Below are 57671 nucleotides of genomic sequence, written 5' to 3'. Positions count from 1 at the left end.
CGGGTGGGCCCCGACAGCGGTGCTGCTGACCCTGTTGTTGGTGCTTCTTCTGCCGGCGGTCACCCGGATCGCCGTGCGTGCCTTCCGTCTTCGGAACACGGCGGTGACCGGCGAATCCGCGGTTCGCGCCTGGCGTGAGGTTCTGGCGACCGCCGCCGATCTCGCGATCCCGTTGCCCACTACTCGAACACCCCGTCAGGTGCTACGCGAACTGTCGCTGGCGATGGCGCCAGATGACGAGGCACGGCAGGCGCTTGCCCGGATGGTCCGGGCGGTGGAACACGCCTGGTTCGCCCCGACCGGCACTGAGCTCCCCGAAGCCAGGGCCCACGACGCGCGAATCATCATTCGGGCGCTCAGGAAGCCGCTGCCTGCCTCTCACCGAGTGCGCGCAACCCTCATGCCCCTGTCATTGTTGCCGTCATGGATCGGCCCCCGCACCGCAGATGACGTGGCGGCCGGCTCGTCCGGCTGAGCCTCCGCGTCGGTGGCCTGCCCTAGAATCTGAGCATGACGGCAGCCGATTTCGACCATGGCCTGGGTCAGGTGCTTGGCAGTGCCGTGGCGGGTCGGGTGAAGAAGGCCTTCGGCTATGAGACCGTCGGTGAACTGTTGGCCCACTTTCCGCGCCGCTATGCCAGCCACGGTGAACTCACCGAGCTGGTGCTCCTGCCCGAGGGTGATGAGATCACCATCATCGCCGAGGTCACGCGGGCCCGCGAGCGACGAATGCAGGCCCGGCGCGGCACCATCCAGGAGGTGGTGATCTCTGATGGGGTCGGCAACCTGACCCTCACCTTCTTCAACCAGCCGTGGCGCTTGAAGGAGCTCCGGCCGGGCGTGCGGGCGATCTTCGCCGGCAAGGTGTCGAAATACAACATGACGCCCCAATTGACGCATCCCGACTACAAGCTCTTCGACGAGCTGATGGCCGAGGGCAGCGACGCCGGGGAGGTGGCCCGTGAGTGGGTTGAACGCCCGATCCCGATCTACCCGGCGACCAAGAACCTGCCCAGTTGGAAGATTGCGGGCATGATCGAGACGGTGCTTGAAGCGCTCGGCCCCGTCGAAGACCCGATGCCCGGAACGCTCAGGCAGGCGCACTCGTTGTTGCAGATCGATCAGGCACTGCGCATGATCCATCAGCCGGCTGAAGAGAAAGACGCCCACATCGCGCGCCACACTCTGAGATTCCACGAGGCGTTCCTGCTGCAGACGGCGCTCCTGCAACGCCGCCAGGCTGCCAGGGGCCTGCCGGCGACCGCGCGTGAAGCCGTCGCCGGCGGGCTGCTGGATCGGTTCGATCGCGCGCTCGGGTTCACCCTGACTGAAGACCAGCAGGCGGTCGGCGAGCAGGTGATGCACGATATCAGCCAGCCACACCCGATGTCGCGCCTGATCCAGGGCGAGGTTGGTTCGGGTAAAACCGTGGTGGCACTGCGCGCGATGCTGGCGGTGGCCGACACGGGTGGACAGGCCGCCTTGCTCGCCCCGACCGAGGTTCTGGCGGGCCAACACCTGCGCTCCATCGTCGCCATACTGGGCCCCGACCTTTCGGCCGAGCTGATGCCGACACTGTTCACCGGCCAGATGACTGCGAAGGATCGACGCTCCGCGTCCTTGCGCATCGTCTCTGGCCAGGCGAGGATCGTGATCGGCACCCACGCACTGCTGGGTGACGCCGTGTCGTTCTTCGACCTGGGGCTGATCGTCGTCGATGAGCAACACCGTTTCGGTGTTGATCAGCGTGAAGCGCTGCGGCTCAAGGGCGCCACGCCGCCGCACGTACTGATCCTCACCGCCACCCCCATTCCGCGCACCGTGGCGATGACGGTCTTCGGCGACCTCGACGTCTCAACCATTCGGCAGCTCCCAGCGGGCCGCCCCGGCATCGAGTCGTTCGTCGTGCCGCTGGCAGAGAAACCGCAGTGGATCGTGCGCACCTGGCAACGTGTCGTCGAAGAATTGGCGCTCGGGCGACAGGTGTTCGTCGTCTGCCCAGCCATCAGCGCCTCGGAGCCCGACCCTGATCTCGATATCGCTGCGGAAGAATTGATCGAGTCGACTTCGGCAACCGATCCGGCCGCGCGAACCACGTCGCTGCTCACACCCGCGATGGCCGACGTCGAAGAGACCCTTGCTCGGCTGCGGGCCATGCCGGCCCTGGCGAATGCTCGGATCGAACCTCTCCACGGCAAGATGCCCAGTGACGAGAAAGACCTGGTGATGCGCTCGTTCGCCGACGGGCAGATCGACGTGCTGGTGGCCACCACCGTGATCGAAGTCGGTGTCGATGTGCCCAACGCCTCGACGATGGTGGTTCTCGATGCCGACCGATTCGGCGTGTCGCAGCTGCACCAGTTGCGCGGTCGGGTCGGGCGGGGCCGGGTTCCCGGCATCTGTTTGTTCGTGACCCACGCCGAACCGGGTTCCCTGGCGCGGGAACGGGTCGAAGCAGTGGCGTCGACTCTCGACGGGTTCGAACTGGCCCAGATAGACCTGGAACTGCGCCGGGAGGGAGACGTTCTCGGAACCACCCAATCCGGTGGCCGCTCATCGTTGAAACTTCTGCGGGTGGCCCGTGACGCCGACCTGATCATGACCGCGCGGGCGGCAGCAGAACAGTTGCTGGAGGTCGATCCCGAACTCGCTCGGTATCCGGCTCTGGTGCGCGCACTGGCCAGGCGGCTCGACGAGTCCGAACGTGAGTTCCTCGCCAAGACCTGAGAGAGGGCGGCCGAGCCAACGCTTCGGCCGCCCCCGGGGTTCACTCGGCCGCCACGCGCCTTCTCACCAGGATGAGCATCAGGGCCCCGGCGGCGAGTAACAGACTCCCCGCGGCTAGAGGCAGTGCGGTTTCCACACCGGTGGCCGCGAGATTCACGGTTGCCGTGACCTCTGTCTCATCATCATCGGTGACCGCAGACTCATCGTCGCCGGTGACATCGGACTGATCCGGGTCGGTGTTCGTCTGCTCGTCGTCTCCGTCCAGGTCCCCGTCCAGGTCCCCGTCCTGGTCACCGTCGATGTCGCCTGGACCATTGGCGTCTTCATCTCCGTCGCCAGGCGCACCCGGGCCACCGTCTCCGGGCTCTCCGTCTCCGGGCTCTCCGTCTCCGGGCTCACCGTCACCGGGGCCGTTTCCCGCTTCTGCCCATTGGGCGTAGACGACGAGGTCGCCGTCGAGTCCAGTGACCAGCTCAAACGGTGTACCGCTGCCGTCAGCTTCAGTATTCCAGCCGAGCAGGTCCCATCCGGGGCGCACCACCGACGGGAACGCACGCTGTCCATCAGCGAAGTTCGTTGCATAGACGTGCACAGACGTCCCTGAGGCCACCGGCGGATTCGATCTGAATTGCACTTCGTAGTTGTGCACAGTCACCAGGTTGAGCACCTGGACATGAACGGTGATGATTCCATGGTTCTCAACCGATCCCAAACCGCTCGGGCTGCTCCCACCGGCGCCTTGAATCTTTCCGTCACCGATGACCGATCCGGTCCCGGTGACAGTGATCTCCACCGCCGACGGCACGTAAATGGTCGGGCTGCCCGTGGGAACGCTGACCAACTCCAGCGTTCCCGCTATTGTCACCCCGAGTGTCTCTGTCGGTTCATCAGCAGACGCGTAACCGAGCCCGATTGCCGATGTATCAGAGTGGACTTTGACGTGGGCGCCCGCGCTGATCAAAATGGTTCCGCCCTGACCGTCCCGACCAGCTCCTATAGCCGCGCCTGCGCCTCCTGTCTTTGTGGCGACGACGTCACCACCGTTGAAGACGATGATTCCGGCACCCGCCCCGAGACCGCCTCCGATTGCCGGAGCAAAAGTCCCACCAGTGGCAGAGACCGTGCCTCCATTGATCGTGAGCGTGTGTCCGGTGGCGCCGCGCCCGCCGCCGATGGCGGCGCCGGCATTCTCGTTCACTGCGGTGACGACCCCGCCGTTGATCGTGACCGTGACGTTTTTGCCGGCACTTCCGCTGCCGATGGCGGCGCCACTCCAGCCCGCGGCTTTCACGGTGCCGCCGTTGATGGTGACGGTGCCGCCGTCGCCATCGGCGCCACCGCCGATTCCCGCACCGGCTCCGCCGATGTTGTGGCCGTCCACGTTTCCGCCGGCCAGCACAATGGTGCCCGCACTTCCGCCTCGGCCTCCTCCGATGCCTGCGCCATCGCCGCCGCCGGTACCGCTTCCGGTAGTCGCGACCACGGTGCCGCCGTTGATGGTGACCGTGCCGCCGTCACTGTCCCGGTCCCCGCCGATGCCTGCGGCATCCCACGCACCTCTGGCGCTGACGTGGCCGCCATCGACCACCAGGCTCGCTGCGGTCGTGGTGATCCCCGCTTTCCCTGTGATTCCGGAGGCGGTGGCGTCGAGTCTCCCCGTCGACGGGAGACTGCTGTCGTCCACGGTCAGCTTCTCACCCGCGGCGATCGTGACGTTCTTGGCGGTGAGTTCCTGTCCGGCAAGATCGATCGTCACGGTGTTCGGGATGGCCAGGGTCGTTGTGGTGACGGCCAGTTCGATGTCATTGCCAAGGGCCACCACAGTTGTTGTCGGGTCGGCGAGGGCAGCCACCAATGTGGCCTCATCGGTAACGGTGATGTCCGCAGCGTGGGCAGGGGCGGCAACCCCCACCAGGGTCAGGAGAGTCGCTGCTGCGACACCTAGGACCATATTCTGTACGGGAGCACTTCTGTGCCCAGGGGCAGATTTCAGCATGTGATTCTGTCTCACTTCATTCGGTTGACTGGGTTCGGCGATGCTCGCGCATCCAGGCCGGGCGGCTCAGCCCAGCGGAAGGCAAACTGGCCTCCGTCAGGCTATCGACGCCGCTGTGAGTATTCTTAAAGCCCGCGGTGCAGCCCTCGGGGCTCAGGCTGAGTATCGTCTGGGTGTTCCCGCGTGGTTCACCGCACGCCCACCTGCGCGACCGGTACTGTAGTTGTCATGCACAGGATCGCCGTTGTCCCTGGTTCGTTCGACCCCGTCACGCTGGGGCACCTGGATGTCATCGAACGGGCCGCCGGCCTGTTCGACGAGATCCATGTCCTGGTCGTGCACAATCCCGACAAACACGCGCTGCTGCCGATCAGCGAACGAGTATCGCTGTTGGAGCGGGCGATCACCGATTCCGGCATGTCCGGAAGCATCCAGGTCGCGTCGTGGAACGTGGGGCTCCTGGTCGACTACTGCACCGATGTCGGGGCAACCGTGCTGGTGAAGGGCATTCGGTCGCAGATCGACGTGGCCTACGAGACCCCGATGGCGATCGTGAACCGCAACCTCGCCCAGGTCGAGACCATCTTCATGCTGCCTGACCCCGGCCACGCGCACGTCTCCAGTTCGCTGGTGCGCCAGGTCGCCGCCCTGGGCGGAGACGTGGCGCCGTATGTTCCGAGCGTCGTTGCTGAGTTCCTGCAGGGTGAGTCAACTGACTGAGCCCTGTCCCGTGCCCTGTGCGGTGACACGAGGGCAGGCACTGTGAGCGCCCCGTTGCAGATCGGCTACGCGGCCATGCTGGAGCAGTTCGCCCCAGCAGAGGCGGTCGCGCTATCGGCCTACGCCGAACAGCACGGTTTCTCCGGGGTGATGGCGGCCGACCACTTTCAACCGTGGGTGCCCGCCCAAGGTCAATCCGCCCACGTCTGGAGCGTTCTCGGCGCACTGGGGGAGCGCACGTCGGGCGACCTCGGCCCCGGCGTCACGTGCCCGTCGTTCCGGCAGCATCCGGCGGTGGTGGCACAGGCCTCGGCGACGCTCGCCGCCCTGTACCCCGGTCGGCACTGGTTGGGAGTGGGCAGTGGCGAGGCCTTGAACGAGTCGTTCACGGCTGAGTACTGGCCGGAAGCCCCGGAGCGGATCAACCGCATGTTCGAGGCGATCGACGTCATCAACAAACTGTTCACGGCCTCCCTCGCGCACCGGTCGGTCAAGCATTCCGGCACCCATTTCAAGCTCGCGTCGACCCGGCTGTGGACCATGCCCGATTCGGCTCCGGAGATCCTGGTCGCGACGGCCGGTCCGGTGACCGCCCGGCGGGCCGGGCGAATCACTGACGGGCTGATCACCATCGGCGCGCCGCTGGAGAAGATAGCGGGCCTGTTCAACCGGTTCGACGCCGGGGCGCGCGAAGCCGGTCGCGATCCGCAGACGATGAAGAAGGTTTTGCGCCTGCACCTGAGCTGGGCGGCAACCGACTCAGAAGCCCTCGACAATGCGCTCAGGCTGTGGCCGAACGGAGCAATGCGGTTTCCGCGTGGCGACATCCGCTCCCCGTTCGAGTTCGAGCAGATGGCGAAGATGGTGCGCCCCGAAGACTTCACGGGCCAACTGGTGATCGACACCGACCCCGACGTGCACCGCGCGAACATCCAGCGGTACGTCGACCTTGGGTTTGATCGCATCTACCTGCACAACGTCGGCCGCAACCAGCGTGAGTGGATCGAGGTCTTCGGCCGCGACGTCCTGCCGAAACTGAAACGATGACGAACGAGATCCGCGTCTTCGCGCTGCCGGGAATCGGAGAGATCCGTGCCGGTGACGACCTCGTGCAGGTCATCCACACTGCCGCCGATGGGCTTCTGATGCAGGGGGACATCCTCGTCGTGACCAGCAAGATCGTTTCCAAAGCCGAAGGGCGGCAGATCGGTGCCGCCGACCGTGAAGACGCGATCACTGCCGAAACGGTGCGCCTGGTGGCCCGGCGCGAGCACGCGCACGGGGTCACCCGAATCGTGGAGAACCGAAACGGGCTCGTACTCGCGGCCGCCGGGGTCGACTCGAGCAACACACCCGAAGGCACCGTGTTGCTGCTCCCGATCGACCCGGATGCCTCTGCCCGAAGTCTCTGTCTGGGACTTCGTGAGGCGACCGGGCTGACGCTTGGGGTAGTCATCTCCGACACCCTGGGCAGGCCGTGGCGCAAAGGACAGACCGATGTGGCGATCGGAGCCGCCGGTGTGCGGGTGCTCGATGACCTGCGCGGCACCGTCGACAGTGAGGGGCGTACCCTGGAGGCGACCATTCCGGCCGTTGGCGACGAGATCGCGGCCGCCGGCGACCTGGTCAAGATGAAGGCGGCCAACCTACCGGTCGCGGTCGTGCGCGGCCTGGGCCGACTGGTGCGCGACCTTTCCGAACCGGGGGCGCGGTCGATCGTGCGGTCCGCCGAGGACGACATGTTCCACCTCGGAAGCGATGAGGCCTACGCGGCCGGATTTGCCGCGGGCCGTGCTGCTGCGCACTCCTCGCCAATCAGATGAGGGGCGCGACGATGCTCTTTCTGACGTCGTGAATCCACCCGTCCGGGAAGAGCATCCTGGCGAAAACCAGTCGAGGGCTCGCGCCGTCAGAGGCGCAGGCCGGCCTGCACCAGGGAGGCGGCGACATCGTCGAAGCCCTCCCGAAGCATGCCGGCGGTGACGCGGATGTACTGTTCGTCGGCGGCGGTCGCGGCGGGGTCCGTCGCCAGGAATGGCGTGCCCGAGGCCACTCTGATACGCGCGGCTGACAGTGTGACCATTGCCTGGTCGACGCTCGCCACCCGCAGCCAGAGGTTGACTCCGTCGCCCTGCTTGGTGGGAAAGCCTCGTGCCGCGAGGGCCTCGCTCAGGGCCTTCTGGCGAGCGAAGTAGATGTGTCTGGCCTCGCCGACCTGGCTCATCGACCGGGAGTGGGTGAGCAGGTCATAGAGCAGGGTCTGCAGCATTCGACTCGTCCAACCGGGGCCGAGGATGCGACGGGCGACGATCTTGTCGATCAGATACGACGGCCCGCCGAGTGCCGCGATGCGCAGGTCGGGCCCGTGCGACTTCGAGAAGCTCCGGATGTGTAGCACGCGGTCGGGCAGCCACGTGCCCAGGCTGACATCGGCCGAGACCGAGATCTCGCCGGAGTGGTCGTCCTCGATGACGAGCGACGCCTGGCCACAGCGGTGAGCGCGGAGTACATCGGCAAGCTCGCGGGCGCGCTCGGCTGTCATCGAGGCCCCGGTCGGGTTGTGGGCGCGGGTTTGCAACACCACCGCCGCCGGTGACTGATCCAACGCGGTGCGCAACGAGGCCGGGACCATGCCGAATTCGTCGACATCGGCTGCTACCCTGACCGCACCAAGCTGGTCGAGCAGGTCGAACAACGGCGGAAACCCGGGGTTCTCCACCACAACCCGGTCGCCGTAGCGCACGATCTGGTCCAGGCTTCGACTGAGGGCGTCCAAGGCTCCGTTGACGATCGTCATGGCCTCCACCGGGTATGGCCAACTGCTCTTCAGCAGGAGTTCCAACTCGGCGATGACCGGAACCTCCTGGTAGCTCATCACCGGAAGGTGCTGGGAGACGCGTGACAGCGCAGGGCCCAGCTCGGGTAGAAGCAGCGGATCGGGATTGCCCCTGGAGAGGTCGATGAGGGAATCGTCGTTGTAGCCGACCATTTCCCGAAACCGTGGTGGCAGCCAGTCGACGGAGACGGATCGCACAAACGACCCGTTGCGACCGCGGGATTCGATCAGGCCGACTCCCGAAAGCGCTTGCCACGCGTGGCTCACGGTCGCTGGGCTCACCCCCAGTTGTTGGGCCAGCTCACGCACCGTGGGCAGGCGTGACCCGGCGGCGAGCGTTCCGTCAGTGATCAGCCGGGAAATCGCGGTGGCGATACCGCGGGGAGTGTTTTCCTCCACGACTCTGTGGATGTGGTCCACGCCGGCCTCGACAATCTATGAGTGAGTTTCAACATTGAAATCAGAATTGTGCGGTGATGCGAGAAAAACAAATGTTTACACGGCATAATAACAATAAGGACATTGGAGTCTGTTACACCTTGCCCGGTTCAACCACCGTGTGGTGCAGACTCCGCAACGCATTGGAGATATCACCATGACTGTAGTCAGAGCGGCGCTCACCCAGGCAAAATGGACCGGCGACAAAGAGTCGATGATCGTCAAACACGAGGACTTTGTTCGCAAAGCTGCCGCGGATGGCGCGCAGATCATCTGCTTCCAGGAGCTCTTCTACAGCCCCTACATCGGAATCACGCAGGACCCGGAGTTCTACGACTACGCCGAATCGGTGCCTGGCCCGATGACCGAGCGCTTTCAGGCCCTCGCCAAGGAAAACAACATCGTGATCGTGCTTCCGGTCTACGAGGAGGAGCAGCCCGGCGTGCTCTACAACACGGCCGCCGTGATCGACGCCGACGGCAGCTATCTCGGCAAGTACCGCAAGCACCACATCCCGAACCTGCCCAACTTCTGGGAGAAGTTCTACTTCCGCCCCGGCAACGCCGACTGGCCCGTGTTCGACACCGCCGTCGGCAAGGTCGGCCTCTACATCTGCTACGACCGTCACTTCCCGGAAGGCTGGCGTGCGCTCGGCCTGGCCGGTGCGCAGATCGTGTTCAACCCCTCCGCCACCAAGCCCGGACTCTCCAACCGCCTGTGGGAGCTCGAGCAGCCCGCCGCCGCCGCCGCCAACCAGTACTTCGTCGGTGCAAACAATCGGGTGGGCACGGAAGAGCGTGACGGCGAGTCCATCACCTTCTACGGCAGTTCGTACTTCGCAGACCCGCGTGGTAACTTCGTCGGCGAGCAGGGCAGCCAGGGTGAGGACGAGATCATCATCCGCGACCTCGACATGGACGTGCTCCGGCAGGTGCGCAACGACTGGCAGTTCTACCGCGACCGTCGCCCGGACGCCTACGACACACTGGTCGCACCGTAACCCGCAGCTGACCCAAGCACCGCAGAAGATTCGCCAACGATGACGAGGAGAAGCCAATGAAGACTTTGATCAAGAACGGAACTGTGGTCAACGCGACCGGAGTGGCCGCCGCGGATGTGTTGATCGACGGGGAGACAATCGTCGCGGTGACCGCCCCGGGGTCACATCTTCTTGGCTTCAACCTCGAACAGAACGTCGACAGGGTGATCGACGCCCACGGCAAATACGTGATCCCGGGCGGCATCGATGCGCACACGCACATGGAGATGCCGTTCGGGGGCACGCAGGCCTCCGACACCTTCGAAACCGGAACCCGGGCGGCCGCGTGGGGTGGCACCACCAGCATCGTCGACTTCGTCGTGCAGTATGCCGGCGAAAACGTGCTCGACCAGTACGCGAAATGGCATGAGAAGGCCGCCGGAAACTGTGCGATCGACTACGGGTTCCACCAGATCCTCAGTGACGTGCAGGATTCCTCGCTGACGGCCATGGACGAATTGGTGCGCGAGGGTGTCTCCAGCTTCAAACTCTTCATGGCGTACAAGGGCGTGTTCCTCTCGGATGACGGCCAGATCGTGAAGGCGATGCAGCGGTCGGCGGAGAACGGCAGCATGATGATGATGCACGCCGAGAACGGCAGCGTCATCGACCTGCTGGTGCAGCAGTCGATCGCCCGCGGCGACACGGCGCCCTACTTCCACGGGATCACACGCCCGTGGCAGGCAGAAGCCGAGGCGACGCACCGCGCCATCATGCTGGCCGATCTGACCGGCGCCCCCCTGTACATCGTGCACGTATCGGCGAAGCAGGCGGTCGAACATATCGCGGCTGCCCGCGATCGCGGCAAGAACGTCTTCGGGGAGACCTGTCCGCAGTACCTGTACCTCTCCCTCGAGGAACAGCTCGGCGCCCCCGGCTTCGAAGGCGCCAAGTGGGTCTGCTCCACGCCGCTGCGTGCCCGTGCCGAGGGCCACCAGGACCACATGTGGCAGAGCCTGCGCACCAACGACCTGCAGATGGTCTCCACTGACCACTGCCCGTTCTGCATGAAGGGCCAGAAAGAGCTGGGGATCGGAGACTTCTCCAAGATCCCGAACGGCATCGGCTCGGTGGAGCACCGGATGGACCTGCTCTATCAGGGTGTCGTCGACGGCCAGATCAGCCTCTCACGATGGGTCGAGGTGTGCTCCACGACCCCGGCTCGCATGTTCGGCATGTACGGGAAGAAGGGCGTCATCCAGCCGGGTGCCGACGCCGACGTGGTGATCTACGACCCGAACGGCCACACCTCGATCAGCGTGGACACGCATCACATGAACATGGACTACTCGGCCTGGGAGGGATTCGAGATCGACGGCCACGTCGACACGGTGCTCTCCCGCGGCCGGGTCATCATCGACGACAACCAGTACCACGGCAGCAAGGGGGACGGCGAGTTCATCAAGCGCGGACTCAGCCAGTACCTGATCTAGAACCCTCGGGAGCGCCCGCATCACGGGCGGGTGCTCCCCAACCCACCATTGCAGGGGCGTGTGCACCTGCAGACAGTTCAACCCACAAGAAAGTCACAGGACATATCAATGGAATTCGGCGCCGTACTGCAAACGAACCCACCCGCCTCGCGCACCGTTGCGCTGGCCAAACTGGCGGAGCAGCACGGGTTCGACTACGCGTGGACGTTCGACTCGCACGTGCTGTGGCAGGAGCCGTACGTCATCTACAGCCAGATCCTGGCTGAGACGCACCGCATCAAGGTCGGCCCCATGGTCACCAACCCGGCGACCCGGGACTGGACCGTGACGGCATCCACGTACGCCACCCTGAACGAGATGTACGGCAACCGCACTATCTGCGGCATCGGCCGCGGTGACTCGGCGGTCCGAGTCTCCAACGGCACACCCACAACGCTGAAGACGTTGCGTGAGTCGATCCACGTGATCCGAGAACTGGCCAACTCGCGGTCGGTCGAGTACAACGGCACCACGCTTCAATTCCCGTGGAGCCGTGGCTCGGAGTTGGACATCTGGGTCGCGGCGTACGGCCCTCTGGCTTTGAAGCTGACGGGGGAAGTCGGTGACGGGTTCATCCTGCAGCTGGCCGACCTTGACATCGCGGAGTGGATGATCGGTGCGGTGCGCACCGCCGCCGACAACGCCGGCCGCGACCCCATGTCGATCAAGTTCTGCGTCGCGGCGCCGATGTATGTCGGCGACGACATCGTGCACATGCGTAACCAGTCCCGCTGGTTCGGGGGAATGGTCGGAAACCACGTTGCCGACATCGTCACCAAGTACGGCGCCGACTCGTCGGTACCGGCCGCGCTGACCGATTACATCAAGGCACGTGAGGGCTACGACTACAACGAGCACGGCCTCGCCGGGAACACCCACGCCGACTTCGTGCCCGACGAGATCGTCGACCGGTTCTGCGTGCTGGGCACCGCTGAGGAGCACATCGAGAAGCTCCAGGCGCTGAAGGCGCTCGGCGTGGACCAGTTTGCCGGCTACCTGCAGCACGACAACAAGGAAGAGACCCTGCGCGTCTACGGCGAGACGGTTATTCCGGCACTCCGCGAACACATCGTGGCGCGAGCATGACGCAGGGACAGACGCCGACCACCCAGTTGATGGCCGTCTTGCCGGGGGATGATCCGACCACGGCGAGCCGCGCGCGACCGTCCTCGGGCGGCACCGGCAACCTGCGCCGCGTGATCCTGGGGGCACTCGGGGTCGTGGGCATCGCGGTGTTCTGGGAGCTGTACAAGTTCCTCGGCCCGGAAAAGGGTTGGGCAATCGGCACGACCATTATTCTTCCCCGCACGAACGACATGTCGATGCCGCACGTGTGGACCATGTTCGAGCGCCTGTTCCAGCCCCTCACCGGGGCCGCCAACTCGAAGATGATGTGGGAGGCGGTGGTCGACGCCAGCGCATTCTCCCTGTACGTCGCGGCCGTCGGATGGATCATCGGTGTCTCGGTCGGCTTCCTGCTGGCCGTGCTGATGCAACGATTCCGCACGGCACAATCGGCCGTCCTGCCCTGGGTCATCCTCAGTCAGACAGTGCCGCTGATCGCGATCGCCCCGCTGGTGAGACGGTGGGGCTCCCAGATCGAGTTCGGTTCCTTCGTCTGGGAGAACTGGATGTCGGTGGCGCTGATCGCGAGTTATCTCGCCTTCTTCCCCGTGTCGATCGGGGCACTGCAGGGGCTCAATTCACCCGAGACGGCCCACGTCGAACTCTTCCGTTCCTACGGGGTGGGCTGGTGGAAGACGCTGATTCGGTTGCGCATCCCGGCGAGCATCCCGTACCTGATCCCCGCCCTGAAGTTGGCGGCGGCGAACGCAGTGATCGGCACCATCGTTGCCGAGGTCTCTATCGGCCTCAAGGGCGGAATCGGCCGAACAGTGATTGAGTTCGCCGGTGCGGCGGGAGGGGATCCCGGCAAACCGTGGGCGCCGATCTTCGGCGCCATCGCGATCGGATTGATCGCCGCGGGAATCGTCTCGGTGTTCGCTCTCTTCCTGAGGCGATTCATGAGACAGGAGACCAATTCGTGACGGCCATCGAAAACAGGGTGCCCGCTGCGCAGGCTTCAGATACACGCAATCAAACAGGGGAAACAATGACGCAACCACTCACCGGCGAACGTGAGAGCCAGAGCACGGGCGGCTCCGACGCCGTCGTCGTGCGCGATGTCGGCAAGATCTTCACCACGAAGAAGGGCGCGACGGTCACAGCTCTCGAAAACATCGACCTGACTGTCGCCGCGGGCGAGTTCGTCTCGCTGATCGGCCCATCCGGTTGTGGAAAGAGCACCCTGATGCGTCTGATCGCCGACCTTGACACGCCCACCAGCGGCACGCTGACCGTCTTCGGCAAGACCGCGAAACAGGCCAGGCTCGACCAGGAGTATGGGATCGCGTTCCAGCAGGCCGGACTTCTGCCGTGGCGCACCGTCCGGGCGAACATCGAACTGCCGCTTGAACTGCACGGGTTCTCCAAGGCTGCGCGCACCGCCCGTTCGCGGGAACTGCTGCTCCTGGTCGGATTGGGCGACTTCGCCGACAACTATCCCGACCAGCTCTCCGGCGGCATGCAGCAACGGGTTGCGATCGCTCGATCGCTCGCCGAGAGCCCCAATCTGCTGCTGATGGACGAGCCATTCGGTGCACTCGACGAGATGACCCGTGAGCACATGCAGGCGGAGCTCGCCCACATCTGCGCCGAGACCCAGGCCGCCGTGGTCTTCGTCACCCACTCCATCCCGGAGGCCGTCTTCCTTGCCGACCGCGTGGTGGTCATGTCGCCGAGGCCCGGACGCATCCAGGCGGTTGTGGACGTGAAACTCGGGGCGGGCGAACGCACCGACGACCTGCGCGAGGATGACCAGTTCTTCGCCTCGGTCAGCGAGGTTCGTGAACATCTGCACGGCACGCACGCGACCGGGGTACGGGGAGTCGAAAACCGATGAGGGCAGCATTCGGGGCTTCCAAGGGGCTGCTGCCCCCCATCCTGCTGGGGGTGTTCTCGCTCGCGATCTGGCAGGCCGCGGTCGTATGGTTCAACATCAAGCCCTTCATCGTGCCCAGCCCGTTGTCGATCGGCGCCCAGTTCAGCGAAAATTTCGCCACCGTGTGGTCGAATTCAATGGTCACCGGATTGAACTCGTTGCTTGGGCTGTTGCTCGGGCTGGTCATCGGCGTGTGTCTGGCCCTGATCGCTGCGATGGTGCGCGCCATCGATGAACTGAGCGCAGCGGTGGTTGCTGCCGCGATGGTCATCCCCATCGTGGCTCTGGCGCCGGTGCTCTACGGAATGTTCAGCGCCGCCGAGCAGACCGCGCGCATCCTGGTCGCCGCACTCGCCGTGTTCGTACCGGTCTACGTGAATACGCTGAAGGGACTGCGCCAGGTGAAACCGGTGCATCGCGACCTGATGCGCGCCCTCGCGGCCGGCACGTGGGAGACCACCCGTATCGTGACGCTCCCCACCGCACTGCCGTTTCTGTTCACCGGTCTTCGGATCGCCTCCTCCCTCGCGGTGATCGCTGCGGTGATCGCCGAGTACTTCGGCGGTCCGATCGGAGGATTGGGCAAGGCGATCACCACCGCCGCTTCCCAGAGCAACTATCCGCTGGCCTGGGCATATGTCCTGGGCTCCATAATTCTCGGTCTGCTCTTCTACCTCGCCAGCATGGGGTTGGAGAAGCTGGTCCTGAAAGGGAACAGTTCGAGATGAGCGTCCGGTGCACCGGTGACCGGCGAAGGTTCACCGTCTACAACAAGCAACACAACAGGAGGAATCAATGAAACACAGCACACGTCTCATGACCGGCGTGGCAGCGTTCGCGGCTGTCGCTCTCGCATTGACCGGTTGCAGCCCGGGCGGCACCACAGACGAGGATGTGGCCGCCCCGACCACTGACCCGGGCACTGCGGAAACCACCGACCTCACGCCGGTGACCCTGCAACTGCAGTGGTTCGCCCAGGCCCAGTTCGGCGGCTACTATGCGGCGCTCGACCAGGGCTACTACAAAGACGAGGGACTCGACGTCACGCTGCAGGAGGGTGGCGCAGACATCGTTCCGCAGGATGCGCTGGTCTCGGGAGACGCCGACTACGCGATCTCCTGGGTGCCCAAGGTGCTGGGTTCCATCCAACAGGGTGCGAACATCACCAGTGTCGCGCAGATCTTCGAGCGCTCCGGAACCCTGCAGGTCTCGTTCAAGGACAAGAACCTGACCTCCGCAGCTGACCTCAAGGGGCACACCGTCGGCAGCTGGGGTTACGGAAACGAGTGGGAGATCTTCGCCGGCTTGCAGCAGGCGAAGGTCGGCATCGACGATGTCACCATGGTCACGCAGGGCTTCGACATGCTGGGCCTTTTGCAGGGCGACATCGACGCCGCCCAGGCAATGACCTACAACGAGTACGCTCAGGTCTTGGAGACGATCAACCCCGACACCGGCAAGCTCTACCAGCCCGAAGACCTGAACGTGATCGACTGGAACAAGGAGGGCAGCGGAATGCTGCAGGACTCCATCTGGGCCGACGCGGACAAGCTCGCGAGTGACCCGGCCTACCAAGAGACCACGGTCAAGTTCCTGAAAGCATCCATCAAGGGCTGGATCTACGTGATGAACGACCCGCAGGCGTCGGCTGACATCGTCACCGCTGCCGGCTCGACGCTCGGCACGAGCCACCAGTTGTGGATGGCGAACGAGGTCAATAAGTTGATCTGGCCGTCGACCAACGGCATCGGCATCACCGATGATGCCGCGTGGGCGCGCACCGTTGACATCGCTCTGAAAACGGCGAACGACACAGGCGCGACCATCCTCACCGAGGCGCCGCCGGCGACTGCCCACACCAATGAGTACGTCCAGAAGGCGTTGGACGAACTCATTGCCGAGGGTGTCGACGTGAAGGGCACGGGCTATACGCCGATCGACGTCGTTCTGAACGAGGGCGGCAACTGACACGTCGTTCGTACATAATGTAAGTACGGCACCCCGGGACCCTCGGCGCACAACTTCGAGGGTCTCGGGGTTCAGCCTGCTCGGGCTCGCACCACCCAGCACGGCATGACCCAGACCAGCCACAGACCCAGCCCAGCCACAGACCCAGCCCAGCACAGCCCCGGCCGTGCACAGCACCGCCCGCGCGGGATGACCACCGTCCCGCGGCCAACACACAAGAAAGCCAGATCATGACAATCACCTCCGACGCCGCACTCGGCCAGCAGACCCACGACCTCGACAAGGCCCACGTGTTTCATTCCTGGTCGGCCCAGGCAGCGCTGAAACCGATGGCGATCGCCGGGGCACTCGGCTGCACCGTCTGGGATTTCGACGGCAACAAGTTTCTCGACTTCTCCAGCCAGTTGGTCAACGTCAACATCGGCCACCAGCACCCGCGGGTGATTCAGGCGATCAAGGATCAGGCCGACCTACTGGCAACCATCGCGCCGGCAACGGCCAACCTGGCTCGCGGCGAGGCGGCGAAGCGCATCCTCGACAAGGTGGGACCGGGTTTTGAGAAGGTCTTCTTCACCAATGGCGGCGCCGATGCGAACGAAAATGCCATTCGCATGGCCAGACTGGTCACCGGGCGGGACACGGTGCTCTCCACCTATCGCTCGTACCACGGCAACACCGGAGCGGCCATCGTCGCCACGGGTGACTGGCGTCGTCAGCCGAACCAATACGCTCGCGGGCACGCGCACTTCTTCGGCCCGTACGCCTACCGTTCCGAATTCTGGGCAGACAGCCCGGCCCAGGAGAGCGAGCGTGCCCTGACGCACCTCGAGCATGTCATCCAGGGCGAGGGAGCCACGGGTATCGCCGCAATCCTGCTCGAGACCGTGCCCGGCACCGCCGGCATCATGACGCCCCCGCCCGGCTACCTGGAAGGCGTGCGCGCTCTCTGCGACACCTACGGAATCAAACTGATCCTCGACGAGGTCATGGCCGGGTTCGGCCGCACCGGCGAGTGGTTCGCCTTCCACAACTACGATGTCGTTCCCGACCTGGTCACGTTCGCCAAGGGAGTCAACTCCGGTTACGTGCCTGCCGGTGGGGTCATACTCTCCCCGGAGATCTCTGCTGCGTTCGACGAGCGCGTGTTTCCCGGCGGCCTCACGTACTCCGGGCACCCGCTGGCGATGGCGTCGATCATCGGCGCATTGGATGCCATGGAGGACGAGGGGATCGTCGCCAACGCGAAACGCATCGGCTCCGATGTTCTCGCCCCGGGATTGGCGAAACTTCAGGCTGACCACCCATCAATCGGAGACGTGCGGGGGCTCGGTGTCTTCTGGGCCCTGGAGTTGGTCGCTGACCGGGAGACCCGTGAGCCGGTGGATGCCGCCACCATGGGGCGAATCAAGGCGGCGTTGATGGAGCGCGGGTTGTTGCCGTTCCTCTCGGAGAACCGTATCCACGTTGTGCCGCCGTGTGTGGTCACCGATGACGAGGTCGCCCGGGCGCTGGCAATCTACGACGACGCCCTCACGAGCCTCGGACTCTAAGCGCCGTTGTGGCCGGCAGCACGGGCCTCCCACAGTCTGTCGGCCACAACGGCTCGCGAGGACGAGGGGCGTCGGGGAACGCCCAGCCGACCGCCGGTAGAATGGGGGAGTGTCAATGAGTCATGCCAAACCTAATCCTGCCAACCCGTTTTCCATTCTCGTTCGCGACCTGGTGCACCGTCCCGGTGAATCCCGCGATGCGGAGCTCACGATCATCGTCCCCGAAAAAATGGGCGAGGGCATGGTCGCTGTGCCCGAAGGTGCAACCCTGAATGCCGACATGCGCTATGAGTCGCTGCACGACGGGATTCTGGTCTCCGCCGAGGTGGATACCGTGGCCGTCGGAGAGTGCAGCCGGTGCCTGAAATCGATCACCGTGCCGGTCGAAGTCGATATTCAGGAACTTTTCGCGTATTCTTCTGACGAAGCTTTCGAATATGAGGTTCACGACGACCACGTGGATCTTGAACCTCTTATCAGGGATGCGGTGGTGCTTTCACTGCCGTTCCAGCCGGTATGCGAAGAGGACTGTCCAGGACTTCACCCAACCACGGGTGAGGAACTGGCAAAGAATCTGGACTATGACTTCGAAACCAGTACGGATCCCCGGTGGTCTGCGCTGAACGGGTTTGAAGCTTCCACAGACAATCGTGACCGCGGCATTTCCGCGGGCGCGGACGAAAACTAGAAAAGAGAGTTTGAAATGGCTGTACCCAAGAGAAGGATGTCACGATCCGCGACCCGTTCGCGCCGTTCGCAGTGGAAGGCCGAAGCGCCAACCCTGGTGAAGACGGTCGAAAACGGCAAGGTGACCTACAGCCTGCCGCACCGTGCGAAGGTCGTCGAGGACTCGGCTGGCACCGCACTGTTCATGGAGTACAAGGGCCGCAAGGTCGCTGACGTCTGATCTGGACTGTAGCGGCGTGCCCACCCGATGCTCATCCTCTGGGGTGAATGGCGATCGTGGCTAGCCGCAACCAGCAGGCCGTACGCACCCGGCGCGCCGCGCTCGAGCGGCGCCTCGGTATCTCCATCGACCCTGCCTTGCTGGAGTTGTCGCTGACCCACCGCTCCTATGCGTACGAGCACGGGGGACTACCGCACAACGAACGGCTGGAGTTCCTCGGGGACGCCATCCTGGGCCAAGCGGTGACAGTCATGCTCTACCGCACCTACCCCGATCTCGACGAGGGCCAACTCGCCAAGCGACGGGCCAGCCTGGTGTCGACGGTCGCGCTGGCCCAGGTGGCCGGCCGCATCGACCTCGGACCGCACATCCTCCTCGGTCGCGGTGAAGACCTCACCGGCGGACGGCAGAAATCATCGATCCTTGCCGACACCGTGGAAGCGGTGATCGGGGCGGTGTTCCTGGATTCGGGTATGGATGACGCGACCTCGTTCGTTCTGCGGCTGATCGACCCGCTGCTGAAGGATCCCGGCCACTTCGGCGCTGCCATGGACCCCAAGACGACTCTGCAAGAGGTGGCCGCGGCCAACGGGGTGGAGCACCCGTCGTACGAGGTGACCGAGAGCGGCCCCGATCACGACAAGCGTTTTCGCGCCGTCGTCACGGTTCAGGGACTGGTAACGGCGACCGGCGACGGCACGAGCAAGAAGCAGGCCGAGATGGCTGCAGCCCTAGCGGCCTGGCGTCTCGTCGACGGCAGCGATGGGGTCGAAATCGACCATGCGGGTGACCCACCCGGTGCCTGAACTCCCCGAAGTCGAGGTCGTTCGCCTCGGTCTGGCTCCAGCGGTGACGGGCGCCACCATAACGGGCGTGGAGGTGTTCGACGAACGCTCCTTGAAGCGCCATCGAGCGGCCACAGGCGATTTCGTCGAGCTACTCACCGGCAGCACGATCGAGGCCGCGGTGCGACGAGGCAAGTTCCTCTGGTTCCCCCTCTCGAATGGGGCACTGCCGAATGGGGCACTGCCAAATGGGGCACTCTCGAATGAGCTACTGCCTGGTGGCACAGCCCTGGTCGCGCACCTCGGCATGAGCGGGCAGGTCTTGCTGCGCGAGCCGAACGCCGGCATGGACCACCTGTTGCGCATTCGCCTGACGATCGAACATCCCGAGCATGGAGAGCTGGCACTCCACTTCGTCGACCAGCGAATCTTTGGTTCGATGGCGGTCGACACCCTGCTGCCGTCAGCCGACGGACAGGTGGCCGGCTACAGCGGACCTGCGGTGGTGGACGCACCCTGGGCCCGGTCGATTCCGAGCCAGGTCGCGCACATCGCGCGCGACCCGCTCGATGAGGCTTTCGATGACGGCCTGTTTCTGGCGAGACTGGCGCGCACGAGGTCAGGCATCAAGCGTGCCCTGCTCGATCAGCGCGTGATCAGCGGCATCGGAAACATCTATGCCGACGAGGCTCTCTGGGGCGCCCGCGTGCATTACGAACAGCCGGCCGGCGACCTGTCCAAACGGCGTGCGCGGCTGCTGCTGGCCGAGGTGAGGACGGTTCTCCACAAGGCGTTGGCGGAGGGTGGCACCAGTTTCGACGCCCAATACGTGAACGTGAATGGCCAATCCGGGTATTTTGCGCACAGTCTGAATGCGTATGGGCGTCAGGGTCAACCGTGTGCCCGCTGCGGTCGCGAGATCCGGCGTGCAGCGTTCATGAATCGGTCATCGCACTTCTGCGCGTACTGTCAGCGCCTGCGGCGCCCGCGCCCAGCCGCCTGACAGCCAGGGTCAGCCGAGCAACCAGACGGTGCAGTCGGCGGGCAGCGTGCGCCCGTCGAAGGCGCGACTGGTAAGAATGATCTCACCGGCGGGCAGCGGCACCGGGGCGTCGCCTGCGTTCGCGATCACGCTCACATCGCCGTTACGAAACGCCACCACGTCATCTCCGAACCCGGACAGCCAGTTCAGCGAGCCCACGCCCAATCTGTGCTCGCGCCGCAGCCGTAAGGCACTCTTGTACAGCTCCAACGTCGAGGTGGCCACGCCCTCCTGCCGGTCGCGGGCGTAGGCGGCCCAATCCGATGGTTGCGGCAGCCAACTGGCTTCCGTCGGTCCGAACCCGTACGAGGGTTCCTCCGCCTGCCAGGGAATCGGTACGCGGCAGCCGTCGCGACCGTAGCGGGTGCCTCCCGTGCGGAACCAGGTGGGGTCCTGGCGGGCCTCATCCGGGAGATCAATCGCCTCCGGCAGGCCGAGCTCCTCGCCCTGGTAGATGTAGCTGGAGCCCGGCAGAGCCAACATCAGCGATGAGGCCGCGCGGGCCCTGTTCAACCCGAGCACCGGGTCGGGAAGCCCGACCGTTTTCGGCCCGATGCCGTGCCCCTGCAGGTTGTCGGCGGTGAGGGCGAGTCTGGAGGCGTGCCGCACCACGTCATGGTTCGACAACACCCAGGTGCTCGGTGCACCGACCGCACCGAACGTGGTGATCGACGCGTCGATCACCCGCCGCAGGGCGGCGGCGTTCCACGTGGTCTCCAAGAAGGCGAAGTTGAATGCCTGGTGCATCTCGTCGGGGCGCACCCATTCGGCCACCCGGCTGAGCGGGTCGACCCAGGCCTCTGCCGCCAGAATGCGCGCGTTCGGGTAGGAGTCGGCGATCCGGCGCCAGTCCCGGTAGATCTCGTGCACGCCCGGTTGCGCCCAGTACGGTGCCGTGGGCTCGGGCTCGCCGGTGTGCTTGGAGTCGTGCGCGGTGCCGCCCATCGACCCGCTGTCGGCCGGCGGCGTGTAGTCGGGCAGACCGGGAGCCTTGATCATGCCGTGGGCGACGTCGACTCGAAAACCGTCGACCCCGCGGTCGAACCAGAAGCGCAGGATCTCGCGGAACTTCTCCCGCACCCACTCGTTCTCCCAGTCGAGGTCGGGCTGGGTGGTGTCGAACAGGTGCAGGTACCACTGGCCGAGTGTGCCGTCAGGTTCGGTGACCCGCGTCCAGGCACCGCCGCCGAACACCGATTCCCAGTTGTTCGGCGGCAACTGGCCACTGGCACCCCGGCCGTCACGGAACATGTAACGGGCGCGCTCCTCGCTGCCCTCGCCTGCTGCCAGAGCTTCTGTGAACCACTGGTGGTCGCTGGAGGTGTGGTTCGGCACGATGTCGATGATCACGCGCAGGCCCGCCTCGTGCGCGGCGGCCAACAGACGGTCGAAGTCGGCCAGGGTGCCGAACAGCGGGTCGATGTCGAAGTAGTCAGACACGTCGTAGCCACCGTCGCGTTGCGGCGACCGGTAGAACGGAGATAGCCAGATGGCGTCGACGCCCAGTTCGGTGAGCGCCCAGAGGCGGTCGGTGATGCCGGCCAGATCTCCCATCCCGTCGCCGTCTGAGTCGGCGAACGAACGCGGGTAGATCTGGTAGATCACCGCTGATCGCCACCACTCGGGGGTGAGAGCGCGGGCGTCGAGGTCAGTGGGGGTCGCGGTCGTGGGCCCCGCAGTGGGCGCCGCAGTGGTGACCACGTCGGTGGTGGGCGTGGTGGTGGACGCTGTGGTGAACGCTGTTGCGGACGCGGCGGCGGATGTCGCGATGGCCTCTGCGGTGTTCTTCGAACCAGTCATGTCGGCCACGTTACAAGAACTCGGGTGGGTGAACGCCGGGCCGCGCGTGCGCGCTGGCGTGGGTTGGGCATCCGGTACCGTAGTCACAGGCGCCGGGGGCCGGCCGGCGCAGCCGATGGAGAGGCCGGTGGTGCGGTGTATCTGAAGAGCCTGACCCTCAAGGGGTTCAAGTCCTTCGCGCAGCCGACCACCTTCGCGTTCGAGCCGGGGGTCACCTGTGTGGTCGGGCCGAACGGCTCGGGCAAGTCCAATGTCGTCGACGCGCTCGCGTGGGTGATGGGGGAGCAGGGCGCGAAGACCCTGCGCGGCGGCAAGATGGAAGACGTGATCTTCGCGGGCACCTCCACCCGCGGCCCCCTGGGGCGTGCCCAGGTGATCCTCACCATCGACAACTCCGACGGAGCACTGCCGATCGAGTACACCGAGGTGACCATCAGCCGTACGCTGTTCCGCAACGGGGCGAGCGAGTACGCCATCAACGGCCAGGGCTGCCGCCTGCTCGACGTGCAGGAACTGCTCAGCGACTCCGGTCTCGGCCGGGAGATGCACGTCATCGTCGGGCAGGGCCAACTCGACCAGGTGCTCCGTGCAACCCCTGAGGAGCGGCGCGGCTTCATCGAGGAGGCCGCCGGAATCCTCAAACACCGCCGTCGCAAGGAAAAGACTCTGCGCAAACTCGAGGCGATGCAGGCCAACCTGACCCGGTTGAGCGACCTGGCCGGGGAGCTCAGGCGGCAGCTGAAACCGCTTGGCCACCAGGCCGAGATCGCCCGCGAGGCGCAGACCATCGCCGCGATCGTGCGCGACGCGAGAGCCAGGCTGCTCGCAGACGAAGTGGTGAGCCTCAGGCGCACCATCGCCGATCATTCGCGCACCGAGAACGAGCGCCACAGTGAACGCATCGTGTTGCAGGAACAACTGGAGCAGGCTCGCCTGCGTATCCAGCATATCGAGCAGGCGCAGGTGGGTGACGCCGTCGACGAGGCCCGGCGGGTGAGCTTCGGGCTGGAGCAGGTGCAGGAGCGGCTCAGGTCACTGTTCACCCTCGCCAACCAGCGCCTGGCGCTGCTGGGCTCGCAGGCCGACGGCCCCGGCGCCGAACCGGGCGTCAGCCCGCAGATGATCGAGGACGCCCGGGCCGAGGTGGAGCGCCTCAACGGTGAGCTTGCCGCGGCGGCGAGCAGACACGGCACGGCGCAGGCCGCGTCGGCGGCCTGTCGGGTACAGCTTGACGCGATGGACGAGGAGATCGCCGAACAGTCGGCGATGGTCTCCCGCCACGACCTGGAGATCTCCCAGCTCACGGGACGCGCCGATGCGGCAGCAAGCGCGTTGGCCGCAGTGCGCGGCGAGGTGTTGCGTCAGCAAAACGCCTTCGACCAGGCCAGCGGGCGGCTCGAGGCGGCGCGGGCACACTTGGCCGAGGCCGAGGACGAGCGTGCCGATGCCGACTTCGGCCGCGGCGACCTCGACGAGGGGCATGAGTTGGCCAAGGCTGAGGTATTCGCCGCGCAGGCGGAGATCGAGCGGCTACGCGACGAGTTGCACGCGGGCGAACGGGAACGGGATGCGCTCGCAGCCAAAGCCAGTGCCCTTTCCTCTGCCCTCGGGCACAAAGACGGATCGAGCGCACTGGTCGAGGCGAAGGTGCCAGGAGTGCGCGGCCTGGTCGCCGAACACGTGCAGGTGCGCGCGGGCTTCGAATTGGCGATCGCAGCCGCACTCGGCACGCTGGCCGACGCCGTGCTCGCCGAGACCCATGATGACGCGGTGAACGCCCTGCGCACGGCGCAGGAGCTGGAGCTCGGCCGGGTCGAGCTGGTGGTCGCCGAGGCAGCCGCCGCGACCCACGTGCCTGATTCGTTCGGCTCCGGCGCTCGATCGGCAGCCGGTGTGGTCACGGCGCCGCCCGGCGTTCTGGGCCTCCTGGCGACCACCGTGATCGCCGACGACCTGGCCGTCGCCCGCCGGGTCTGGGCCGACCGTGCCGAAAACCGGACCACCATGACCATCATCACCCTCGCCGGTGAGGTTCTCAGCGAATACGTGCTGCGTGGCGGAACAGGGGCCCGCAGATCCAGGCTGGAACTGTTTGCCGAGAGGGACGCCGCGACCGAACGGTTGACCGAGGTGACGGCGACCATCGACGAATTGCGAGTGGAGCTTTCCGAACAGCGAGCCGCGCACACGCAGGCGACCCAGCGGGCCCAGGCTGCGCTGGCCGCGCTGCGCGAGTTCGACGACCAGCAGACCGCGCACACCGACCGGCTCAACCGGTTCACAGTGCAGCAGGAGGCCTCACTGGCTGAGTGCGGGCGATTGCAGGCCGCCCTGGATGTGGCGGCGGTGGCCGTCGACGAGGCACTCGCGGCTCAGACGAAGACCGCAGCCGAGTTGGAGAAGGCGCGCTCGAAACCGCGCCCCATCCTCGATGTGAGCGCACGCGACGCCCTGTACGCCGAACTCGAGGGTGCCCGCGAGTTGGAGGTGCAGGCACGCCTCGAGGTGGAAACCACCCGCGAACGCATCCGGGCGCAGCAGGCGCGTGTGCAGTCCTTCGTCGACCAACTGGAATCAGAGCGCGCGCAGGCCCAGGAGGCCGCCCGGTTGGCGGTGATCCGGCGCCGGCAGGCCGACGCGGCGACCGACGTGATCGACGCGTTGCCCACCGTGCTCGCCTCCGTTGATGGCTCGGTGGCCGAAGCCCAACGGCTGCTCGCCGTCAGGGAAGCGGAACGCGCCAGCCAGAACGAGGAACTCATCGCCCTGCGGGCCACCGAGAACGGGTTGCGTGAACGTCTGGCCACAATTACCGAGAACGTGCACGGCCTGGAACTGCAGATCTACGAGCGAAAACTGCACCTGTCGTCGCTGCTGGAGCGGGCCGGCAGCGAACTCGGGCTGATCGAAGAGGTGCTCGTCGCCGAATACGGGCCGAACGAGCTGATACCAGACGTCGCGGAGCCGGATGCGCCCACGGACCGCGACCAGGCGGCCGATGAGGAGACCGAACCAGCAGGCATCCCGTTCGATCGCGATCAGCAGAAGGCGCGCCTGGCCAAGGCCGAACGCAAGCTCGCCCAGCTGGGTCGGGTGAACCCCCTCGCATTGGAGGAGTTCGCGGCCCTCGAGCAGCGACACGCGTTCCTCACAGAACAACTCACCGACCTCGCCAACACGCGCAAAGACCTTTTGACGATCATCGACGAGATCGACGAGAAGATGCAGGCGATCTTCGGCGCCGCGTTCGAAGACACGCGGGCCGCGTTCGCCGACGTGTTCCCCGTGCTGTTTCCCGGCGGAACCGGCAGCATCTCTCTCACCGATCCGAACGACCTGCTCGGCACCGGGATCGAGGTGTCGGTGAAGCCGGCGGGCAAGAAGATCGAACGCCTCTCCCTGCTTTCTGGCGGTGAGCGTTCTTTGGCCGCCGTCGCCTTCCTGATCGCGATCTTCAAAGCCAGGCCGAGCCCCTTCTACGTGCTCGACGAGGTGGAGGCGGCACTTGACGACGCGAACCTCGGCCGACTGCTGGCCACGTTCGAAGACCTGCGCGCCACCAGCCAATTGATTGTGATCACGCACCAGAAACGCACCATGGAGATCGCCGACGCACTCTACGGGGTGTCGATGCGCCAAGACGGCGTCTCCGCCGTCGTCGGCCAGCGCGTCGAAGTGGCCGAGCGCGCATCGTAGGTTCGTCGCTCGGCTTCGGCCAAGAGCAAGCCGTGCCACCGGTAACCTAGACCTATGGCACAACGCACCCCGTGGTCATTGACCGGCGCCCTTCGTGGCATGTTCCAGAAGCAGACGATCGACGACGACACCTGGGATGACCTGGAGACCGCGCTGATCACCGCCGACTTCGGGCCGGACATCTCTGAGGCGGTCGTCGCCGAGATGCGCGCCAACGTCGCCAAGTACCACACCGAGGACCCGAAGGACCTGCAGCGGATGCTTCGCGAATCGCTGGAGGAGCGCCTGTCGAGGCTAGACCCCACGCTGCACCTGTCCGAGCGACCCGCTGTGGTACTCGTGGTCGGGGTGAACGGGGTGGGCAAGACCACCACCATCGGCAAGTTCGCCAAGTTCTTGCATACCCACGGCCGCAGCGTGCTGGTGGGGGCGGCAGACACGTTCCGTGCCGCCGCCGTCGAACAGCTGGCGACGTGGGCCGAGCGAGCCGGCGCCGAGATCGTCAAACCGCAGCAGCAGGGCCAGGATCCGGCATCCGTCGCATTCCAGACCGTCGCCCGGGCGATCGAAACCGGAACCGAGATCGTCATCATCGACACCGCCGGCCGACTGCAGACCAAGGGCGGCCTGATGGACGAGTTGACGAAGATCCGGCGGGTCATCGAGAAGCAGGCCCCGATCGCCGAAGTGCTGCTCGTGCTGGACGCCACGACCGGGCAGAACGGGCTGGCGCAGGCGGAGGCGTTCATCGAGCATGCCGGCGTCACCGGCCTGGTGCTCACCAAACTGGACGGGTCGGCCAAGGGCGGCTTCGTGCTGGCAGTGCAGGAGAAGACCGGCATCCCGATCAAACTGGTGGGGCAGGGTGAGGGCATCGGCGATCTGACCGGCTTCACCCCGCATGTCTTCGCCGCCCAGCTGGTCGGTTAAACTAGAGGAACCATGGCTACTTTCGGAAACCTTTCAGACCGCCTCGCCGAGACATTCAAGAATCTCCGCGGCAAGGGCAAACTCTCCGTCGCCGACGTCGACGGCACGATCCGCGAGATCAGGCGCGCCCTGCTCGAAGCGGATGTCGCGCTCAGCGTCGTCAAGGACTTCACCCACAACGTACGCGAGCGGGCCCTCGGCGACGAGGTCAACCGCGCGCTGAACCCCGCCCAGCAGGTGGTTCAGATCGTCAACGACGAACTGGTTGCGATCCTGGGCGGTGAGGCCCGGCGCATCCAGTTCGCGAAGAAGCCGCCGACGGTGATCATGCTCGCCGGCCTGCAGGGCGCCGGTAAGACCACCCTGGCCGGCAAGCTGGCCCTGTGGCTGGCCAAGGACAACCACACGCCGCTACTGGTCGCCGCCGACCTGCAGCGGCCGAACGCCGTCACCCAGTTGCAAGTGGTCGCGGAGCAGGCCGGAGTCGCCGTGTACGCGCCGGAGCCGGGCAACGGTGTCGGCAACCCGGTGAGGGTCGCGAAAGATTCGATCAAGTACGCCACCGACAAGCAGTACGACGTGGTGATCGTTGACACGGCCGGTCGCCTGGGCGTGGATGCCGAGCTGATGAAGCAGGCCGGCGACATCCGCCGCGCTGTCGACCCCGACGAAGTGCTATTCGTCATCGACGCCATGATCGGTCAGGACGCCGTGGCGACCGCCCGTGCGTTCCAGGAGGGTGTCGATTTTACGGCCGTGGTGCTGACCAAACTCGACGGTGATGCCCGCGGTGGTGCCGCGCTCTCCGTGGCGAGTGTGACGGGCCGCCCAATCATCTTCGCGTCCACGGGTGAGGGACTGGGCGACTTCGAGCCGTTCTACCCCGACCGCATGGCCAGCCGCATCCTCGACATGGGTGACATCCTCACCCTGATCGAGCAGGCGCAGGAGGCATTCGACGAGGACGAAGCGCGCGCGGTCGCAGAGAAGTTCGCGACCGAGACTTTCACGCTCGAAGACTTCCTCAAGCAGATGCAGCAGATGCGCAACATGGGGTCGATCAAGAAGATGATGGGGATGCTCCCCGGTGCCGGTGCGATGAAGCAGCAACTGGAGAACTTCGATGAGGGCGAGATCGTGCGCACCGAGGCGATCATCCAGTCGATGACGATCGCCGAGCGGCGCAACTCCAAACTCTTGAACGGCTCACGGCGGCTGCGAATCGCTCGCGGATCAGGCATGACCGTGACCGACGTGAATCAGCTGGTGAACCGGTTCGAGCAGGCCGCGAAGATGATGAAGACGGTTGCCAAGGGTGGCATGCCGAACATGCCGGGAATGCCGCCGATGCCCGGCGCCGGATTCGGCGGGCGGCCCAAGCCGCAACAGCAGAAGAAGAAAGGCTCCAAGTCGGGCAACCCGGCCAAACGGGCGGCCGAGAATGCGGCGCTCGCTGCCGGGGTGAAACCGCAGGCGGCCGGCGGCGGAAGCGGCTTCGGCCTGGGCGCAGGCAAGACCAAAGATGGTGGGCCGAGCGAAGAAGAACTGGCCGCGCTGCAGAAGATGCTCGGCCGCTAGACCGAGCTATGGCGCCAACCGGCTGAGCAGTTGGCCCATGGTGTGCGCCCTAGAATTGACGGATGACTTCTTCCATTCACGCCCAGTCCCGTCCGGTGCGCCTCGGCGTACAGATCGCGCCGCAGCACTCCGGCTACCAGCAGATTCGCGACACCGCCGCCGAACTCGAGGCGCTGGGCGTTGACGTGATCTTCAACTGGGATCACTTCTTCCCGCTCTTTGGAGACCCGGACGGCCTGCATTTTGAATCATGGACCATGCTTGCCGCCCTGGCCGAGCAGACCAGCACCGTCGAGATCGGCGCGCTCGTCAACTGCAACAGCTACCGCAACGCGAACCTTCAGGCTGACATGGCACGGACCATTGACCACATCAGCGCCGGATCGAATGACGGCGTGGGCCGGTTCATCTTCGGTACTGGGTCGGGCTGGTTCGAGCGCGACTACGACGAGTACGGCTACGAGTTCGGCACAAAGGGGAGTCGTCTTGATGACCTCGCCCAGGCGATGCCCGTGATCAGAGATCGTTGGTCCAAGCTTGTGCCGCCCCCCACCCGGCACATCCCGGTACTGATCGGCGGTGGTGGGGAGAAGAAGACCCTACGCATCGTGGCAGAACACGCCGATATCTGGCACAGCTTCTCCGACCCCGAAGTGCTGGAGCACAAGTTGAGCGTGCTCGACAGCTGGTGCAGCACGGTTGGTCGCGACCCGGGCGAGATCGAAGTTTCGGTCGAAGTGGGGCACCGCACGCTCGAACAGGGCGATGAGTTGCACGCCCTTGGGGCGCGCCTGTACACCCTGCAGGTCTCCGGCCCCGATCACGACTTGACCAAGGTCAATGAATGGTTGAGTTGGCGTGACGGCAAGAGTGCGGCGCGAAAAGCCGCCTGAGTCCTGAACCCGGGATGTGAATCACTCGGATTGGTTCACGGGTTGCCCGAAGATCTGACAGAATGGTGAGTTGAGCCCGAATCGTCCGACCCTCTAATCAGGCGTTCCGGTAGCTCCCCCTTAGACCTACTGCCGAGTGTGCCCCCACGCTCACGGCCGTCAGCTCGCCCACACATAAAATTATTCAGGAGAATTGTGGCTGTAAAGATTCGTTTGAAGCGCATGGGCAAGATCCGCGCTCCGTTCTACCGCATCGTTGTCGCCGACGCACGCACCAAGCGTGACGGCCGGGTCATCGAGGAGATCGGTCTGTACCACCCGACCGAGAACCCGTCGGTCATCAAGATTGAGTCGGAGCGTGCTCTGTACTGGCTCGGAGTCGGCGCCCAGCCGACCGAGCAGGTTCGTGCGCTGCTCAAACTGACCGGCGACTGGGGCAAGTTCAAGGGCGACGCGAATGCTGTCAGCACCGTGAAGTTCAAGGAAGAAAAGGTCGAGTTCGTCGCCGACGAGAAGAAGAAGCCCGTGCTGAAGCCGAAGGCCGAGAAGGTCGAAGAGGCTCCGGTCAAGGACGAGGCTCCTGCGAAGGACGAGGCTCCTGCGAAGGACGAGGCTCCGGTCAAGGACGAGGCTCCTGCGAAGGACGAGGCTCCGGTCAAGGACGAGGCTCCTGCGAAGGACGAGGCTCCGGCCAAGGACGAGAAGCCCGCCGAGGACGAGAAGCCCGCCAAGGACGAGAAGTCCGCCGAGGAAGCCCCGGCAACCGACGAGGCGGCCGCAGAGGCCACCGACGGCGACAAGGCATAGGTTCATGCTTGCTCCCGCGCTCACCCACCTCATTCGTGGCATCGTCGATCACCCCGACGATGTGCGGGTGACAGAAAAATCGACGCCGCGCAACGAGTTGCTCGAGGTGCGGGTGAACAGCGACGACCTCGGTCGCGTGATCGGTCGCGCCGGGCGCACCGCCAAGGCGCTGCGCACGGTGGTTGAAGCGCTGGCCGACGGCCGGCGTGTTCGTGTCGACATCTCTGACGACCAGTAGATGAAACCTGCACAACCTGAGCGCACCACCTTGCGCGTTGGTCGCCTGACCAAGGCGCACGGGCTCAAGGGTGCAATCAAGCTCGAACTGTTCACGGATGCCCCGGAACGACGTTTCGTTCCGGGCGCCGTGTTCACCCTCCAGGTGCCGGAAACTTCGCCCTGGTTCGGTAAGACCATCGAACTGGTCGAACTGCGCTGGTACAACCAGCATCCGGTCGGTTTCTTCAAAGATGTTCCCGACCGCTCAACGGCTGAGACGCTGATCAAGGCGATCCTGTGGATCGAGCAAGACCCGAATGAGACCTCGGAAGAGGAAGACGCCTGGTTCGACCACCAGCTGATCGGGCTCGCGGTCGTGCGCGACGGGGTCACCATCGGTACCATTTCGCGGCTCGACCACCTGCCGTCCCAAGACCTGCTCATCGTCGACACCGACAATGGTGAGGTCATGGTTCCCTTCGTCAAGGCCATCGTTCCGGCTGTGGATGTCGTCGCCAGAACGGTCACCGTGACGCCACCACCCGGCTTGTTCGAACAACTGCCCGACGAGCCCACCGCGGAATAGGCCCCGGGCGCGGATTGATCCCTAAGCTTGGTGCCGTGCGCATCGACATCATCACGATCTTTCCGGAGTTCTTCTCCGTGCTCGACGTCTCACTGCTCGGCAGGGCCCGGCAGACCGGGCTGATGGAGTTGGGCGTGCACGACTTGCGTCAATTCACCCATGACCGGCACCGCACCGTCGATGACACCCCGTACGGCGGGGGAGCGGGCATGGTGATGAAGCCAGAGCCGTGGGGCGAGGCGCTGGACGCCTTGCTGCCACCCGAACAAACAAGCCTCGGCACTCCACTGGTCATTTTCCCGTCCCCCGCCGGTGAGCTCTTCACTCAGGCGATCGCGCGCGAGCTGGCCGCCGAGCAGCACTTGATCTTCGGTTGCGGGCGATACGAGGGAATCGACCAGCGTGTCGTCGACGACGCGGGCGCTCGGGCCCGGGTTCGTCTGGTCAGCCTCGGTGACTACGTGCTGAACGGCGGTGAGGTGGCGACGATGGCAATGATCGAGGCGATCGGGCGTCTGATCCCCGGCGTGATCGGAAATCCGCAGAGCCTGGTCGAGGAAAGTCACTCCGACGGCCTGCTGGAATACCCCAGTTACACCAAACCGGCCCTCTGGCGCGGACGCGCGGTACCTGAAGTGTTGACCAGCGGAAACCACGGAGCGATTGCCGCCTGGCGCCGCGAACAACAGCTGGAACGTACTCGCCGGGTGCGCCCCGACCTGCTGGATGCGACAGAAGACGAATAGCCCTCCAGAGACCCGCGCACGTCGCTCACGGTGAGCTGTCAGCGAAACTTCAGCCCGAACGCGGCGATCGTGTTTAGGCTGAGCACATGTTCATTCGGCGCATCTTCTTCAGCTGGCAGTTCATTGCCAGTTTTGCGTTACCCCTGTGGCTGTTCGTCGGCTGGGGGTTCTTCGGAGAAGGCGGCGCCACCGGCGTTCTGGCGATACTGGTCGGTGCTCCGATCCTGTTGCTCGGCATGCTCGCCGTCAGCGCTCTCACCTTCTTCCGAGGCACCGTGCGCGACGAGCGAGCCGTGTCCTGGCGCGACATCGCCATCCTCCTGCCCTGGCAGGCAGCCATCTTCGCGCTGGGGTTCCACCCGGCGGCATCCGCCTCCCTGGTGGTGCTCGTGCTGATACTCGGCCTGGTGGCATTCTGGAATGCTGTCTGGCAGTTGCTCGCCGATACCAAGCGCCGACTGGCCGGTGCGCTCGATGGGTTGGAGCACGAGGCCCGGCGTCGGTCAGCACCACCGGTCGGGTTCGACACACCGCGGAATCCCGGTTTCGACGCCCACTCCGAGAATGTGATCATCATCGAGGAGAAGCGCCCGCGAGCGTGAGTCTCGCCGCGCTTTGCGCTCGGGCCCCCATCTGTGACAGAATTGGCGACTGTGCCGTTGCTGCCTCTGCCATGGGGGAGTGCGCTATCAATGCGGCCATCAACTTTTTTGACTCTCAAACCGTAGTCGACCTGTGGCGGCTGCAGGAAGCGATGCATCATGCACATTCTCGACCAGGTCGACGCGGCCTCCCTCCGTTCTGACATTCCTGACTTTCGGGCCGGTGACACCGTCAAGGTGCACGTGAACATCATTGAAGGTACGCGCAGCCGTATCCAGGTGTTCCAGGGCGTCGTCATCGGTCGCTCCGGCGATGGTGTGCGCGAGACCTTCTGCGTGCGCAAGGTCAGCTTCCAGGTTGGCGTCGAGCGTACCTTCCCGGTGCACTCGCCCGTCATCGACCACATTGAAATCGTCTCGCGCGGTGACGTGCGCCGCGCCAAGCTCTACTACCTGCGCAGCCTGCGCGGCAAGAAGGCGAAGATCAAGGAAAAGCGCTAGTAGCCGCTTTCACCTCCGCAGTTTCTTCGGCCGGCCCCGCTGAGGGCCGATTCGATCGCACGAGCTCCTGCCACCCTGGACGGGGGCAGGAGCTCTCGCGGTTAACTGATAGATTTCGAGATGATGACACAGATTGAGGCGCCTGACGAAGGCCACGACGAGGGCGCGCCCAGCAGGTCACGCAACGTCAGACTCTTCATCCGCGACATCCTCGTCATCTTCCTCATCGCCCTGCTGGCATCAGTTCTGATCAAGACGTTCCTGATCCGCTCGTTCTACATTCCCTCCACGTCAATGGAACAGACCCTTCTGGTCAATGACCGCATCATCGTCAATCAGCTCGTTCCGTCGCTCGTGCCGATCAAGCACGGTGATGTCGTGGTGTTCCGCGACCCGGGCGGGTGGCTGTACCCTCGTGCCGAAACCGAGCAGAATCCGCTGATCGCCTCCCTGGACTGGGTGATGTCGGCGATCGGGCTCTCTGCTTCCGACAGTGACGACCACTTGATCAAACGGGTGATCGGCCTGCCGGGAGACAGGGTGACCTGTTGCACACCACTCGGGGAGCTCACGATCAACGGGGTGCCCATCAAGGAGCCCTACATTGTCATCGGACCGGGAGACACCGACGCGGCCACGCTCCCGTTCGACGTGACTGTGCCCCCGGACTCCCTGTGGGTGATGGGCGACAACCGCTACAACTCGAAGGACTCCAGCCGCAACCAGGATCTGCCCGGCAAGGGCTTCGTGCCGGTTGACCACGTCGTCGGGCGCGCCTTCGTGATCAGTTGGCCGGTGGATCGCTGGAGCTGGTTGGGCAATTACCCCGACGTGTTCCGTGGGGTCGAGCCTGAACAACCCGCGTCGAATGCGCCTGTCACCGGTGCGGGGCCCCTCGGATGACACCACCGGCTGATCCGACGCTGGAGGTCGAGAGGCAACTGCACGAGGCCGGCGCCCAGTTCGTGATCGGCTGTGACGAAGTGGGTCGAGGTGCGTTGGCCGGACCGGTCGCGGTCGGACTGTCCGTGGTCGATTCCAGTGTGGGGCCGATCCCCGAGGGGCTGAGGGATTCCAAACTGCTGGCCGAGAAGCGGCGCACCGCCCTCGCCCCGCTTGCCCGCGACTGGTCGCTGTATGCGGCGGTTGGGCTGGCCTCGGCGCGCGAGGTCGACGAGTTGGGCATCACCGCCTGCCTCGGACTGGCCGCACGACGCGCGCTGGTCGAGTTGCACGAGGCCGGGGCGGCGATCACCCTGAGCGTGGTGCTGCTCGACGGGCACCAGGACTGGCTGAATCCGGCGCTCGCGACGCCACTACGGGTCGTGACGCGGGTCAAAGCCGACCGCGATTGCGCGTCGGTGGCGGCCGCCTCGGTGATTGCGAAGGTGCACCGAGACCAACTGATGATTGAACAAGACCTCCGGACGCCCGGCTACGGCTGGGCCTCGAACAAGGGCTACGGGTCGGCCGCACACATGGCTGCGATCCACGAGCTGGGGCCAACTCATTTTCACCGGCGCAGCTGGCTGAAGAGCAAAGATGAGCTTGCCGGGCCGACGGCCTAAGATTGAACCACCATGGATGATGATGAATTCGAGGACTACGACCGCGAGGTCGAGCTTGCCCTGTACCGGGAGTACCGGGACGTGGTCTCCCAATTCAAGTTCGTTGTCGAGACAGAACGTCGGTTCTACCTGGCCAACGAGGTCGACCTCGTGCGCCGCGACACCGACCACGACTTCTACTTCGAACTGACCATGACGGATGTCTGGGTGTGGGACGTCTATCGCTCCGACCGGTTCGTGAAGTCCGTGCGGGTGCTCACCTTCAAGGACGTCAATGTCGAGGAGCTGTCGAAGAAGGACTTCGAACTGCCCAAGGAGCTCGCTCTCGACGAGTAGTTCTCGCCCCTCAGCACTTCGCTCCACGCAGCACGCATCGCCCCGGTTTGATCTTGAGCGAAGTGTTCCAAAGGGTGCTCAGTGCCGTGAGCGCGATGAGTCATGGTGCTCGATGCAGGCACCGGCCGCTACGGCATATGGTGACAAGTGCGGATCGCTCGTGTCCGGGCACCGGTTGAATCCACCGCGCATTGACCTCAGTGTGGGCGTGGTTCTGCGAGGAACGTGCACTCGGTGACGGCTGCAATGACGCCCTGAGCGCACCAATGCTGGACATTGCTGTTGATCTGCTGGAGCCCCTCCCCGGGAGGGATGGCGTGGCTGGGTTGTGCACATTTTCGTTTCTTCCGCTCGGGTAGCCCGCCACCGCACCGCAGGCTCGTTGCAGGAGGATGCGATGGCGGGCAAAGACGACCTGGGGCGAATGGGCGAAGAGCTTGCCGCCCGCTACCTGGTGGAAAAGGGTTATGCGATCCTCGACCGCAATTGGCGGTGCGATCAGGGAGAGATCGACATCATCGCGTGGCAGGGGGGAGAAGTGGTATTCGTCGAGGTGAAGACTCGGTCTGGACTGAAATTTGGGCACCCATTCGAGGCCATCACGACGGCCAAGCTGGCGCGGATGAACCGGTTGGCCTATGCGTGGTGCGCTCAGGGCTCTGACCGAGTGCCACGCATTCGGGTCGACGTGATCGCGGTGATCGCACCGCACGGCTCAGAACCGCAGTTGGAACATCTGGAGCGGGTGTTCTGATGAGTCTCGGCCGAACCTACGCGGTGGCCCTTCTGGGGTTGACCGGGTCGATCGTCGAGGTCGAGGCCGACATCTCCAGCGGGCTGCCGAAAATCGTGCTGGTCGGGTTGCCGGATGCCGCGCTCAACGAGGCCAGGGAAAGGGTGCGGGCGGCGGCAGCGAACTCCGGTTGCAGCATCGCCGGGCATAAGATCACCATTGCCCTGTCACCGGCGGCGCTGCCGAAACAGGGTTCCGGTTTTGACCTGGCCATTGCTATTGCCTCCCTGGTCGCGACGGGAGACATCCCGGCCGAGAGCGCGAGTCGGGTGGTGCACCTGGGGGAGCTCGGGCTCGACGGCAGACTAAGGCCGGTTTTCGGCATACTGCCCGCTGTTCTGGGAGCGGTTCGGGCGGGGATGACCACCGTCATGGTGCCCACAGGCAATGCCGCCGAAGCCGAATTCGTGCCGGGGGCCCGCATCATCCCGGTCGCAAGCCTGCGCGACGCAGCCATCTGGCACGGGGTCGACCTCGAACCGCGCGAGGTGGAGGCGATCCTGCCCAAACCGGGCGTGATTGCCCCGGCAGAAGACGTCACAGCGCTCGATCTGGCCGACGTGATCGGCAATGAGTCCGCAATAGATGCGTTGCAGGTGGCCGCAGCGGGCGGGCACCACATGTTTCTGCTTGGGCCGCCGGGTGCCGGAAAGACGATGCTGGCCGCTCGGCTACCCGGGTTGCTGCCCGACCTCACGGCCGAGCAGTCGCTTGAGGTGTCGTCGATCCAGTCGCTGTCGGGTCGCGTGCTCGGCGACGCGCTGGTCACCCGACCCCCGCTGGAGAACCCGCACCACACCGCGACAGCGGCCGCAATGATCGGTGGCGGAAGCGGGGTGATCCGCCCCGGTGCCGCTGCGCGCGCCAGCGACGGGGTGTTGTTCCTGGATGAGGCTCCAGAATTTCGGTCGAGTGTGCTGGATTCGCTTCGTCAGCCGTTGGAGTCGGGACTGATCAGCATTCACCGTGCGAACGCTGTGGCGCACTATCCGGGCCGGTTCCAGCTGGTGATGGCAGCGAACCCGTGCCCCTGTGGGCAGTACGGGGCCGGCGATCAGGAGTGCACCTGCCCGCCGAGTGCGAGGCGTCGTTACCTTGCGAGAATCTCGGGCCCGTTGCTTGATCGCATCGACATCCAGTTGGGTGTGCAGCGGGTGACGGCTGCGCAGTTGCGGATGGTTGGTGACCGGCCCCAGGTGACAACTGCTGCGGCGCGCAGCCGGGTCGAGGCGGCGCGTGCCTTGGCTGCCGACCGCTTGAAACAGACCCCGTGGGTGACGAACTCGCAGGTGCCCGGGTCGTGGTTGCGCACCGGGCCTGCGGCGTTGGGGCGCCCGGTCACCGCTGTACTCGACCGCGCCCTGGAGCGGGGTGGGATCACCATGCGCGGCTATGACCGGGTGATTCGGGTGGCGTGGAGCATCAGCGATCTGGATGGATCTGGCTCCCCGACGGCGGACCACGTCGGCAGGGCGCTGTATTTCAGGAAGGGAATATGAGCATGACTGATTTCAAGTTGGACCGGTTGCGGGTGGCTGCGGCGACCCGGGCGGTACGGCCGCCACGTCCGCGACGGAGCGGCACTGGCTCCGAGAACGTTGGTGACTCGAGTGCGGTCGCGGAACGAGACCCCGAGGTCGAGGCGGAGGTATTCGCGCGGGCGACCTGGTCGGGAATCGCCGAACCGGGAGACTCGGTCGCGGGCATGGTCACTCAGATGCTGGGCGCCAGCCGCGCCCTGACAGGACTGATCGAGCGGTGGAGCACCCGCCGCTGGATCGTGGAACTGGTCGACGGGGCGACTGACCCCGTCGAGGAGGGTTCGCAGCTGGCGTTGAGGCTGGGCCCTCAAATTTCGGAGGCCCTGAAGCGATGGTTGCCGCGTATCAGTTCGGACACTGCTTTGCGATCGTTGGAGCAGGCCGCCCGCATCGGAGCCCGGTTGTTGATTCCCGGCGACGCCTTGTGGCCGGCCGGACTGGATGACCTCGCCATGAATGCTCCGATCGCGTTGTGGTGGCGGGGGAGCGATGACGTGTGGGCGTCGAACAACCCGTCGATCGCGTTGGTCGGGGCGCGGGCGGCCACAGGATACGGCGAGCACGTCACCATGGAGGCGTCAGCCGGGCTGGTCGACCGCGGGTTCACCATCGTCTCCGGAGCCGCCTACGGAATCGACGGGATGGCCCACCGGGCAGCGCTGGCCAGTAAAGGTCGCACGGTTGCGTTCCTCGCCGGCGGGGTGGACAGGTTTTACCCGAGTGGGCACGATGCCCTCTTGAGCCGGATCGCGCAGGTGGGAGTGGTGGCCTCCGAGCTGCCGTGTGGGACTGCACCGACGAAATGGCGTTTTTTGCAGCGGAATCGGCTGATTGCAGCGGCGAGCGCCGCGACGGTGGTCCTGGAGGCGGGTTTCCGCTCGGGCTCGTTGAACACCGCCAATCATGCGGCCTCACTCGGTCGACCACTGGGTGCGGTGCCCGGGCCGGTAACCAGTGCGGCTTCTGCGGGATGTCACCGGTTGTTGCGCGACTACGATGCGGTCTGTGTCACCAACGCAGCCCAGATGGCCGAAATCGTGACCTTCGACCCGGCATCCAGCGCCGATGAAGGTCGCGGTGCCGCCGGTCGGCTGGCTGCAGTGGGCGCCGCGGATCTCTCGTCAGATCAAGTACGGATCCTCGACGCGTTGAGTACCCGCAGCAGCCGAACGGTGGAAGATGTCGCCAGGCGCGCGGGCATGTCGGTCGGGCAGGTCTGTTCCGGTCTCGGCACTCTCGAGCTGGATGACCGGGCACGCAACACCGATACCGGCTGGCTGGCCGCCTTCAGCCCCTCGACGTGACGGGCAAAATCATGCTCGAGCGCAATCTTCTCATCAGGACCTCGGCGCCGTTCCAGAGCTGGTCGACCTGCAGGATTGGACCGGACCCGCGCCCCCGTTTGTCACTGGGAGCTGTGGGGCACACTCAGCCGGTGATCGCGGGGACGATGGCGCCCGCAAATACCTGCCAGGCGAGCACCGACTTCGCGACCAGACTCAGCGTGATGTAGGTGCGCTCGCCCTGCAAGTAGCTCTTCCACTTGCCGACCTGCTTGTACTGAAGCCACTGGTTGACAGCGAAAGTATTGAAGAAGAGGAACAAGGAGATGACAATGCCGATGACGAAGCCGGGCGCGGCAACACCGCTCTCACTCCCGATGCGAAGGAAGTAGATGAGAATAATGATCCAGGGTACGCTGCCGACCATCGAACCGAAGATGAAAGGCAACATTCCGCCGGAGCCCGGCTGTTCGTACTTCTCCTGCAGTGCTCCGAAGAGGATCATCGCTGCATTCAACGCAAAGACTGCGAACAAGGCGGCAATATCGGTCACCCCGTTGATGGCCAGGATCAGCCAGATCATGATTGACGAGCTGAGGGCGTATTCGGTCCATCGGAAGTAGTTGTGATTCTGCAGAAGACCATTCTTATAGCGGCCGAAGAACCACGGGCTGGAGATCAGGAAGTGGAAGAAGGCACTGAGGGCGAGGAACACGACGACCCCGACGCCGATGTTGATCTCGAACACAGTCACTCGCTCGGGCGGCACGGGAGCACCGGGAGGGCCAGCCAGGTAATCCGCCGTTACTGGGAACAGCACCTGGGTGCTGAGCATGGTGAGAGCGATGGCGAAGGCGATGGCTTGCAACAGGTGCAAACTCCCCGCAACGACGTTGTAGATTCGCAGCCGATCGACCTGCTGATCAGCGGAGTAGTTCTTCTTCGCCATGACTGCACTCCTTTGCGTGGTCGGATCACAACGCTAACATCACCTCGCGTTTGAATTGGCCCATATCACCTGCGCGCAGTCGCATTCCGGTCGCCCCTGGCTATCGATCACGTGAACGAGGTTGGCTTTGGTGACTGAGAGCGCAACTGGGTTGTGGCGACCCGGATGCCCACCGCACCCTGTTTTCGCTCGTACTTCTGCCGGGCATCATTCTGGAAATGCTGCCGCGCGCCGCGGTAGACACGCAACGCGGCCGAGCCGAATGACAGCGCCAGCCCGTAGGCTGGCATCATGTCTCGAACGTATGTCGTCACTGGGTCCGCATCGGGAATCGGCGCCGCCACGGCCGAGCTGCTTCGGGAGCGCGGCTTCCGGGTGATCGGAGTCGATCTCCGCAACGCGGATGTCGAGGCGGACCTCTCCACCGCCGAGGGCCGTTCGAAGGCCGTCGCCGAGGTGCTGGCCGCAGCAGACGGCTCCATCGACGCCGTGATCGCCGCCGCCGGGATCTCGGCACCGGTCCCGCTCACCGTGGCCGTCAACTTCTTCGGCGTGACCGACTTTCTCGCCGCCCTCGCGCCCACATTGGCCAGAAGCGAGGCTCCGCGGGCGGCTGTGGTCAGCTCCATGGCCACCCTGCAGCCGAACTCGGCCGAACTGATCGACGCCATGCTGGCCGGAGATGAGGCGACGGCCCTCGAGATCGGCGGCGCACTGGCCGAGAAGGGCCCCGAGGCCGGCTACCTCAACTACCCGTCGAGCAAGCGTGCACTGAGCCGGTGGGTGCGCCGCGAATCGATCACCCCGCAGTGGGCTGGTGCGGGTATCCCGCTGAACGCGGTGGCGCCCGGCACGGTTATCACCGCCATGACCAAAGACCTCCTCTCGACTGAAGAGGGCGCGAAGATGGTGGACTCCCACGTGCCAATGCCACTCAACTACCACTCAGAAGCTGTGGTGATCGCGCGCTTGCTCGCCTGGCTCACCAGTGAGGAGAACACGCACACAACCGGGCAGACCATCTACATCGACGGCGGCGCCGACGCATCACTGCGCGGCGACGACATTTGGAGCTGAGCGCCCCGGGAAATGCCCTGGTCGCCGAAGTAGGATTTCACGATGACTGAACTGGCAGGGCGGATGGGTCAGCACCCGCGCCCGACCCACGTGATCGTTCACCTCAGTGACCTTCACCTGTTGTCGGGCGGTCAGCTGCTCTTCGGCGCCGTCGACACCGAGGGACAGTTGCAGCGTGCACTCGAGCAGCTGGAGACTTCGGGAATCCGTCCCGACGCGATCGTCGTCAGCGGAGACATCACCGACCGTGGTGAGCCTGATGCCTACCGCCGGGCACGCCGAGCAGTCGACGCTACCGCAAATCGCCTGGGCGCACCCGTGGTCTGGGTGATGGGCAACCATGACAAACGTGAGGTCTTCCACACCGAACTGTTGGACCAGCCTGCAGACCGGGAACCGGTGGACGGTGTGATCGAGGTCAATGGACTGCGCATCATCAGCCTGGACTCCTCCGTGCCCGGGTTCCACCACGGTGAGCTCAAGCCGGCCCAACTCGAGTTTCTGGCCCGAACCCTGCGCAGCCCTGCTCGGTTCGGAACAATTATCGCCATGCACCATCCGCCGGTTCCAACCCCGGTGGCGGTGCTCGACATTCTCGAGCTGGCCGATCAACATCTCTTTGCTGACACGATCAAGAACACCGATGTGCGAGCGATCCTCGCGGGACACGTGCACTACACCACAGCCGGCAACTGCGCCGGCATTCCGGTGTTCGTTGCCGGTGCCACCAGCTACACCATGGATCTGTCGGCGCCCGTTGACGAGCTTCACGGCATCGATGGTGGGCAATCCTTCAGCCTCGTGCACGTGCACGACGATCAGGTGGTGCACTCGGCCGTTCCCCTGGGGAATTTTCGCCAGGTCAGTGGAATCGGCGCCGATTTTCTCGCCTCGATGCGCAATCTGAACGCGGACGGCAGGCGAGACGCCTTCTCACGGATGCCCACGGATGACCAGGGCGAAGACGACGTCGCACCGAGTGAAGACGCACCGAGTGACGACGCACCGAGTGAAGACGCACCGAGTGACGACGCACCGAGCGAGGACGGGCCGAGTGACGAGTCGGCACCCAGTGAGTGACGAGGGCGACAGCGCGAAGTCGAGCCTCCCATCCGGCTGGAGCGGGGTGATCGGTGAGTTCATCGGCCATCTGTCAGCTGAGCGGGGCTTCTCCCCGCACACACTCAGGTCATACCGCTCCGATCTGACTGCTCTGGCGGAGTTCGCCGGCACCCTCGGCGTCGAGCGGCCCGAACACGTCTCGCTCGAGCTGCTGCGCGACTGGTTGTGGCAGGCCAGCCGTGACGAACTGGCTAAAGCAACACTGGCGCGGCGGGCCGCTGCAGCCCGGAGTCTGACCCAGTGGCTGACCCGCACCGGACAGATCCCGGTCGACCCGGCACTGAGGTTGCGTTCGCCTCGCCCCGATCGCGCGTTGCCCCGGGTGATCCACGAGCAGGGAATCGCCGAGATCTTCGACCGGTTGACCGCCGCGGCCAGGGATGGCGATGCCGGGGACCTGCGCGATCTTGCCATCATCGAACTGCTGTACGCCTCGGCGATTCGAGTGTCCGAACTGGTCGGCCTCGACGTCGCAGACGCCGACCTGGACAATTTGACCGTGCGGGTGCTCGGCAAAGGGGCGAAGGAACGCGTGGTTCCCTTCGGGGTTCCCGCCCAGAACGCGATCGTCGACTACCTGCGCCAGGGCAGACCGCATCTGCTCAGGGATCAGCCCAGGGCGCCCGCCGAATCGGCGTTGTTCCTCTCCGCCCGCGGACATCGTCTGGGTACCCGCTCGGTGTACCGTCTGGTCTCGAAGCTGCTCGACCAGGTGCCCGGCACCGGGCCCTCGGGGCCGCACGCCTTCCGTCACACGGCGGCGACGCACCTGCTCGACGGTGGCGCTGACCTGCGTGCGGTGCAGGAGTTGCTGGGCCACGCGAGCCTGGGCACGACCCAGGTGTACACGCACGTCTCGGCGGAACGACTGAAGGCCTCATACCGCACGGCCCACCCCCGGGCGTGAGTTGCCCGACCCAGGGTTCAGGCACCATCCAGCGTTCAGGCACCGCCCAGCGCTCAGCCGCCGCTGACCGGGAGCAGGACCGCCCGCGGCAGAACTCCCAGTGGGAGCCGCGGGGATATGTAGTGCCCGTGCAACCGGACCCCGAAGTGCACGCACGAATCGGCGCAGTGCCCGCCGGAGGCGACCCGGCCGATCCGGGCTCCCCGCACCACCTCGTGTCCGGCGACCAGATCGGATGCCACCGGTTCGAAGCTCGACATCAGGCCATCGGCGTGACGGATTGAAATCACGGGACGGTCGACCACCATCCCGGCAAAGAACACCGTGCCATCGGCCGGTGAGACGATCTCGTCGCGCGCACCAACACCCAGGTCGACGCCGCGATGGCCGGCACCGTACTGGGATGCGGGCGCGACGAACTCGCGCCGGATCTCCCACGGAGACTGAACGGGCCACTGCCAGTTCGGTTGCTCAGACGCCGCAACGATCAGCCCCACCTCGGCAGTGGTGATGGCAGTGGGTGCAGTGGGTGCAGTGGACGCAGCGGGCGTAGTGGACGCAGCGGGCGTAGTGGGTGCAGTGGCGGCCGAATAATCTGCAGCGATCGTCACGGAGGCCACCGCAGCCGAGGACAGGGCAAGCGAAGACAACGCGGCGACCGCAAGCAGCGTTGCAACGCGGAATCGCACTTTCATGCCTGCCATCCTGTGGCATCTGTCTCTATCGCAATCGGGCGGATGCGGGAACTGTGAGTCGTTCGAGCAAAGGAACGGTGGGGGAGGAGGCGTGAAAAAGTGTCGCCGTGCGGGCTGAATTGTGTCCTTTCGGGCTCGGCTGTGTCCTTTTGGGTTCAGCTGTACTCATTTGGCTGATAGGGTGGGGGAAGCATCCCGCGTGTCGGGATGACTACGCGTGCCCAATCGGCCTCCGTATCCATCGGTCCCTGTTCGCAAGAACCGGGCGGATTCGTGCCGGGCACCAGGCGCGTTGGCCAACAGGTCACCGCGGAAAACCGAGGGGCTATGAAGCCCGAGCACCATCGAAACACTGCCGCGTGTAACACTGCCGCGTGCAGGTTTGGATGGTTCCCGGGAGCCCAGAATCAGGAGCACGGCAGATGGCCGTAGTAACAATCCGACAGCTGCTCGACAGCGGTGTGCACTTCGGACACCAGACCCGCCGCTGGAACCCCAAGATGAAGCGATTCATCCTGACCGAGCGTTCCGGCAGCCACATCATCGACCTGCAGCAGTCGCTGACCTACATTGACAAGTCGTACGACTACGTCATGGAAACCGTGGCGCACGGCGGCACCATCCTCTTCGTGGGAACCAAGAAGCAGGCCCAGGGCGCAATCGCCGAGCAGGCGCAGCGCGTTGGCCAGCCGTACGTCAACCAGCGCTGGCTGGGTGGGTTGCTCACCAACTTCCAGACCGTCTCCAAGCGGCTTGCGCGCATGAAGGAGCTGGAAGAGGTCGACTTCGACGACACGACCAAGGGCTACACCAAGAAGGAGCTCTTGATCCAGAAGCGTGAGCTCACCAAGCTGCAGCGTTCGCTCGGTGGTATCCGCAACCTCACCAAAACCCCGTCAGCGCTCTGGATCGTTGACACCAAGAAGGAGCACCTCGCCATTGACGAGGCGCGCAAACTGGGCATCCCGGTCATCGCGATCCTCGACACCAACTGCGACCCCGACGAGGTGCAGTACCCGATTCCCGGCAACGACGACGCGATCCGCTCGGTCGGCCTGCTGACCAGGATCATCGCGGATGCCGCAGCCGAGGGTCTCATCAAGCGTCACCAGAAGAGCGACGAGACCGACGCCCCGGTCGAGCCGATGGCTGAATGGGAGGCCGAATTGTTGAAGGCTTCCACCGACGCCGCGGCTGAAACCGCTCCCGATGAGCGCGCCACCGAGTCCACCCCCGAGCAGTCCTCTGTCGAGACCGAGAAGTCGGTCGCCGCGGAAGAGACCGCAAAGGACGAACCGACACCGGCTGAGGAAGCCGCTGCTGCCGAGGCCCCTGAGGTCGTCGCCCCGGCATCCGCAGCCGACACCGAATAAGCAAAGGAACTCATATCCATGGCAAACGTCACACTTGAAGCAGTCAAAAGCCTGCGCGAGCGACTGGGCACCGGCATGGTCGACACCAAGAACGCTTTGGTCGAGGCCGGTGGCGATATGGAGAAGGCCGTTGAGATTCTGCGCCTGAAGGGGGCGAAGGGCAACGCGAAGCGCGCTGACCGTTCCACCTCTGAAGGCCTGGTCGCTGCAACCGTCTCCGGCGAGACCGCAACCATGATCGAGCTCGCCTGCGAGACCGACTTCGTTGCGAAGGGCGAGAAGTTCATCGCCCTGGCCGACAGCGTGCTGGCCGCGGTAGCCGCAGCCGGCGCCGCGACCGTGGACGAGGCCGTGGCCGCTCCATCGGATGCGGGCACTGTTGCCGACCTCATCAACGATCAGGCAGCGATCCTGGGCGAGAAGATGGAACTGCGTCGCGTCGCCCAGGTCGCGGGCCCGGCCCACGAGATCTACCTGCACAAGACCAACAAAGACCTGCCACCGCAGGTCGGCGTGGTCGTGGGCTACTCCGGTGGCGACGCCGAGACGGCCCGCAGCATTGCGCAGCACATCTCGTTCGCCAACCCCGAGTACCTCTCACGGGACGACGTTCCGGCTGAGCTGGTCGAGGCGGAGCGCAAGATCGTTGAAGAGATCTCCCGCAACGAGGGCAAGCCTGAGGCTGCCCTGCCGAAGATCATCGAGGGGCGCCTGACCGGCTACTTCAAGCAGGTCGCACTTCTCGAGCAGGACTACGCGAAGGACAACAAGATGACCGTCGCCAAGGTCATCGCCGATGCGGGGCTGACCATCACCGGGTTTGCCCGGTTCAAAGTCGGCGCCTGAGGTGCCACGGGGGAGTCCGAATCGCTGATGCGATTCGGACTCCCTTTTTGCGCCCGCACACTCGTGGAATCGTGCCGTGATGTGATCGTGCGGAGCCGGAACACGATAGCTTTGAACTGATCTCGAACCAGAAGGAAGACAGCCGATGTCGGAAGCCACAGCACCACGCAGAGTTCTGCTCAAACTTTCCGGAGAAGCCTTCGGCGCCGGGTCGGTCGGGGTCGACCCCGATGTGATCAGCGCCCTCGCCCGGGAGATCGCCGAAGCGGCGCTCACCGTCGAGGTGGCGATCGTCGTCGGTGGAGGCAACTTCTTTCGGGGTGCCGAACTCTCCCAACGCGGCATGGACCGTGGGCGGGCAGACTACATGGGAATGCTGGGCACGGTGATGAACGCCCTCGCGCTGCAGGACTTTCTGGAGCAGGCCGGTGCCGAGACCCGGGTGCAGTCAGCGATCTCGATGATCCAGGTCGCCGAACCGTATATCCCGAGGCGCGCCATCCGGCACATGGAGAAGGGCCGCGTCGTCATCTTCGGCGCCGGTGCCGGACTCCCGTACTTCTCCACTGACACGGTCGCCGCGCAGCGTGCTCTGGAGATCCACGCCGACGTCGTGCTGGTGGCCAAGAACGGTGTGGACGGAGTCTATTCCGACGACCCACGAGTCAACCCCGATGCGAGCAAGATCGACGCGATCACCTACCTTGACGCCCTGCAATCAGGGCTCAAGGTCGTGGACTCGACCGCCTTCAGCCTCTGCATGGACAACCATATGCCGATGCAGGTGTTCGGGATGGCGCCGGCTGGGAACGTCACGAGGGCAATCCTCGGCGAAAAACTTGGCACACTGGTCAGCAACTAAACTTGGCCTGACGAACCGAAGAGGGAGCAAAATTGATTTCGACTGTACTGACCGAAACCAAAGACAAGATGGCCAAGGCCGTCGAGTCGGCCAAAGAAGACTTCGCCACCGTGCGCACCGGCCGGGCGAACCCGCAACTGTTCCAGAAGATCATGGTGAACTATTACGGCACCGCCACGCCACTTGAGCAGCTGGCATCCCTGCACAACCAGGACGCGCGAACCCTGCTGATCACCCCATATGACAAGAGTGCACTGCGCGACATCGAGCAGGGCATCCGCGACACCCCGAACCTCGGCGCCAACGTCGGCAACGACGGCATCGTGATTCGGGCGAGCCTGCCGGAGCTGACTCAGGATCGCCGCCGGGATTATGTGAAGATCGTTCGTGCCAAGGGCGAAGAAGCGAAGGTGGTGGTGCGCAACGTGCGCCGCAAGGCCAAGGATGAGCTGGATGCGCTGAAGAGTGAGGTGGGCGACGACGAGGTGGCGCGCGCCGAGAAGGAACTCGAAGCGGTTACCAAGAATCACGTCGACGCCATCGACGACGCGTTGAAGCGCAAGGAAGCTGAACTCCTCGAGATCTAGGTGGTCATGGACAACGACGCGAAAGGCCCCGACCCCGCCGCGCCCCGAGAGGCGAGCGATACCGAACGCTCGGCGTTCCGTAAACGCGTGAAGAAGAGGCGCGCCGGCATCGAACACCAGATGCAGGTCACCCGCGCCCAGATCGATCAGGCGAACGAACGGATTGAAGCCAGAACCGGCCGCAACCTGATCATGGCGATTCTGATCGGGATCGGTCTGGGGTCGCTTCTCGTGCTCAGCCTGGTATTCATCAAGGCACTGTTCATGGTCTTCGCCGGATTGTTGATCGCGTTCACCGTGTTCGAGTTCGCCAGCGCGCTACGACGCGCCGGCCGCGATATCCCGCGCATCCCCACCGTGCTCACGGCGCTGGCGGTCGTGCCATGCACCTACTACTTGGGTGCCACGGGCCTCTGGTACAGCGTGCTCGCCGGAATTGCCTTCGTCTCGCTCTGGCGGATCGTCGAGTACTCCATTCCCGCTCTTCGCGGGCACAGCACGTCGCTGTGGCGCGATATCGCGGCTGGCGCGTTCGTGCAGGTGTACGTCACCTTTCTCGCGTCGTTCTCGGTGCTTCTCGCGGCCCAGAACAACGGGGGCCAGTGGTGGGTGCTCGCCTTCCTCATTCTCGTCGTCTCGATCGATACAGGGGCGTATGCGAGTGGCCTCAACTTCGGCAAGCACCCGATGGCACCGTTGATCAGTCCGAAGAAGACCTGGGAGGGGTTCGCGGGGGGAGTCGTTGTCGCGATGATCGCCGGAATACTGCTCGCCCTCTTCATGCTCGACCAGCCCTGGTGGGTTGGAGTCATCTTCGCAGCGACCATGGTGTTCACGGCTACGTTGGGTGACCTGGCCGAATCCCTGATCAAACGCGACCTCGGGATCAAAGACATGAGTTCTTGGCTGCCCGGGCACGGCGGACTCCTCGATCGGATGGACTCGATTCTTCCCTCTGCCGCGGCCGCGTTCGTGCTGTTCGTGATCTTCGTCTAGGAGAATGCTGGTCATGAGCAATACGTTTCCGCGCACCAAACGATCCGTTTTCGGATACAACGTCGAGCAAGTCGAAGATTTTCTCAAAGACGCCCGACGTGCCTACGACGCCGCAGATGCCGAGACCCCCCAGCTCGTCTCGAAGGAGATCCGCCACACCGCCTTCGTGATGCAGAAGGGTGGGTACTCGCCCAGACATGTCGATGCTGCGATGGAACGGTTGGAAGACGCCTTTGCGCAGCGCGAAAGGGATCGCAATGCCGCCCAGTTGGGCGCGGAGGGCCTGTTGCAGCTTGCCCGGCAGGATGCCCAGGTCATTCTGGATCGGTTGCTGCGTCCGGCGAATGAGAAATTCAGACGGGCCGGATCGTTGACCACCGGCTACAGCCGCAAGGAGGTCGACGCGTTTGCGCAGCGAATCGTCTCCTATTTTCAAGAGGGCACCGCGGTGACTGTCGACGAGGTGCGCACCGCAGTGTTTTCACCGGAACGGCGCGGCTACGACGAGACCCAGGTCGATCTCGTTCTGGACGGGGTCATCGACGTGATGTTGGCGGTTCGGTGACCACACGGTTGCAGACTGTGAATTTTTCCTGATCTGGGCTAAAATCGAGGAATTGTGACAAATTATCGCGCTCGTGTTGAGCATTCCCAGCCCCGCGCCACGGCGGTAATGCCTTATCGCAGGCCCGGCTTGAGAACCCCCGTCGCGCTTATTGTCTTCGCATTCACCGCGGTCACCGCCTTCGTGTTCGTGAACGTCGTTGACCCGTACTCGGGTGCGACCGCAATGCCGTACTTCCAGCTCGAGGCCCGATATTCGGCGCACGAGATGCAGACGGTTCAAGTCGCGGGAGGCTTTGACCTCGCGGTCACGAGGGACGGGTTCACGGTCGAAGACCCGCCCCCGCCCCCGCCGCCACCACCTCCACCACCACCGGTCGAAGAAACGGTCTACAACGCTCCAGCTGCCGCATCTCCCGACCCGGGTTCGGCCCAGGCCTACGCACACGGTGCCGTGCTCGCGCGCGGGTGGGGCGAAGGGGACTTCAGCTGTCTGGTCGCCCTCTGGAACCGCGAGTCCGGGTGGAATGTGAACGCGATGAATCCCTCCAGCGGTGCCTACGGCATTCCGCAGTCGCTGCCGGGCAACAAGATGTCATCTGCTGGATCAGACTGGGAGACCAACGCAGCCACGCAGGTCGAATGGGGCCTGGGCTACATTCAGAACCGCTACGGATCGCCCTGTGGGGCCTGGGGCCACTCGGAGAGCAACGGCTGGTATTAGGTACTTGTAGCCCGGCATTCAGAAACCGGTCACTCAGCCGCTCGGTGCGAGATGCTGGATGCGGGCGAACGTCGCCTTCCACTGCCTTCGGCAACTCACGTCAGGACTTGCATCAGGATGCCACGACACAACCGCTCCGATCGGCGCTCTCGCCGATCGGGTGAGCAACGCAGTGAGCCGGCCGAATCACCCGGGCTGGAGAATCTTCTCGCGGGTTGGCGTCGCACCGAGGCGCGCCGGGGGGCCGAATGGAACGTGCAGCCGATCAGTGCGCGACAGGCGGTCAAGAGCTACCGGTGCCCGGGTTGTGAGCTTCCTGTCGCCGCTGGCGTGGCGCATGTAGTGGTGTGGCGCGCCGATGGGGTGCTCGGGGACCGCTCAGACCTTGACTCCCGACGGCACTGGCACTCCCAGTGCTGGTCGATCAGCTGATCGCAACCGGGGCAGGTTCGAGCTTGGCTTTCCGGCTCAACAGTAAACTCAGAGTTCGTTCTGCCTCGGGATCACGACTTGTTTGACCACGAGAAGAATTGATGCCGCGATCGGGATGGCAACCAATGCACCGAGAACCCCCAGAAGGGTTCCTCCGGCTAGTGCGGCAATCACGACGACTGCCCCGGGGATGGAGACTGCGCGGCTCATGATGTTGGGGCTCAGCAAGTATGCCTCCACCTGCATGTAGACAAGGTAGTAGATGGCTGCCGCGATTGCGGTGCCGGGGGAGGCGAGCAGCAACTGGCTGAGGGTGATGATGACGGCACCGCTGATGGTTCCGACCAGGGGGATGAGCGACAGGGTGAAAGCAACGAACGCGAAGACTGCCGGGAGCTTGGCGCCGATGATGGACAGGAAGATGAAGGTGAGCACACCATTGACCAGGGCGAGTGCGATCTGGCCGATCACGAACCGGCCAACCGCGTCGGTCACCTGTTCGCTGATGCCGGCAAAGCGAGCCCGGCTTGATGCGGGAACCAACTGGTACAAAGACCGCTTCATGGTGTCCAGTGATGCAGTGAAATAGAGAGTGAGGATGAGAACGATGATGCTGCCGAAGAGGCCGGCGGTCACGCCGGAGAGCACGTTGAACGCCCCGCCGAAGAGTTCGCCGATGTTCGTCGGGTCCTGCAGCCATTTCTGGGCCGCCTGCCATGCCTCGTTCACATCGAAGTACTGGCCGAACTGGGCATCCACCCAGGCGAGCGCATCTTCGAAGGCAATGCCCTTCAGTGATTCCGTGATCGTGTTGACCAGGCTGGTCGCCTGTTCGATGATGACCGGCACGATCGCGAAGACGAGACCGACGAAGACTCCGATGACTCCGATCACCACGGTCAGGATTGCCGCCCAGCGGGGCAGCTTCTTCTTCTCCAACCAGGAGATCAGCGGCTCGAGTCCGAGCGCGAGGAAGATGGCGACACCGATGTAGGTGATGATGGTGGCCAGCGAGGCCACCATCCCCAAGATCAGGAGGCCGAGGCCCACTCCGAGCGTGCCGAGCAACGCCGTTCTGAACGGACTCTGGATCTTCATCTGCATCGGCCCCCGCGGTGCGTTCTGTATTGCGCCGGTCAGGCGTTCTCTACGGTGCGGTCGTGGATGTCGACTTCCGTGTCTTCGGCGGGAGCGGCCTCAGCATCGTGGGCCTCAGCATCGTGGGCCTTAGCCTCGTCGGGCTCAGAATCGGAGGCCGCACCCTTGCCAGGCTCAGCATCTTCGAGAGAGGGAGCGCCGTCGAGCACTGCGGCCTCCGGGACCGATGCAGTCTGCGCGATCCGGGCTCCTGTGTCGTGCGTGACCATCTCCGCCTGGGAGAGAACCCCGCGCAGGTTGGAGAAGTAGCCCGCCACGGTGTCGCGTTCGACCCGGATGCGCTCGAGCCGGTCCTCGGCGTCGGCCACCAGCGCCCGCGTGCGCTCCTCGGCCTCGCGCTCCATCGCCTGGGTACGCTCATAGGTCTCGGCGAGCTTGCGCGCGCTGTCATCTTCTGCGCTCTCCCGGATGGCCCGCGCATCGGTCACCGCGGCCAATTCGGCCGCGTCGGCCTCTTGTTTCTTCTCCGCCGCCCGACGGGTTGCTTCGGCAAGGGCGCTGTTGGCCTCATCGAGGTACTTCTGCGTCTGGGCGACCGCATCCTGGTGCCGTTTCAGGTAGTCGGCATCCGCTTCCTCCCGTCGGGCCTTGAGCTCCACGTCGAGGTCGATCCTGGCCTGCTCGGTCTCTGCGGCCTGAGCGGCTGCCGCATCCTCCACCTTCTTCGTTCGGGCGGCCAGTTCTTCTTCCAACTTGATTCGGGCCTGTTCGCTGGAGCGGAGAAAGTCAGCTCGTGCGGTGTCCATTTCGATTTGAAACTCGGATCGCACCGAATCCTGCTCGCGCGTGTTATCGATCACAGCCTGCTCGCGCGCAGCCGCTATCTCGGCGCGGTTCCGTTCGGTCTCGAGAGCCAGCGCCGCCCGGGTCTGTTCGGCTTCGGTCGCCTGGGCGGCCCGCGCCTGCTCGGCTTCGGTCGCCAGTCGTGCGCGAGTGCTCGCCGCCTCGGCCTCGAGTTCGGCGTGGCGGCGCTGGGTCTCGGCCTCGAGGTGGGCGTGAGCTTCGGCTTTGGAGGATTCAAGCTCGATGCGAGCCTGCTCGGTCGCCGATTCGAGTTCGATCCGGGCCTTTTCTGTGCGCGCGTCGAGCTCGCTCTGGTCCCGTTCACTCTGCTGGGCGAGATCGAGCCGAGTCTGCTCGGTGGCTGACTCGAGTTCGATTCGCGCCTGCTCGGTGGCGGCGGCCAGATCCATGCGAGCCTGCTCCGACTCACGAACAAGGTCGGCGCGCTCCTGGTCGAGCTGGGCCGCCACCTCGGCCCGAGTCAACTCTGTTTCGCGCGAGAGGGCGGAGGCTTCTTCTCGGGCGGCATTCGCCTCGCGGGTCGCCACGACGCGTAGTTCGGCGGCCTCGCGTTCGGCAGCCGAACGAATGGCGGCAGACTCACGTTTGCTGGTGGCACGGGTCTCCGCAGCCTCGGTGGCCACCTGTCCCCGAATTCCGGATGCCTCGTTGAGTGCATCCTGGCGGATGACGGCTGCGTCCTCGGCCGCGCGTGCCCGGGCATCCTCTGTTTCTGCCTGAGCGTTGCGCAGCAGGGCCTCGGCTCGGGCTCTGCCCTCGGAGATCAGGCGCTCGGTGTGGGTTGCCGCCTCGGTGCGTAACTGGTCGATCTCTGCGGCGGCCGACTTTCGCAACTTTTGAGCATCGATGTCGGCCTGGGCGATCACCCGGGTCGACTGGTCCTCGGCGACGCGCAACATGTTCTCGAGTTTGCTGCCCAGCCCGGAATAGGTTGGGCTGCCGACCTCTTCCAACTCCGCGTTCAACTCGTCGATCTGGAGTCTGAGGCGCTTGACCTCCTTGGCCGCATCCGCACTCTGGGTATTCGCCTTGATCAATTCACGCCGTAGGTCGTTCAGGGCACTCTCGACCTCGGTCTTGTCGTAGCCACGGAATGCCTGGGTGAAGGCGGACTCGTCTGTGGACAATTGTTCTCCTCGGTCGATGCTGCAAGAAATTCGTGATATTCAACCGAACTCTCGTTGCGGTCGCTGGGGGCGGTGACGAACTCTAACCGAGTTTAGCCATCTGGGAGTGTACGGTGCATGGCCCCAGATTCAGGGGCTCTCAAGCTCTTTCCCAGTCAGAGAAGGTTAGGTGGCTTGGGCGGCATCCGATAATGTGGATTGTCTTTGTTTGTTGCCGTGCGGTCTCGACAGACCGAAAGTGCCGTTGCCCGGCAACACAAGAGGAGAGTCAGTGCGATTTGTCTTTGCCATCGCAGCGTTTGTCATCGCTGCGGCGATGATTGCCGGCGGGATCGCGCAGCGAACCATTTTTGCTCCACCAGACACGTTCTCGGCGGTAACAACAGTGAAGGCAGCGCCGGCGTTCACCGTGATCGACGGTAGCGTGCTGAACGCGAATCCGGGTCGGCAGACTCTTTCGGTGACCGGGACGGGCGAAGTATTCATGGCCTACGCGCGAACCTCTGATGTGAAAGCCTGGTTGGGCGATGAGCAATTTGCGAACATCACAATCAACATGCAGGCTGAAGACCCCGCCAATATCCTGTCGAGTGAGCTGAGTACCGCCACCAGCATCGAAGCGCCGCCCGCCGATCCCGCAACCGGGGGCGAAACGGAAGCGCCTGCGACGCCGGCACCAGACCCATCGCCTTCCCCGGCAGCGAAGGCGACCGACAGCGCCAAATCCACCCAAGTGGGAACTGCGGACGGAGCCGACAGCGTGCCCGGCCCGAACCCAGCGGGATCCGACCTCTGGCTGGAAGAGTTCCATGCCAGCCAGGCATTGATCCAACCGTTGAATATTCCGGAGGACATGTCGGTTCTCATCGCAAGCGACGGCACCCAACCTGCTCCGGGGAAAGTGCGCATCTCCTGGCCGCTGCAGGCCACCACCCCCTGGGCGGGGCCGTTGATCGTTGGTGGCGGGATCCTGCTCCTGATCGGACTGGGATTGTATGTGTGGGCCTGGCGTCACATGCGCCGGTCACGTGGTCCGCGCCGATCGAGTGGGCCCAAGATGCCGAAACCTCCAAAAGCTCCGAAGCCGGTCAAGCCGCGCGAGATTGAGACGCCGCACCGTGGCCGCCGAGCCATTACGAGGTCGTTTTCCGCCCTCATCCCGTTGACCTTGACAACCGTTCTTGTGCTGACCGGATGCTCGCCGGATTCCTGGCCCGATCTGAGCCAATCGGCATCACCCGCGCCGATCGATGCGCCGGCAGAAGTAGTGACCGAGCCGGTTCCGGTCGCGGTCTCGACTCCGCAATTGGAGACAATTCTCAGGCGCATCGCTGATGTGACGCGCACAGCCGACGCCGATCGTGACAAGGCTGTTGCCGCCGAGCGTTTGACCGGGTCTGCGCTGGCAATGCGTGAGGCGAACTATAAGATCCGCGGCAAGGTCAAGGACTATGCGGCGCTCCCACCCATCCCGAGCACTCCGTTGACGCTGTCGCTTCCGCAGGCCACCGACTCATGGCCGCGCACAGTCTTCACAATCGTGCAGGACAAGGAGGATACCGAGGTCGCACCGACTGCGATGTTTATGACCCAGACTTCGCCGCGTGACAATTATCGTGTCGAATACGCGGTCTCGCTCGAGCCTGATGTCACCATCCCGAAGGTCGCGCCGCCGTCTATCGGCGCCCCGATCGTCGCCCCGGATTCGAAACTCCTGTTGATGCCACCGAACCAGTTGGCGATGGCCTACTCCGACATCCTCGACAAGGGGAAGAAGAGCGAGTACTACTCGATCTTTCGCTCCACCGGTGACAGTCTGCGTGACGCGGTCGGCTTCGACTACAAGGAGCAGAAGCGTAAAGACCTTCCCGATACCGCGAAGCTTGAATTCACCAGTGCCGTGGGAGACGGTCCCACTCTCGCGCTCGGAACCAACGACTCGGGTGCGATTGTTGCCGTCGACCTGACTGAGGTCGAGACGGTGAAACCCGTGAAAGACGGAGCCACGGTTGAAGCCACCGGAGCCGCCAAGGTGCTCTCTGGTATCGAGGCATCGACCAAGGGCATCACCACGACCTATCTACATCAACTACTGTTCTATGTGCCGTCAATCGGGTCCCGCGACAAGATCGTCCTGCTCGGTTTCAGCCAGTCCTTGATGAGTTCCTCGGAGATCAAATGACAATGCCCCCAGCCGACCCCGCTAGCCTGCGCGGTGCGGTCGACCTATCCTCGCTCGTCAACCGTGCGGCCAGCCCGGCCGCTGCGGCCGATGGCTCGGCCCCCGGTGCCGGTGGTGCGCCCGCAAACGTGACGTTGCCCGGCCTCATCTTCGACGGCACCGATGCCAACTTCGGCCAATTCCTGGAATTGTCGATGACGGTGCCCGTGATCGTCGACCTGTGGGCCGAATGGTGCCAACCCTGCAAACAGCTGACCCCGGTGTTGGAGAAGCTGATTGCCGAGTTCGCGGGCCGACTGGTGCTCGTTGCCGTTGACGTCGACGCCAACCCGCAGCTGAGCCAGGCGTTCCAGGCCCAGTCGATACCCACAGTTGCGGCCCTCATCGGCGGTAACCCGGCGCCTCTGTTCGCGGGAGCGTATCCGGAGGCGCAGGTGCGCGATGTGTTCCAGCAGGTCTTGCAGCTTGCCGCAGAAAATGGGATCTCGGGTACCGTGCAGGTCGAAGGCGCTGGCGAGGCCGAGCAAGAGAACCCGGCAGAACCGGTGGAGGAGCCACTGCCGCCGCTGCACCAGGAGGCGTATGACGCCACAACGCGCGGTGACTACCCGGCGGCGATCGAGGCATACAAGACAGCGATCGCCCAGAATCCGCGCGATGAACTCGCTGTCGCCGGCCTGGCCCAGGTCAGCCTGCTGTTCCGGTTGCAGGGGCGAACGCTCGACGAGATCCGCAACGCTGCGGCGGCATCCCCAGCCGATGCTGACGCTCAGATGGCCGTGGCCGATCTGGACCTCTCCGGGGGCCACATCGAGGATGCCTTCGACCGATTGCTGACGCTGTACCCGTCGCTCGACGCAGACGACAAGGATCGTGTTCGCGGCCGCCTTCTCGAACTGTTCGAGGTGGCCGGCGCCACCGATCCGCGAGTCGTCGCTGCGCGGCGCCGCCTCACGATGCTGCTGTACTGAGCGCTGTAGCAAAACCACTGAGCGTTGTAGCACTACTGAGCGCCGTAGCACCTACTGCCCGGCCAAGGCGCTTCGCCAAGCGGCGACGCTGGCTTCACGCCTGATTCACGTCTTCGTGTGCCATCTGATCTGCTTACGCGTAGGCAGAAATGTTTCGTGGTGGTGAGCAGTTGCTCGTCCTGCGAGTCACCGTGGACGGTGTCGACGCACAAGGTGATTGTCTGAGGCACTTCCCGCCCTGAGTCTGTTGCCTTCGAGAGGTGAAACCACAATCGGAACCCGCACGGCTGGTTCGAATTCGATGAAGCGCCAAGCCACGAGGAGAGGGGCCGACACCGGGATCAGCCACCTCGCACGCCCTCCCTGGGGTGTCTGGCGGGCTCGGCACTCGAAATCGCCGCCCGAGGCAGTCACACCGGATGGACTCGTCGGTTATCCGGTCGACCGTGAAGCTTCGTGGCCAGACAGTCGCTAGGTCAATGTGTCGTTTGCTCAATGGAATCGGCGAGAGCTGAATCCGTCGCGTCTGATGGCGGGCGGAGTAGTTTGAAGAGATGACCGAACAGCAACCCTACGATGTCGTGCGGAGCTACGACCTCTTCGAGTTGCGGCGATACCCTGAGCACTTGGTGGCCGAGGTTATTGTGGGGGGACCCTTCAAAGATGCGGGCAACCGTGCGTTCCGGTACCTTTTCGCGTATATCAGCGGAGAAAACGCATCACGCGAGAAGGTCGCGATGACCGCGCCGGTGATTCAGGAGGATTCCTCGTCGAGTATCGCGATGACGGCGCCGGTCCTGCAGCAGCAGGCCGAAGAGCGATCCGGTGACGGGGCAGAGGGTAGTTTCGTTGTTGCTTTCGTGCTCCCAGCGGCGCTCAGCATCAACTCGGCGCCTCGCCCGAAGAATGACAGGGTTCAGCTGCGAGTTGTTGCCGAGGGCCTCGTCGCGGCGATCCGCTACCGCGGCCGTTGGACTGAAGAAGGCTACGTCAGTCAGCTCGCGCAACTGCGATCGGCCATTGCTGCGGCAGGATTCTCGGCCACGGGTGAACCGCGCTTTGCGCGGTTCGACCCGCCATTTCGCCCCTCCTTTCTTCGCCGCAACGAAGTGATGCTCGACGTCGACGGAGCCGACAGCCCCGATCCGCGTTAGGACGGCGCTTCAGTCAGAAGCGGACAGAAGGCAGCACCAGGCGCGTGGCGGCCCGTGCAACCACCGATGGTGAACTGGGCAGTGCGCACGTGCAGCCGACGCTGAAAGCACAACCGTCTGGATGGCGTGGCCCCCACCGGGTTCGAGACCATCATGAGCGCGCTTGTCATGTGTCATCGGTCACCTTCTCACCGATCATCGGTCACGTGATCCTGCACCAAGCCGAGGACGCCATCGGCGAAGGAGAGCTAGATAGTTGAGCAACTCCACCAGCAGAGTGCTCACAATCCAGCCGTGGGTTGCGTTCGCCAATCTGTGCGTGAGGAAAAGTGGCCCAACCGACGGTAGCCGGTGCTGAAGCGTGCACATCTCGGCCTACTGCTTGACCTACATGACGAAGGATCACGCCGGAGCGGACGGCGACTGGCGTAGCCTTGATCAGCCTTGAGCAGCCTTGAGCAGCCTTGATCAGCCTTGAGCAGCGAATGGTTGGCCGAAGGCGAGGTATCTGAGGTCGTTCAGCTTTCGGTGAAGGTGGGCCAGGTGTCTGGCTGGTCGGTGATGATCCGGCCGGTGGGGGTGGTCCATTCCAGTACTCCCGGGGACATTTGTTTCACTTCCCACCCGCCGTGGTGTTTCAGGGTGTGGTGGCCGTGGCCTGCCGAGGAGTTCTCGGACAGTGGGCCCTCTTAAAATGAGGGTGCTACTGAAAGAGAGAGCAGCATGTCCGCATCGCGTAGACGATTCACCCAAGAGTTCAAAGACGAGTTGTGCCGTGAGG

The 57671-nt window shown here is 64.6% G+C and carries 55 protein-coding genes (1 of these 55 running past the window's edge); 47 read left to right on the top strand and 8 right to left on the bottom strand.

Features of this window, described 5'->3' with window-relative positions; translation table 11 throughout:
* Both DL891_RS10555 and DL891_RS10550 read left to right on the top strand, forming a co-directional pair.
* Positions 1 to 475: the 3' portion of a DUF3488 and transglutaminase-like domain-containing protein gene (locus DL891_RS10555; protein ID WP_111720398.1), read on the top strand. 1934 nt of this gene lie to the left of the window's left edge; only the last 475 of its 2409 coding nucleotides appear in the window; its start codon lies off the left edge, out of view; its stop codon occupies positions 473 to 475.
* Between the two features lie 35 nt (positions 476 to 510).
* The gene (locus DL891_RS10550) at positions 511 to 2727 is read left to right on the top strand and encodes an ATP-dependent DNA helicase RecG (RefSeq protein WP_111720397.1); all 2217 of its coding nucleotides are present in this window, start codon (positions 511 to 513) and stop codon (positions 2725 to 2727) included.
* 40 nt (positions 2728 to 2767) lie between these two features.
* Here DL891_RS10550 and DL891_RS10545 read toward each other — a convergent pair whose 3' ends face one another.
* On the bottom strand, positions 2768 to 4678 hold the full coding sequence (locus DL891_RS10545) for a hypothetical protein (protein ID WP_111720396.1): 1911 nt from the start codon (positions 4676 to 4678) through the stop codon (positions 2768 to 2770).
* Between the two features lie 273 nt (positions 4679 to 4951).
* Between DL891_RS10545 and coaD the strand changes: the two genes are divergently transcribed.
* The 3 genes from coaD to cofE are packed head-to-tail and all read left to right on the top strand — an operon-like array spanning position 4952 to position 7266.
* The gene (coaD, locus tag DL891_RS10540; protein WP_111720395.1) at positions 4952 to 5443 is read left to right on the top strand and encodes a pantetheine-phosphate adenylyltransferase; all 492 of its coding nucleotides are present in this window, start codon (positions 4952 to 4954) and stop codon (positions 5441 to 5443) included.
* A 42-nt stretch (positions 5444 to 5485) separates the two neighbouring features.
* On the top strand, positions 5486 to 6490 hold the full coding sequence (locus DL891_RS10535) for a TIGR03557 family F420-dependent LLM class oxidoreductase (protein ID WP_111720394.1): 1005 nt from the start codon (positions 5486 to 5488) through the stop codon (positions 6488 to 6490).
* On the top strand, positions 6487 to 7266 hold the full coding sequence (cofE, locus tag DL891_RS10530) for a coenzyme F420-0:L-glutamate ligase (RefSeq protein WP_111720393.1): 780 nt from the start codon (positions 6487 to 6489) through the stop codon (positions 7264 to 7266). Before DL891_RS10535 ends, cofE begins: the two co-directional genes overlap by 4 nt.
* Positions 7267 to 7352: 86 nt before the next feature.
* On the opposite strand, the gene DL891_RS10525 is transcribed toward cofE, so the two are convergent.
* Entirely contained in the window at positions 7353 to 8678 is a 1326-nt protein-coding gene (locus DL891_RS10525) for an aminotransferase class I/II-fold pyridoxal phosphate-dependent enzyme (RefSeq protein WP_232819113.1), read from the bottom strand.
* 196 nt (positions 8679 to 8874) lie between these two features.
* Between DL891_RS10525 and DL891_RS10520 the strand changes: the two genes are divergently transcribed.
* The 12 genes from DL891_RS10520 to mutM all read left to right on the top strand — a co-directional run bounded on the left by DL891_RS10520 (position 8875) and on the right by mutM (position 20442).
* Positions 8875 to 9717, top strand: coding sequence for a nitrilase-related carbon-nitrogen hydrolase (locus DL891_RS10520; protein ID WP_111720550.1), 843 nt, complete (start codon positions 8875 to 8877; stop codon positions 9715 to 9717).
* A 56-nt stretch (positions 9718 to 9773) separates the two neighbouring features.
* A complete protein-coding gene (hydA, locus tag DL891_RS10515) occupies positions 9774 to 11189 on the top strand; it encodes a dihydropyrimidinase (RefSeq protein ID WP_111720391.1) in 1416 nt (471 codons plus the stop codon).
* A 108-nt stretch (positions 11190 to 11297) separates the two neighbouring features.
* On the top strand, positions 11298 to 12314 hold the full coding sequence (locus DL891_RS10510; protein ID WP_111720390.1) for a TIGR03842 family LLM class F420-dependent oxidoreductase: 1017 nt from the start codon (positions 11298 to 11300) through the stop codon (positions 12312 to 12314).
* Entirely contained in the window at positions 12311 to 13276 is a 966-nt protein-coding gene (locus DL891_RS10505; RefSeq protein WP_232819112.1) for an ABC transporter permease, read from the top strand. Before DL891_RS10510 ends, DL891_RS10505 begins: the two co-directional genes overlap by 4 nt.
* Before the next feature lie 65 nt (positions 13277 to 13341).
* Positions 13342 to 14190, top strand: a complete 849-nt coding sequence (locus DL891_RS10500) for an ABC transporter ATP-binding protein (protein WP_111720389.1) — start codon at positions 13342 to 13344, stop codon at positions 14188 to 14190.
* The gene (locus tag DL891_RS10495) at positions 14187 to 14957 is read left to right on the top strand and encodes an ABC transporter permease (RefSeq protein ID WP_111720388.1); all 771 of its coding nucleotides are present in this window, start codon (positions 14187 to 14189) and stop codon (positions 14955 to 14957) included. The genes DL891_RS10500 and DL891_RS10495 overlap by 4 nt, the downstream gene beginning before the upstream one ends.
* A gap of 67 nt (positions 14958 to 15024) precedes the next feature.
* Positions 15025 to 16197 carry an ABC transporter substrate-binding protein gene (locus tag DL891_RS10490; RefSeq protein WP_111720387.1) on the top strand — a complete coding sequence of 391 codons (1173 nt, stop codon included), beginning with the start codon at positions 15025 to 15027 and terminating at the stop codon, positions 16195 to 16197.
* Positions 16198 to 16427: 230 nt separating this feature from the next.
* Entirely contained in the window at positions 16428 to 17747 is a 1320-nt protein-coding gene (locus DL891_RS10485; RefSeq protein ID WP_111720386.1) for an aspartate aminotransferase family protein, read from the top strand.
* Between the two features lie 115 nt (positions 17748 to 17862).
* Positions 17863 to 18435 (top strand): DUF177 domain-containing protein, encoded by a 573-nt coding sequence (locus tag DL891_RS10480; RefSeq protein ID WP_111720385.1) that lies wholly within the window; start codon positions 17863 to 17865, stop codon positions 18433 to 18435.
* Positions 18436 to 18450: 15 nt separating this feature from the next.
* On the top strand, positions 18451 to 18654 hold the full coding sequence (gene rpmF, locus DL891_RS10475) for a 50S ribosomal protein L32 (protein WP_111720384.1): 204 nt from the start codon (positions 18451 to 18453) through the stop codon (positions 18652 to 18654).
* Between the two features lie 47 nt (positions 18655 to 18701).
* Entirely contained in the window at positions 18702 to 19460 is a 759-nt protein-coding gene (rnc, locus tag DL891_RS10470; protein ID WP_111720383.1) for a ribonuclease III, read from the top strand.
* A complete protein-coding gene (mutM, locus tag DL891_RS10465) occupies positions 19453 to 20442 on the top strand; it encodes a bifunctional DNA-formamidopyrimidine glycosylase/DNA-(apurinic or apyrimidinic site) lyase (protein ID WP_111720548.1) in 990 nt (329 codons plus the stop codon). Before rnc ends, mutM begins: the two co-directional genes overlap by 8 nt.
* A gap of 9 nt (positions 20443 to 20451) precedes the next feature.
* Here the strand turns inward: mutM and DL891_RS10460 are convergent, their stop codons facing one another.
* Positions 20452 to 22281, bottom strand: a complete 1830-nt coding sequence (locus DL891_RS10460) for a glycoside hydrolase family 13 protein (RefSeq protein WP_111720547.1) — start codon at positions 22279 to 22281, stop codon at positions 20452 to 20454.
* 135 nt (positions 22282 to 22416) lie between these two features.
* On the opposite strand from DL891_RS10460, the gene smc reads away from it, so the two are divergent.
* The 16 genes from smc (at position 22417) to dprA (ending at position 38381) form a co-directional block, all read left to right on the top strand.
* Positions 22417 to 25977, top strand: coding sequence for a chromosome segregation protein SMC (gene smc / locus DL891_RS10455; protein WP_111720382.1), 3561 nt, complete (start codon positions 22417 to 22419; stop codon positions 25975 to 25977).
* 54 nt (positions 25978 to 26031) lie between these two features.
* Entirely contained in the window at positions 26032 to 26907 is an 876-nt protein-coding gene (gene ftsY / locus DL891_RS10450; RefSeq protein WP_111720381.1) for a signal recognition particle-docking protein FtsY, read from the top strand.
* A 12-nt stretch (positions 26908 to 26919) separates the two neighbouring features.
* The gene (gene ffh, locus DL891_RS10445) at positions 26920 to 28485 is read left to right on the top strand and encodes a signal recognition particle protein (RefSeq protein ID WP_111720380.1); all 1566 of its coding nucleotides are present in this window, start codon (positions 26920 to 26922) and stop codon (positions 28483 to 28485) included.
* Positions 28486 to 28547: 62 nt separating this feature from the next.
* Complete coding sequence (locus DL891_RS10440; protein ID WP_111720379.1) at positions 28548 to 29378, top strand: LLM class F420-dependent oxidoreductase; 831 nt, start codon at positions 28548 to 28550, stop codon at positions 29376 to 29378.
* Positions 29379 to 29573: 195 nt separating this feature from the next.
* Entirely contained in the window at positions 29574 to 30185 is a 612-nt protein-coding gene (gene rpsP, locus DL891_RS10435) for a 30S ribosomal protein S16 (RefSeq protein WP_111720378.1), read from the top strand.
* A 4-nt stretch (positions 30186 to 30189) separates the two neighbouring features.
* Complete coding sequence (locus DL891_RS10430; protein ID WP_111720377.1) at positions 30190 to 30423, top strand: RNA-binding protein; 234 nt, start codon at positions 30190 to 30192, stop codon at positions 30421 to 30423.
* Positions 30424 to 30990, top strand: a complete 567-nt coding sequence (gene rimM / locus DL891_RS10425) for a ribosome maturation factor RimM (RefSeq protein WP_111720376.1) — start codon at positions 30424 to 30426, stop codon at positions 30988 to 30990.
* Between the two features lie 35 nt (positions 30991 to 31025).
* A complete protein-coding gene (gene trmD, locus DL891_RS10420) occupies positions 31026 to 31736 on the top strand; it encodes a tRNA (guanosine(37)-N1)-methyltransferase TrmD (protein WP_111720375.1) in 711 nt (236 codons plus the stop codon).
* Positions 31737 to 31822: 86 nt separating this feature from the next.
* Complete coding sequence (locus tag DL891_RS10415) at positions 31823 to 32338, top strand: MFS transporter (RefSeq protein WP_111720374.1); 516 nt, start codon at positions 31823 to 31825, stop codon at positions 32336 to 32338.
* 159 nt (positions 32339 to 32497) lie between these two features.
* Positions 32498 to 32839 (top strand): 50S ribosomal protein L19, encoded by a 342-nt coding sequence (gene rplS / locus DL891_RS10410; RefSeq protein ID WP_111720373.1) that lies wholly within the window; start codon positions 32498 to 32500, stop codon positions 32837 to 32839.
* Between the two features lie 120 nt (positions 32840 to 32959).
* Positions 32960 to 33742 carry a signal peptidase I gene (lepB, locus tag DL891_RS10405; protein ID WP_111720372.1) on the top strand — a complete coding sequence of 261 codons (783 nt, stop codon included), beginning with the start codon at positions 32960 to 32962 and terminating at the stop codon, positions 33740 to 33742.
* Positions 33739 to 34407 (top strand): ribonuclease HII, encoded by a 669-nt coding sequence (locus DL891_RS10400; protein ID WP_111720371.1) that lies wholly within the window; start codon positions 33739 to 33741, stop codon positions 34405 to 34407. The genes lepB and DL891_RS10400 overlap by 4 nt, the downstream gene beginning before the upstream one ends.
* A 12-nt stretch (positions 34408 to 34419) precedes the next feature.
* The gene (locus tag DL891_RS10395; protein ID WP_111720370.1) at positions 34420 to 34743 is read left to right on the top strand and encodes a DUF2469 domain-containing protein; all 324 of its coding nucleotides are present in this window, start codon (positions 34420 to 34422) and stop codon (positions 34741 to 34743) included.
* A gap of 397 nt (positions 34744 to 35140) precedes the next feature.
* Positions 35141 to 35497 (top strand): YraN family protein, encoded by a 357-nt coding sequence (locus tag DL891_RS10390; RefSeq protein WP_111720369.1) that lies wholly within the window; start codon positions 35141 to 35143, stop codon positions 35495 to 35497.
* Entirely contained in the window at positions 35497 to 37035 is a 1539-nt protein-coding gene (locus tag DL891_RS10385) for a YifB family Mg chelatase-like AAA ATPase (RefSeq protein ID WP_111720368.1), read from the top strand. The genes DL891_RS10390 and DL891_RS10385 overlap by 1 nt, the downstream gene beginning before the upstream one ends.
* A gap of 2 nt (positions 37036 to 37037) precedes the next feature.
* On the top strand, positions 37038 to 38381 hold the full coding sequence (gene dprA, locus DL891_RS10380; RefSeq protein ID WP_111720367.1) for a DNA-processing protein DprA: 1344 nt from the start codon (positions 37038 to 37040) through the stop codon (positions 38379 to 38381).
* A 124-nt stretch (positions 38382 to 38505) separates the two neighbouring features.
* Here the strand turns inward: dprA and heR are convergent, their stop codons facing one another.
* Positions 38506 to 39309: a heliorhodopsin HeR gene (gene heR / locus DL891_RS10375; RefSeq protein ID WP_111720366.1), complete on the bottom strand. Its 804-nt coding sequence runs from the start codon at positions 39307 to 39309 to the stop codon at positions 38506 to 38508.
* Positions 39310 to 39416: 107 nt separating this feature from the next.
* Positions 39417 to 39602: a hypothetical protein gene (locus tag DL891_RS10370; RefSeq protein ID WP_111720365.1), complete on the bottom strand. Its 186-nt coding sequence runs from the start codon at positions 39600 to 39602 to the stop codon at positions 39417 to 39419.
* Here DL891_RS10370 and DL891_RS10365 point away from each other — a divergent pair.
* The 3 genes from DL891_RS10365 to DL891_RS10355 are packed head-to-tail and all read left to right on the top strand — an operon-like array spanning position 39601 to position 42415.
* Positions 39601 to 40386, top strand: a complete 786-nt coding sequence (locus tag DL891_RS10365; RefSeq protein ID WP_111720364.1) for an SDR family oxidoreductase — start codon at positions 39601 to 39603, stop codon at positions 40384 to 40386. The two genes, DL891_RS10370 and DL891_RS10365, sit on opposite strands and share 2 nt — an antisense overlap.
* A gap of 42 nt (positions 40387 to 40428) precedes the next feature.
* Positions 40429 to 41466 (top strand): phosphodiesterase, encoded by a 1038-nt coding sequence (locus DL891_RS10360; RefSeq protein WP_111720363.1) that lies wholly within the window; start codon positions 40429 to 40431, stop codon positions 41464 to 41466.
* Positions 41441 to 42415 carry a tyrosine-type recombinase/integrase gene (locus tag DL891_RS10355; RefSeq protein WP_198668869.1) on the top strand — a complete coding sequence of 325 codons (975 nt, stop codon included), beginning with the start codon at positions 41441 to 41443 and terminating at the stop codon, positions 42413 to 42415. The genes DL891_RS10360 and DL891_RS10355 overlap by 26 nt, the downstream gene beginning before the upstream one ends.
* Positions 42416 to 42468: 53 nt before the next feature.
* On the opposite strand, the gene DL891_RS10350 is transcribed toward DL891_RS10355, so the two are convergent.
* Positions 42469 to 43110, bottom strand: a complete 642-nt coding sequence (locus DL891_RS10350; RefSeq protein WP_111720361.1) for a M23 family metallopeptidase — start codon at positions 43108 to 43110, stop codon at positions 42469 to 42471.
* A 422-nt stretch (positions 43111 to 43532) separates the two neighbouring features.
* On the opposite strand from DL891_RS10350, the gene rpsB reads away from it, so the two are divergent.
* From rpsB to DL891_RS17490, 8 genes are all read left to right on the top strand, one after another.
* Positions 43533 to 44483, top strand: a complete 951-nt coding sequence (gene rpsB / locus DL891_RS10345; RefSeq protein WP_111720360.1) for a 30S ribosomal protein S2 — start codon at positions 43533 to 43535, stop codon at positions 44481 to 44483.
* Between the two features lie 18 nt (positions 44484 to 44501).
* On the top strand, positions 44502 to 45329 hold the full coding sequence (gene tsf / locus DL891_RS10340) for a translation elongation factor Ts (protein ID WP_111720359.1): 828 nt from the start codon (positions 44502 to 44504) through the stop codon (positions 45327 to 45329).
* Positions 45330 to 45474: 145 nt separating this feature from the next.
* Positions 45475 to 46191: a UMP kinase gene (gene pyrH / locus DL891_RS10335; RefSeq protein ID WP_111720358.1), complete on the top strand. Its 717-nt coding sequence runs from the start codon at positions 45475 to 45477 to the stop codon at positions 46189 to 46191.
* A gap of 32 nt (positions 46192 to 46223) precedes the next feature.
* The gene (frr, locus tag DL891_RS10330) at positions 46224 to 46778 is read left to right on the top strand and encodes a ribosome recycling factor (protein WP_111720357.1); all 555 of its coding nucleotides are present in this window, start codon (positions 46224 to 46226) and stop codon (positions 46776 to 46778) included.
* A 6-nt stretch (positions 46779 to 46784) separates the two neighbouring features.
* Positions 46785 to 47774, top strand: a complete 990-nt coding sequence (locus DL891_RS10325; RefSeq protein ID WP_232819111.1) for a phosphatidate cytidylyltransferase — start codon at positions 46785 to 46787, stop codon at positions 47772 to 47774.
* A 13-nt stretch (positions 47775 to 47787) separates the two neighbouring features.
* Positions 47788 to 48339 carry a DivIVA domain-containing protein gene (locus tag DL891_RS10320; protein WP_111720545.1) on the top strand — a complete coding sequence of 184 codons (552 nt, stop codon included), beginning with the start codon at positions 47788 to 47790 and terminating at the stop codon, positions 48337 to 48339.
* Between the two features lie 129 nt (positions 48340 to 48468).
* Positions 48469 to 49062 (top strand): lytic transglycosylase domain-containing protein, encoded by a 594-nt coding sequence (locus DL891_RS17495; RefSeq protein WP_232819110.1) that lies wholly within the window; start codon positions 48469 to 48471, stop codon positions 49060 to 49062.
* 117 nt (positions 49063 to 49179) lie between these two features.
* Entirely contained in the window at positions 49180 to 49494 is a 315-nt protein-coding gene (locus DL891_RS17490; protein WP_111720356.1) for a hypothetical protein, read from the top strand.
* A 48-nt stretch (positions 49495 to 49542) separates the two neighbouring features.
* Here DL891_RS17490 and DL891_RS10305 read toward each other — a convergent pair whose 3' ends face one another.
* Together DL891_RS10305 and DL891_RS10300 are read right to left on the bottom strand one after the other, a co-directional pair.
* Positions 49543 to 50592: an AI-2E family transporter gene (locus tag DL891_RS10305; protein ID WP_111720544.1), complete on the bottom strand. Its 1050-nt coding sequence runs from the start codon at positions 50590 to 50592 to the stop codon at positions 49543 to 49545.
* A 38-nt stretch (positions 50593 to 50630) separates the two neighbouring features.
* Entirely contained in the window at positions 50631 to 52583 is a 1953-nt protein-coding gene (locus tag DL891_RS10300) for a hypothetical protein (protein WP_198668852.1), read from the bottom strand.
* 271 nt (positions 52584 to 52854) lie between these two features.
* Between DL891_RS10300 and DL891_RS10295 the strand changes: the two genes are divergently transcribed.
* The 3 genes from DL891_RS10295 to DL891_RS10285 all read left to right on the top strand — a co-directional run bounded on the left by DL891_RS10295 (position 52855) and on the right by DL891_RS10285 (position 56890).
* Positions 52855 to 54765, top strand: coding sequence for a hypothetical protein (locus DL891_RS10295; protein WP_111720355.1), 1911 nt, complete (start codon positions 52855 to 52857; stop codon positions 54763 to 54765).
* The gene (locus tag DL891_RS10290; protein WP_111720354.1) at positions 54762 to 55736 is read left to right on the top strand and encodes a tetratricopeptide repeat protein; all 975 of its coding nucleotides are present in this window, start codon (positions 54762 to 54764) and stop codon (positions 55734 to 55736) included. The genes DL891_RS10295 and DL891_RS10290 overlap by 4 nt, the downstream gene beginning before the upstream one ends.
* Positions 55737 to 56290: 554 nt before the next feature.
* Entirely contained in the window at positions 56291 to 56890 is a 600-nt protein-coding gene (locus DL891_RS10285; protein WP_111720353.1) for a heme-binding protein, read from the top strand.
* Positions 56891 to 57671 lie beyond the last annotated feature (781 nt).

Origin of the sequence: Homoserinimonas sp. OAct 916, from assembly GCF_003260275.1 — a bacterium.
GTDB lineage: Bacteria > Actinomycetota > Actinomycetes > Actinomycetales > Microbacteriaceae > OACT-916.
Note: the sequence above shows the minus strand (reverse complement) of the source record. Positions and strands in the feature narration are given on the sequence as shown.

Coding starts and splice junctions, on each gene's coding strand:
- lepB (WP_111720372.1), top strand. CDS start 32,960: ATGATGACACAGATTGAGGCGCCTGACGAAGGCCACGACGAGGGCGCG.
- DL891_RS10460 (WP_111720547.1), bottom strand. CDS start 22,281: ATGACTGGTTCGAAGAACACCGCAGAGGCCATCGCGACATCCGCCGCC.
- DL891_RS10415 (WP_111720374.1), top strand. CDS start 31,823: ATGTTCATTCGGCGCATCTTCTTCAGCTGGCAGTTCATTGCCAGTTTT.
- DL891_RS10505 (WP_232819112.1), top strand. CDS start 12,311: ATGACGCAGGGACAGACGCCGACCACCCAGTTGATGGCCGTCTTGCCG.
- DL891_RS10485 (WP_111720386.1), top strand. CDS start 16,428: ATGACAATCACCTCCGACGCCGCACTCGGCCAGCAGACCCACGACCTC.
- DL891_RS10320 (WP_111720545.1), top strand. CDS start 47,788: ATGAGCAATACGTTTCCGCGCACCAAACGATCCGTTTTCGGATACAAC.
- DL891_RS10545 (WP_111720396.1), bottom strand. CDS start 4,678: ATGGTCCTAGGTGTCGCAGCAGCGACTCTCCTGACCCTGGTGGGGGTT.
- rplS (WP_111720373.1), top strand. CDS start 32,498: ATGCACATTCTCGACCAGGTCGACGCGGCCTCCCTCCGTTCTGACATT.
- DL891_RS10500 (WP_111720389.1), top strand. CDS start 13,342: ATGACGCAACCACTCACCGGCGAACGTGAGAGCCAGAGCACGGGCGGC.
- ffh (WP_111720380.1), top strand. CDS start 26,920: ATGGCTACTTTCGGAAACCTTTCAGACCGCCTCGCCGAGACATTCAAG.
- rimM (WP_111720376.1), top strand. CDS start 30,424: ATGAAACCTGCACAACCTGAGCGCACCACCTTGCGCGTTGGTCGCCTG.
- DL891_RS10290 (WP_111720354.1), top strand. CDS start 54,762: ATGACAATGCCCCCAGCCGACCCCGCTAGCCTGCGCGGTGCGGTCGAC.
- DL891_RS10370 (WP_111720365.1), bottom strand. CDS start 39,602: ATGATGCCAGCCTACGGGCTGGCGCTGTCATTCGGCTCGGCCGCGTTG.
- DL891_RS10490 (WP_111720387.1), top strand. CDS start 15,025: ATGAAACACAGCACACGTCTCATGACCGGCGTGGCAGCGTTCGCGGCT.
- DL891_RS10440 (WP_111720379.1), top strand. CDS start 28,548: ATGACTTCTTCCATTCACGCCCAGTCCCGTCCGGTGCGCCTCGGCGTA.
- DL891_RS10360 (WP_111720363.1), top strand. CDS start 40,429: ATGACTGAACTGGCAGGGCGGATGGGTCAGCACCCGCGCCCGACCCAC.
- DL891_RS10395 (WP_111720370.1), top strand. CDS start 34,420: ATGGATGATGATGAATTCGAGGACTACGACCGCGAGGTCGAGCTTGCC.
- DL891_RS10325 (WP_232819111.1), top strand. CDS start 46,785: ATGGACAACGACGCGAAAGGCCCCGACCCCGCCGCGCCCCGAGAGGCG.
- cofE (WP_111720393.1), top strand. CDS start 6,487: ATGACGAACGAGATCCGCGTCTTCGCGCTGCCGGGAATCGGAGAGATC.
- DL891_RS10510 (WP_111720390.1), top strand. CDS start 11,298: ATGGAATTCGGCGCCGTACTGCAAACGAACCCACCCGCCTCGCGCACC.
- heR (WP_111720366.1), bottom strand. CDS start 39,309: ATGGCGAAGAAGAACTACTCCGCTGATCAGCAGGTCGATCGGCTGCGA.
- rnc (WP_111720383.1), top strand. CDS start 18,702: ATGGCGATCGTGGCTAGCCGCAACCAGCAGGCCGTACGCACCCGGCGC.
- DL891_RS10285 (WP_111720353.1), top strand. CDS start 56,291: ATGACCGAACAGCAACCCTACGATGTCGTGCGGAGCTACGACCTCTTC.
- DL891_RS10385 (WP_111720368.1), top strand. CDS start 35,497: ATGAGTCTCGGCCGAACCTACGCGGTGGCCCTTCTGGGGTTGACCGGG.
- DL891_RS10365 (WP_111720364.1), top strand. CDS start 39,601: ATGTCTCGAACGTATGTCGTCACTGGGTCCGCATCGGGAATCGGCGCC.
- DL891_RS10480 (WP_111720385.1), top strand. CDS start 17,863: ATGAGTCATGCCAAACCTAATCCTGCCAACCCGTTTTCCATTCTCGTT.
- hydA (WP_111720391.1), top strand. CDS start 9,774: ATGAAGACTTTGATCAAGAACGGAACTGTGGTCAACGCGACCGGAGTG.
- DL891_RS17490 (WP_111720356.1), top strand. CDS start 49,180: ATGCCACGACACAACCGCTCCGATCGGCGCTCTCGCCGATCGGGTGAG.
- coaD (WP_111720395.1), top strand. CDS start 4,952: ATGCACAGGATCGCCGTTGTCCCTGGTTCGTTCGACCCCGTCACGCTG.
- dprA (WP_111720367.1), top strand. CDS start 37,038: ATGACTGATTTCAAGTTGGACCGGTTGCGGGTGGCTGCGGCGACCCGG.
- DL891_RS10430 (WP_111720377.1), top strand. CDS start 30,190: ATGCTTGCTCCCGCGCTCACCCACCTCATTCGTGGCATCGTCGATCAC.
- DL891_RS10305 (WP_111720544.1), bottom strand. CDS start 50,592: ATGAAGATCCAGAGTCCGTTCAGAACGGCGTTGCTCGGCACGCTCGGA.
- pyrH (WP_111720358.1), top strand. CDS start 45,475: ATGTCGGAAGCCACAGCACCACGCAGAGTTCTGCTCAAACTTTCCGGA.
- DL891_RS10550 (WP_111720397.1), top strand. CDS start 511: ATGACGGCAGCCGATTTCGACCATGGCCTGGGTCAGGTGCTTGGCAGT.
- DL891_RS10390 (WP_111720369.1), top strand. CDS start 35,141: ATGGCGGGCAAAGACGACCTGGGGCGAATGGGCGAAGAGCTTGCCGCC.
- tsf (WP_111720359.1), top strand. CDS start 44,502: ATGGCAAACGTCACACTTGAAGCAGTCAAAAGCCTGCGCGAGCGACTG.
- DL891_RS10350 (WP_111720361.1), bottom strand. CDS start 43,110: ATGAAAGTGCGATTCCGCGTTGCAACGCTGCTTGCGGTCGCCGCGTTG.
- DL891_RS10400 (WP_111720371.1), top strand. CDS start 33,739: ATGACACCACCGGCTGATCCGACGCTGGAGGTCGAGAGGCAACTGCAC.
- DL891_RS10495 (WP_111720388.1), top strand. CDS start 14,187: ATGAGGGCAGCATTCGGGGCTTCCAAGGGGCTGCTGCCCCCCATCCTG.
- ftsY (WP_111720381.1), top strand. CDS start 26,032: ATGGCACAACGCACCCCGTGGTCATTGACCGGCGCCCTTCGTGGCATG.
- DL891_RS10520 (WP_111720550.1), top strand. CDS start 8,875: ATGACTGTAGTCAGAGCGGCGCTCACCCAGGCAAAATGGACCGGCGAC.
- rpsB (WP_111720360.1), top strand. CDS start 43,533: ATGGCCGTAGTAACAATCCGACAGCTGCTCGACAGCGGTGTGCACTTC.
- rpmF (WP_111720384.1), top strand. CDS start 18,451: ATGGCTGTACCCAAGAGAAGGATGTCACGATCCGCGACCCGTTCGCGC.